51 protein-coding genes and 7 pseudogenes are annotated in these 57,671 nt (G+C 32.1%); 56 read left to right on the forward strand and 2 right to left on the reverse strand.

Features of this window, described 5'->3' with window-relative positions:
• From AC6FXG_RS04855 to AC6FXG_RS05125, 55 genes and pseudogenes are all read left to right on the forward strand, one after another.
• A partial coding sequence (locus AC6FXG_RS04855) for a VirD4-like conjugal transfer protein, CD1115 family (RefSeq protein ID WP_500571806.1) occupies nucleotides 1-1,477 on the forward strand: 1,477 nt, incomplete at its 5' end.
• Nucleotides 1,478-1,538: 61 nt separating this feature from the next.
• Nucleotides 1,539-2,075: a ClbS/DfsB family four-helix bundle protein gene (locus AC6FXG_RS04860; protein ID WP_001258251.1), complete on the forward strand. Its 537-nt coding sequence runs from the start codon at nucleotides 1,539-1,541 to the stop codon at nucleotides 2,073-2,075.
• Between the two features lie 17 nt (nucleotides 2,076-2,092).
• On the forward strand, nucleotides 2,093-3,562 hold the full coding sequence (locus AC6FXG_RS04865; RefSeq protein ID WP_001105422.1) for a PIN-like domain-containing protein: 1,470 nt from the start codon (nucleotides 2,093-2,095) through the stop codon (nucleotides 3,560-3,562).
• A 190-nt stretch (nucleotides 3,563-3,752) separates the two neighbouring features.
• Nucleotides 3,753-4,064 (forward strand): single-stranded DNA-binding protein, encoded by a 312-nt coding sequence (locus AC6FXG_RS04870; protein ID WP_013669752.1) that lies wholly within the window; start codon nucleotides 3,753-3,755, stop codon nucleotides 4,062-4,064.
• A 1-nt stretch (nucleotide 4,065) separates the two neighbouring features.
• Nucleotides 4,066-4,194 (forward strand): annotated as a pseudogene (locus AC6FXG_RS04875) (Maff2 family mobile element protein); the annotation flags it as partial.
• 724 nt (nucleotides 4,195-4,918) lie between these two features.
• Nucleotides 4,919-6,778: a group II intron reverse transcriptase/maturase gene (ltrA, locus tag AC6FXG_RS04880; RefSeq protein ID WP_500571807.1), complete on the forward strand. Its 1,860-nt coding sequence runs from the start codon at nucleotides 4,919-4,921 to the stop codon at nucleotides 6,776-6,778.
• Nucleotides 6,779-7,090: 312 nt separating this feature from the next.
• Entirely contained in the window at nucleotides 7,091-7,309 is a 219-nt protein-coding gene (locus AC6FXG_RS04885) for a helix-turn-helix domain-containing protein (RefSeq protein ID WP_001207345.1), read from the forward strand.
• 3 nt (nucleotides 7,310-7,312) lie between these two features.
• Complete coding sequence (locus AC6FXG_RS04890) at nucleotides 7,313-7,483, forward strand: hypothetical protein (RefSeq protein ID WP_186821655.1); 171 nt, start codon at nucleotides 7,313-7,315, stop codon at nucleotides 7,481-7,483.
• 2 nt (nucleotides 7,484-7,485) lie between these two features.
• A pseudogene (gene metG / locus AC6FXG_RS04895) lies at nucleotides 7,486-7,972 on the forward strand (methionine--tRNA ligase subunit beta); the annotation flags it as partial.
• Nucleotides 7,973-8,198: 226 nt separating this feature from the next.
• Nucleotides 8,199-8,849, forward strand: coding sequence for a response regulator transcription factor (locus AC6FXG_RS04900; protein WP_500571808.1), 651 nt, complete (start codon nucleotides 8,199-8,201; stop codon nucleotides 8,847-8,849).
• Nucleotides 8,850-9,710 carry a sensor histidine kinase gene (locus AC6FXG_RS04905; RefSeq protein ID WP_500571809.1) on the forward strand — a complete coding sequence of 287 codons (861 nt, stop codon included), beginning with the start codon at nucleotides 8,850-8,852 and terminating at the stop codon, nucleotides 9,708-9,710. It abuts the gene before it with no gap.
• A gap of 46 nt (nucleotides 9,711-9,756) precedes the next feature.
• The gene (locus AC6FXG_RS04910; protein WP_500571810.1) at nucleotides 9,757-10,437 is read left to right on the forward strand and encodes an ABC transporter ATP-binding protein; all 681 of its coding nucleotides are present in this window, start codon (nucleotides 9,757-9,759) and stop codon (nucleotides 10,435-10,437) included.
• The gene (locus tag AC6FXG_RS04915) at nucleotides 10,430-12,865 is read left to right on the forward strand and encodes an ABC transporter permease (RefSeq protein WP_500571811.1); all 2,436 of its coding nucleotides are present in this window, start codon (nucleotides 10,430-10,432) and stop codon (nucleotides 12,863-12,865) included. Before AC6FXG_RS04910 ends, AC6FXG_RS04915 begins: the two co-directional genes overlap by 8 nt.
• Before the next feature lie 180 nt (nucleotides 12,866-13,045).
• Nucleotides 13,046-13,336, forward strand: coding sequence for a DUF3847 domain-containing protein (locus tag AC6FXG_RS04920; RefSeq protein ID WP_019035171.1), 291 nt, complete (start codon nucleotides 13,046-13,048; stop codon nucleotides 13,334-13,336).
• 33 nt (nucleotides 13,337-13,369) lie between these two features.
• A pseudogene (locus AC6FXG_RS04925) lies at nucleotides 13,370-13,615 on the forward strand (hypothetical protein); the annotation flags it as partial.
• A gap of 61 nt (nucleotides 13,616-13,676) precedes the next feature.
• The gene (locus tag AC6FXG_RS04930; protein ID WP_500571812.1) at nucleotides 13,677-14,096 is read left to right on the forward strand and encodes a nuclear transport factor 2-like protein; all 420 of its coding nucleotides are present in this window, start codon (nucleotides 13,677-13,679) and stop codon (nucleotides 14,094-14,096) included.
• A 10-nt stretch (nucleotides 14,097-14,106) separates the two neighbouring features.
• A complete protein-coding gene (locus tag AC6FXG_RS04935; protein WP_500571813.1) occupies nucleotides 14,107-14,475 on the forward strand; it encodes a nuclear transport factor 2-like protein in 369 nt (122 codons plus the stop codon).
• 22 nt (nucleotides 14,476-14,497) lie between these two features.
• The gene (locus AC6FXG_RS04940; RefSeq protein WP_500571814.1) at nucleotides 14,498-15,115 is read left to right on the forward strand and encodes an SAP domain-containing protein; all 618 of its coding nucleotides are present in this window, start codon (nucleotides 14,498-14,500) and stop codon (nucleotides 15,113-15,115) included.
• 495 nt (nucleotides 15,116-15,610) lie between these two features.
• Nucleotides 15,611-17,245, forward strand: coding sequence for a MobQ family relaxase (mobQ, locus tag AC6FXG_RS04945; RefSeq protein ID WP_500571815.1), 1,635 nt, complete (start codon nucleotides 15,611-15,613; stop codon nucleotides 17,243-17,245).
• Nucleotides 17,246-17,318: 73 nt separating this feature from the next.
• The gene (locus AC6FXG_RS04950; RefSeq protein WP_500571816.1) at nucleotides 17,319-17,492 is read left to right on the forward strand and encodes a hypothetical protein; all 174 of its coding nucleotides are present in this window, start codon (nucleotides 17,319-17,321) and stop codon (nucleotides 17,490-17,492) included.
• A 183-nt stretch (nucleotides 17,493-17,675) separates the two neighbouring features.
• Nucleotides 17,676-18,203, forward strand: a complete 528-nt coding sequence (locus AC6FXG_RS04955) for a PcfB family protein (RefSeq protein ID WP_500571817.1) — start codon at nucleotides 17,676-17,678, stop codon at nucleotides 18,201-18,203.
• Between the two features lie 153 nt (nucleotides 18,204-18,356).
• A pseudogene (locus AC6FXG_RS04960) lies at nucleotides 18,357-18,479 on the forward strand (phage replisome organizer N-terminal domain-containing protein); the annotation flags it as partial.
• A gap of 149 nt (nucleotides 18,480-18,628) precedes the next feature.
• Entirely contained in the window at nucleotides 18,629-19,699 is a 1,071-nt protein-coding gene (locus AC6FXG_RS04965) for a PDDEXK nuclease domain-containing protein (protein WP_072536768.1), read from the forward strand.
• A gap of 82 nt (nucleotides 19,700-19,781) precedes the next feature.
• Nucleotides 19,782-20,483, forward strand: coding sequence for a replisome organizer (locus AC6FXG_RS04970; protein WP_500571818.1), 702 nt, complete (start codon nucleotides 19,782-19,784; stop codon nucleotides 20,481-20,483).
• A gap of 153 nt (nucleotides 20,484-20,636) precedes the next feature.
• The gene (locus AC6FXG_RS04975; protein WP_500571819.1) at nucleotides 20,637-20,861 is read left to right on the forward strand and encodes a hypothetical protein; all 225 of its coding nucleotides are present in this window, start codon (nucleotides 20,637-20,639) and stop codon (nucleotides 20,859-20,861) included.
• 3 nt (nucleotides 20,862-20,864) lie between these two features.
• Nucleotides 20,865-22,511: a recombinase family protein gene (locus AC6FXG_RS04980; RefSeq protein ID WP_500571820.1), complete on the forward strand. Its 1,647-nt coding sequence runs from the start codon at nucleotides 20,865-20,867 to the stop codon at nucleotides 22,509-22,511.
• Nucleotides 22,512-22,514: 3 nt separating this feature from the next.
• Nucleotides 22,515-22,598 (forward strand): annotated as a pseudogene (locus AC6FXG_RS04985) (Maff2 family mobile element protein); the annotation flags it as partial.
• Nucleotides 22,599-22,608: 10 nt separating this feature from the next.
• On the forward strand, nucleotides 22,609-23,472 hold the full coding sequence (locus AC6FXG_RS04990; RefSeq protein WP_039121395.1) for a VirB6/TrbL-like conjugal transfer protein, CD1112 family: 864 nt from the start codon (nucleotides 22,609-22,611) through the stop codon (nucleotides 23,470-23,472).
• Between the two features lie 9 nt (nucleotides 23,473-23,481).
• Entirely contained in the window at nucleotides 23,482-23,772 is a 291-nt protein-coding gene (locus AC6FXG_RS04995; protein WP_148472976.1) for a hypothetical protein, read from the forward strand.
• 1 nt (nucleotide 23,773) lies between these two features.
• Nucleotides 23,774-24,184, forward strand: coding sequence for a PrgI family protein (locus tag AC6FXG_RS05000; protein WP_500571821.1), 411 nt, complete (start codon nucleotides 23,774-23,776; stop codon nucleotides 24,182-24,184).
• Nucleotides 24,075-26,498: a VirB4-like conjugal transfer ATPase, CD1110 family gene (locus AC6FXG_RS05005; RefSeq protein WP_500571822.1), complete on the forward strand. Its 2,424-nt coding sequence runs from the start codon at nucleotides 24,075-24,077 to the stop codon at nucleotides 26,496-26,498. The genes AC6FXG_RS05000 and AC6FXG_RS05005 overlap by 110 nt, the downstream gene beginning before the upstream one ends.
• A gap of 7 nt (nucleotides 26,499-26,505) precedes the next feature.
• Entirely contained in the window at nucleotides 26,506-29,085 is a 2,580-nt protein-coding gene (locus AC6FXG_RS05010) for a C40 family peptidase (RefSeq protein ID WP_500571823.1), read from the forward strand.
• 14 nt (nucleotides 29,086-29,099) lie between these two features.
• Nucleotides 29,100-29,339 (forward strand): hypothetical protein, encoded by a 240-nt coding sequence (locus tag AC6FXG_RS05015; protein ID WP_001080402.1) that lies wholly within the window; start codon nucleotides 29,100-29,102, stop codon nucleotides 29,337-29,339.
• Nucleotides 29,326-31,749: a leucine-rich repeat protein gene (locus AC6FXG_RS05020; RefSeq protein WP_500571824.1), complete on the forward strand. Its 2,424-nt coding sequence runs from the start codon at nucleotides 29,326-29,328 to the stop codon at nucleotides 31,747-31,749. The genes AC6FXG_RS05015 and AC6FXG_RS05020 overlap by 14 nt, the downstream gene beginning before the upstream one ends.
• Nucleotides 31,750-31,763: 14 nt before the next feature.
• Nucleotides 31,764-32,630 (forward strand): CD1107 family mobile element protein, encoded by an 867-nt coding sequence (locus tag AC6FXG_RS05025; protein ID WP_500571825.1) that lies wholly within the window; start codon nucleotides 31,764-31,766, stop codon nucleotides 32,628-32,630.
• Nucleotides 32,631-32,694: 64 nt separating this feature from the next.
• A complete protein-coding gene (locus tag AC6FXG_RS05030; RefSeq protein ID WP_500571826.1) occupies nucleotides 32,695-34,416 on the forward strand; it encodes a DNA topoisomerase 3 in 1,722 nt (573 codons plus the stop codon).
• Nucleotides 34,409-35,374 (forward strand): DNA cytosine methyltransferase, encoded by a 966-nt coding sequence (locus AC6FXG_RS05035; RefSeq protein WP_500571827.1) that lies wholly within the window; start codon nucleotides 34,409-34,411, stop codon nucleotides 35,372-35,374. The genes AC6FXG_RS05030 and AC6FXG_RS05035 overlap by 8 nt, the downstream gene beginning before the upstream one ends.
• Nucleotides 35,361-43,004, forward strand: a complete 7,644-nt coding sequence (locus tag AC6FXG_RS05040) for a helicase-like domain-containing protein (protein ID WP_500571828.1) — start codon at nucleotides 35,361-35,363, stop codon at nucleotides 43,002-43,004. Before AC6FXG_RS05035 ends, AC6FXG_RS05040 begins: the two co-directional genes overlap by 14 nt.
• A gap of 43 nt (nucleotides 43,005-43,047) precedes the next feature.
• Complete coding sequence (locus tag AC6FXG_RS05045) at nucleotides 43,048-43,704, forward strand: DNA-binding protein (protein WP_374151041.1); 657 nt, start codon at nucleotides 43,048-43,050, stop codon at nucleotides 43,702-43,704.
• Nucleotides 43,705-43,881: 177 nt separating this feature from the next.
• Nucleotides 43,882-44,088, forward strand: coding sequence for a helix-turn-helix domain-containing protein (locus AC6FXG_RS05050; protein WP_012290740.1), 207 nt, complete (start codon nucleotides 43,882-43,884; stop codon nucleotides 44,086-44,088).
• A gap of 22 nt (nucleotides 44,089-44,110) precedes the next feature.
• Complete coding sequence (locus AC6FXG_RS05055; protein ID WP_023078867.1) at nucleotides 44,111-45,739, forward strand: ATP-dependent nuclease; 1,629 nt, start codon at nucleotides 44,111-44,113, stop codon at nucleotides 45,737-45,739.
• Nucleotides 45,729-46,073, forward strand: coding sequence for a UvrD-helicase domain-containing protein (locus AC6FXG_RS05060; protein WP_233436569.1), 345 nt, complete (start codon nucleotides 45,729-45,731; stop codon nucleotides 46,071-46,073). Before AC6FXG_RS05055 ends, AC6FXG_RS05060 begins: the two co-directional genes overlap by 11 nt.
• A 302-nt stretch (nucleotides 46,074-46,375) precedes the next feature.
• The gene (locus AC6FXG_RS05065; RefSeq protein ID WP_002327635.1) at nucleotides 46,376-46,873 is read left to right on the forward strand and encodes a DNA recombinase; all 498 of its coding nucleotides are present in this window, start codon (nucleotides 46,376-46,378) and stop codon (nucleotides 46,871-46,873) included.
• A complete protein-coding gene (locus tag AC6FXG_RS05070; RefSeq protein WP_000323438.1) occupies nucleotides 46,874-47,290 on the forward strand; it encodes a recombinase in 417 nt (138 codons plus the stop codon). It begins immediately after the preceding gene.
• 1 nt (nucleotide 47,291) lies between these two features.
• Nucleotides 47,292-48,854, forward strand: coding sequence for a recombinase family protein (locus tag AC6FXG_RS05075; RefSeq protein ID WP_420822427.1), 1,563 nt, complete (start codon nucleotides 47,292-47,294; stop codon nucleotides 48,852-48,854).
• A 142-nt stretch (nucleotides 48,855-48,996) separates the two neighbouring features.
• On the forward strand, nucleotides 48,997-49,221 hold the full coding sequence (locus AC6FXG_RS05080) for a helix-turn-helix domain-containing protein (protein ID WP_000205227.1): 225 nt from the start codon (nucleotides 48,997-48,999) through the stop codon (nucleotides 49,219-49,221).
• 14 nt (nucleotides 49,222-49,235) lie between these two features.
• Entirely contained in the window at nucleotides 49,236-50,105 is an 870-nt protein-coding gene (locus AC6FXG_RS05085) for a nucleotidyltransferase domain-containing protein (protein ID WP_000233000.1), read from the forward strand.
• Entirely contained in the window at nucleotides 50,086-50,820 is a 735-nt protein-coding gene (locus AC6FXG_RS05090; protein WP_000662263.1) for a class I SAM-dependent methyltransferase, read from the forward strand. Before AC6FXG_RS05085 ends, AC6FXG_RS05090 begins: the two co-directional genes overlap by 20 nt.
• A gap of 32 nt (nucleotides 50,821-50,852) precedes the next feature.
• Nucleotides 50,853-51,761 (forward strand): aminoglycoside nucleotidyltransferase ANT(6)-Ia, encoded by a 909-nt coding sequence (locus AC6FXG_RS05095; RefSeq protein ID WP_001255866.1) that lies wholly within the window; start codon nucleotides 50,853-50,855, stop codon nucleotides 51,759-51,761.
• Complete coding sequence (gene sat4, locus AC6FXG_RS05100) at nucleotides 51,758-52,300, forward strand: streptothricin N-acetyltransferase Sat4 (RefSeq protein ID WP_000627290.1); 543 nt, start codon at nucleotides 51,758-51,760, stop codon at nucleotides 52,298-52,300. Before AC6FXG_RS05095 ends, sat4 begins: the two co-directional genes overlap by 4 nt.
• Nucleotides 52,301-52,392: 92 nt before the next feature.
• Nucleotides 52,393-53,187, forward strand: coding sequence for an aminoglycoside O-phosphotransferase APH(3')-IIIa (gene aph(3')-IIIa, locus AC6FXG_RS05105; protein WP_001096887.1), 795 nt, complete (start codon nucleotides 52,393-52,395; stop codon nucleotides 53,185-53,187).
• 275 nt (nucleotides 53,188-53,462) lie between these two features.
• Nucleotides 53,463-54,035, forward strand: coding sequence for a helix-turn-helix transcriptional regulator (locus AC6FXG_RS05110; RefSeq protein WP_001079938.1), 573 nt, complete (start codon nucleotides 53,463-53,465; stop codon nucleotides 54,033-54,035).
• A 23-nt stretch (nucleotides 54,036-54,058) separates the two neighbouring features.
• Complete coding sequence (locus AC6FXG_RS05115; RefSeq protein WP_000374054.1) at nucleotides 54,059-54,415, forward strand: WYL domain-containing protein; 357 nt, start codon at nucleotides 54,059-54,061, stop codon at nucleotides 54,413-54,415.
• 110 nt (nucleotides 54,416-54,525) lie between these two features.
• Nucleotides 54,526-54,888: pseudogene (locus tag AC6FXG_RS05120) on the forward strand (dihydrofolate reductase family protein); the annotation flags it as partial.
• Nucleotides 54,881-55,552: pseudogene (locus AC6FXG_RS05125) on the forward strand (IS1380-like element ISSsu5 family transposase); the annotation flags it as partial. The pseudogenes AC6FXG_RS05120 and AC6FXG_RS05125, both read left to right, overlap by 8 nt.
• Nucleotides 55,553-55,926: 374 nt before the next feature.
• Here the strand turns inward: AC6FXG_RS05125 and AC6FXG_RS05130 are convergent.
• Complete coding sequence (locus AC6FXG_RS05130; RefSeq protein WP_001291561.1) at nucleotides 55,927-57,144, reverse strand: tyrosine-type recombinase/integrase; 1,218 nt, start codon at nucleotides 57,142-57,144, stop codon at nucleotides 55,927-55,929.
• Between the two features lie 81 nt (nucleotides 57,145-57,225).
• Nucleotides 57,226-57,429, reverse strand: coding sequence for an excisionase (locus tag AC6FXG_RS05135; RefSeq protein ID WP_129321837.1), 204 nt, complete (start codon nucleotides 57,427-57,429; stop codon nucleotides 57,226-57,228).
• On the opposite strand from AC6FXG_RS05135, the gene AC6FXG_RS05140 reads away from it, so the two are divergent.
• Nucleotides 57,413-57,664, forward strand: coding sequence for a hypothetical protein (locus AC6FXG_RS05140; protein ID WP_001845478.1), 252 nt, complete (start codon nucleotides 57,413-57,415; stop codon nucleotides 57,662-57,664). The genes AC6FXG_RS05135 and AC6FXG_RS05140 overlap by 17 nt on opposite strands.
• Nucleotides 57,665-57,671: the final 7 nt, after the last annotated feature.

Below are 57,671 nucleotides of genomic sequence, written 5' to 3' on the forward strand. Positions count from 1 at the left end.
TAAGGAATATGGATCTGCAAGATGGGGAGAAAGCAAGGATATTGCTCCATACATTGACCCTAAGTTTGAAAACAATGTTCTTATAACTAATACCGAAAGACTAACAATGAACTCAAGACCTAAAAATCCTAAATACGCTAGAAATAAAAATGTATTAGTAATAGGTGGTTCTGGATCAGGTAAAACGAGATTTTATGTAAAGCCAAATCTAATGCAAATGCACTCTTCCTATGTAGTAACAGACCCTAAAGGCACACTTGTGTTAGAGTGTGGAAAAATGCTATATGAAAATGGATATGACATAAAGATTTTAAACACAATAAACTTTAAAAAATCCATGAAATACAATCCCTTTGCTTATTTGAGAAGTGAAAAAGATATTTTAAAGCTTGTTCAAACCATAATTGCTAACACCAAGGGAGATGGAGAAAAGGCAGGAGAAGATTTCTGGGTAAAAGCTGAAAAGTTATATTACACTGCCCTTATCGGTTATATATATTATGAAGCACCAGAAGAAGAAAAGAACTTTAAGACACTTTTAGATATGATTGACGCAAGTGAAGTTAGAGAAGATGATGAAACCTATATGAACCCAATTGATAGGCTATTTGAAGCTCTTGAAAAGAAAGATTCAAGTCATTTTGCAGTTAAGCAATATAAGAAATACAAGTTGGCAGCAGGAAAAACTGCCAAGTCAATTCTAATATCTTGTGGAGCGAGACTTGCACCTTTTGATATAAGAGAGCTTAGAGAACTAATGAGCGAAGATGAATTAGAACTCGATAAAATTGGAGATAGAAAAACTGCTTTATTCGTAATAATATCAGATACAGATGATACCTTTAACTTTGTAGTTTCAATAATGTATTCTCAATTATTTAATCTACTATGTGATAAGGCAGATGATGTATATGGTGGAAGACTTCCAGTTCATGTAAGATGTCTACTTGATGAGTTTGCAAATATTGGCTTAATTCCTAAATTTGAAAAATTAATTGCAACAATTCGTTCAAGAGAAATATCAGCAAGTATAATACTACAAGCACAATCTCAATTAAAAGCAATCTATAAAGACCATGCAGATACAATAGTTGGTAACTGCGACTCTACACTCTTTTTAGGAGGGAAAGAAAAAACAACAGTAAAAGAATTATCAGAAACCTTAGGAAAAGAAACCATAGACTTATATAACACATCAGAAACAAGATCCAACCAAAAATCTTTTGGTCTAAATTATCAAAAAACTGGTAAGGAACTTATGAGCCAAGATGAAATAACTGTAATGGATGGTGGTAAGTGTATATACCAGCTAAGAGGAGTAAGACCTTTCTTATCTGATAAATTTGATATTACAAAGCATAAGAATTACAAGTTGTTGGAAGATTATGATAAGAAGAACTTGTTTGATGTGGAAGAGTATTTAACAAATAGAGATAAAATAAAAATAAACAGGAACAGTTTGATTACAAGACTATGAATTAAGCCTAGGATAAAAATATTTTTGGTATAATATCTATATAAACCATGGAGGTAGGCATATGAGGTCTTATGAAAGTAAGGAAGAATTAAAAAATGAGATAAAGAAAACTTTTGGAAAATATATTTCAGAGTTTGATAATATCCCAGAAGAATTAAAAGATAAAAGAGTAGATCAAGTTGATAGGACACCAGCTGAAAATCTTGCCTATCAAGTAGGTTGGACAACTTTAGTTTTGAAATGGGAAGAAGATGAAAAAAAGGGAATTGAGGTTAAAACGCCATCTGACAAATTTAAGTGGAATCAACTTGGAGAATTGTATCAATGGTTTACAGATACCTATGCTCATAAATCGTTAAAGGAATTAAAAGAACAACTATCACAGAATATAGAAGATATTTACTCTTTGATAGATAATCTTACAGAGGAAGAATTATTTAAACCACATATGAGAAAATGGGCAGATGAAGCAACAAAAACTGCAACTTGGGAAGTATATAAATTTATCCATGTAAATACAGTAGCACCATTTGGAACATTTAGGACTAAGATTAGAAAATGGAAAAAACTTAATAATTTTGTGAATGTAATTAAATAATAAGGTTGGTGCTTTAATTGAATTATGAAAAATTTAAAAAAATAATAAATAGAAAAACCTCTATAATAGTATTAGATACAAATGTAATACTTGACTTAGCTCGATATTCATTATACAGTAGCAAAAACATATTAGAAATTTTCAAGGAGTGTAAGGATTTAATATGGATTCCGAATCAAGTGTATAAAGAATTTAATAAAAATAAATATAGCGTATTCGGACAATTGAAAAAAAAGTATCAAAATTTTGAAAAAGATTTACTAAGAGTAATTGAAAGGAGTCAAAAAAATTTAGAGAGTGTCTTGATTAAATCATCTAAATATAATTATTTTGGAAGAAAAAATTTGGAGAATGATTTAAATAACAAGTTAGTTGAATTAAAACAAATAATCAAATCTTATAAAAATAGTGTTGGTATTGAATATGATGAAATAACAACAGATTCTCCTGAAATAATTAAAGATATAGATAATCTTATTTCATATTTAGAAAAAAATAATAGGATAGGTAATAGGATAAGGTTTAGTGAACAATTAAAAATTATTAGAGAGGGTGAACTTAGGTATAAATATAAAATTCCGCCTGGATATGAGGACATTAATAAAGATGGAGTTGAAAAATTTGGAGATTTATTTGTTTGGAAAGAGATATTAGATTTACCAGTTGAAAAATCAGTAAAAGATATTATTTTTATTACGAATGATATAAAAGAAGACTGGTGGAGTAAGGATAGTCAAGATAATTTAGTAGTTCACGATAAATTATTAAGTGAATTTAAAGAAAAAAATCCAAATGTAAATATTGAATTTTTAACAACAGGAATGTTTCAGAATTTCGCTTCAAAAGTATATGATAGATATGATTTTAATGTTTATGTAGATTTAAATAGAAAAGATGTGTCATATGTAGAAAGAGTAAAACAAGATATTTCTAATGATATAGTTGACAGTATTTATAATAACAACTATTATTATCTAGAATCGTATGTTATTGGAAGTGAGGGTATTGAAGAATTAGATATAAATAATTGTGAATTCAATGAGATATTAGATACTTATGAAGAGTTTACAGACGAGATTGTTAGTATAACTTATGAGCTAGAATATTTAATAAATTTAAGTTGTGTATCCTTTGATTATTGGGGACGTGATGATGATACAAAAGAAGTCATACAATCACCACCAATAGAACAAGAATTTAGTGGAAGTGTCATAGTTAATGTCACAAGATTAATTAATAAAGATGATATCGAAGAAGATTCTTTTTATATTAATAATGATAAAGAATATACAGATATTGAAATAATTGAAATTCAGATAGATCAAGATTCTATAAACAAAAATGAAGAAGACTACGATGACTCTTATTTAGAAGAGGAGAATTACAATAATGATTATGCATTTATTTGCTCTAAATGTGGAAAGGGATTTAAGGATAGGCGAGAAGATGTAGGTGGTATTTGTCGAGATTGTTCATTTAATGATTAATAATATAGGATATTTTATTAAAGCAGTAATTATAAAGTTTACTGCTTTTTTTATACTCAAAATTAGGAGGTAAAAATGGTAAGGATAAGAAGCCCCACTTAAATAATTTAATATATTAGACATTTAGCGATTGAAATATAAATTCAGTCGCTTTTTTAATTGGAATTTATAGATTAAGGAGAAGAAATTAATGGATAGAGAAATGATAAATATAAATGCAAATTTAGTTAAGGAAGCTGAATTTTCAGAATTTGAAAAAGATGGAGAAAGTGTTCAAGTAGCAAATTTTGCTCTTGTTAAAAATTATGGAAAGGGCAAAGAATATACAAATTGCTCAGTATATGGAGAAAAGGTAGAAATTGTAAAAGAATTTGAAAAAGGGGATCTAATCCATGTCTTTGGATATTTCAAAGAAAACAAAAAAGGAGATAAGATCTACAAGAACTTTATAGTTAAATCACTAAACAAAATAGAAAAAAGACAAGAAAACGAGGAGGAATAATATGGAATTTTTTACAGCTGGAGTTGGAGTTTTAAAGACACTTGTAACTGCAATTGGTGCAGGTTTAGGAGCATGGGGAGTTATTAACTTAATGGAAGGTTATGGTAATGATAACCGTGCGACACGTTCATAAGTGAAAAGCTTATGCACTAAGTCGAAGGACCGAAAGTTCAAAACTTAGGAGAACTGGCAATCTGATAGGTAGAATGACGGGGTAACGCCCTGAAATGCCTACACTGATACTCCGATTGGCAATGAATATTAGACTATTTCATTGTCAAAAGCTCGGTGAAGTCGGCAGAGAGTAGCCGTAAGACTGATATTAACATCAGACACGAAAGCTGTTCAGAGGTGGACGGTGCTACCTATATGTCGGGTGTCGAATACGCATGGTGAGAATGTGTATACCAAAGCACTGACGTACTTCCGAATGTACAAGTCTAAACGTTTGAATTTGCCTAACGGCAATTCCCATCAAAGATGGGGTGTTTGTGGATGAGTAAGAATGGTTGTTATAAAAATCCATATATCGTTACAGGCGATATGGTGAAAACTAAACACAGGCTTAGAGGAAGAACCTAAACGTATTCAATGATAAGATTGTCGGAACGTGGTAAGCCAAGAACACGGAAGCAGTCTAATGCTAAAGAAGTGTTGAATGGGAAAATGACTGTAAAAACAGCATATAACCGTTCTTTATCTTGGTGAAAGCGGTGGCACAGTACCTATGAAGCGGAAATAATAAGTTCGTGGAGGGATAGCCACCAGTCACAGGAAAGTACAAGAACTGAAATTAAGACAAACACAGCTTCGAGTATGACAAAGAAAATCAAATCCGAAAGGAGATGGTGACTGTGTCCACTTCGAAACAAACACTGAAACAAAGCAAAATCCGTTATACGGAATACTATGACTTGCAAAAAGTCCTTGATGATTTATATGAAGATAGCAGTAAGAATAAAGTATTTTCAAATTTAATGGAGTTGATAACTTCAAGAGAAAATATAAAACTTGCCTATCGCAGTATCAAAGGGAACAAAGGAAGTCATACAGCCGGAGTAGATGGTAGAACAATAAAACATCTATCAAGGCTAAATGAAGAAGAATACATTTCTCTCATACAAAAACAGTTTCATTGGTATAAACCACGCCCTGTAAAGAGAGTGGAGATACTAAAGCCTAATGGGAAAATAAGACCTTTAGGAATACCGACTATTGTAGACAGAATTGTACAACAATGTATCTTGCAAATATTAGAGCCGATATGTGAAGCCAAGTTTCATGACAGCTCCTATGGGTTTCGACCTAACAGGAGTACGGAACACGCTATTGCAGAATGTGCGAGACTAATGCAGATACAGCACTTACACTATGTAGTCGATATTGATATACAAGGATTTTTCGATAACGTATATCATGCAAAGCTCATAAGGCAGATTTGGAATTTAGGAATCCAAGACAAAAAGTTACTTTGTATCATTAAGGAAATGCTTAAAGCAGACATAGTTATGCCCGATAAAAAGGTAATTACACCAACAAAGGGAACACCACAAGGCGGAATATTATCACCGCTACTATCTAATGTAGTCTTGAACGAATTAGATTGGTGGGTTTCATCTCAATGGCTGACAATGCCTACGCATTATCCATATAAACAGAGAACGAACAGTCAAGGAACAGAGATAAAAAGCCATACTTACAGAGCTTTAAGAACAAGCAACCTAAAAGAAATATACATTGTAAGGTATGCTGATGATTTTAAGATATTTTGCCGTAATTACTACGATGCAAAAAGAACCTATCAGGCAGTTACAAAATGGTTGCAAGACAGATTAAAACTAAATGTAAGTGAAGAAAAATCTAAAATAACAAATCTAAAACAAAAGTATTCGGAGTTCTTAGGTTTCAAGCTGAAGGTTAAACCAAAAGGCAAAAAGTTTGTTGTACAGTCGCATATAAGTGATAAGGCACTGAAAAATGCAAAAGAAGATATTTCTAAATGTGTTGCGGATATAAAAAGACCTGCAAACAAAAAGGAACAGTACAAAGCAATAGCCAAGTATAATGCCACTGTTTCAGGCTTGCATAATTACTACCAAATAGCAACAAATGTAAGTTTGGACTTTGCTAAAATAGCCTTTCACATTAAAAAGCAGATGAACAACAGACTTGATATTAAAACCAGTGGAACGCTAAACAAAGGATTTATCAAAGAAAAATATGGAAAAAGTAAACAGCTTCGCTTCCTTAATGGACATCCGCTAATTCCAGTTGGATATATTAGGACAAAGGACGCAAAACACAAGAAAAAGGTTGTAAATAAATACACTGTAAAGGGCAGAGCTTTTATTCATAAAAATCTGCAAATTGATGTAGATACACTTGTTTGGTTGATGAGACATCCTGTACTTGATAAGAGTATAGAGTTTGCAGACAACAGAATTTCGCTCTTTGCAGCTCAATATGGCAGATGTGGGGTAACAGGTGTAAAACTTACACCAAACGATATACATTGCCATCACAAGATACCGCTTGAACAAGGCGGTACAGACAGTTATAGCAACTTAATTCTTGTTACAGAAGCAGTTCATATACTCATCCATGCAACAAAAGTAGATACGATCCAAAAATATATAAAAGAGCTTGGGTTAACAGTCAAGCAGATTGAGAAATGTAATAAGCTTAGAAAAATGGCAGAACTGCCACTAATTTAGAGAAAAAAATAATTTGTTACGAAGTGTGTAAGTCTTAGTTAAAACGTGAAAATCTTTCTTGTGATGGAACGCCGTGTGCGGTGAAAGTCGCATGCACGGTGTGAAGTGGGGGAAAATCCGGAGATAACATCAAAGGATTACCTATCACTATCTGGTGCTAAATCTCAAGGTATTAAGCAATTTATGGCAAAATAAGGACGGAATAACACAACAAATTCTCTAAAACAAAACACTAAATCAATGTAAGCTTGAATGAAATCAATATTTATGCTATAATTAAATAAATCTAATGAAGAGAAAAAGAGGAATATTATGGCATTAAACTATAAACCATTATGGATACAGTTAGCAAAAAAAGGATTAAAGAAAACAGATGTAATAGCTATGGCAGGACTAACAACAAATGTTATGGCACAAATGGGCAAGGATAAACCAATTACATTTAAAAATTTAGAAAGAATATGTAAGGCTCTATCTTGCACTCCTAATGATATTATTAGTTTTGAAGATAATTTTAGTGACGAGGAATAGAAAATGACTTTAAGGACAGAAGATCAAGTTAGGGATTATGCAAAAGAAATATTAGGCTTTGATGAAATTGAAGAAAACATCAATCAAGGTACTGGACAAATAACCACTTTTAATCAATTAGGCTTTAAGGGATATTCAGATAAGCCAGATGTTGGTATTTGCCTAAAAATATGAATGATGTAGCAATAATCCCAACAAATGAAGCCAATAGGCTTAGAAAAGGCAGAAAATAGGGATTTATCAAAAGAAACTTACGAAACTTACGACAAACTTACGACAGAAGAAATTGACTTTTCAAAAGTTAAAGTAGAGCCATTATTTGAACATATGGTTGATTTTGATACATTCTTAAAATCTGATTTTAGAGTTGTAAAAGTTAAAAACTGCGAAGAAGTTCCAAAGTCAAAAAAACTATTGAAATTTACATTAGATGATGGTTCTGAAAAAGAAAGAGTTATTTTATCTGGTATTAAGGAATATTACAGTGCAGAGAGCTTAATTGGAAAGACACTACTTGCAATTTGTAATCTTCCTCCTCGTAAGATGATGGGAATCGACTCAGAAGGAATGATTATATCTGCAATTTGTGAGTACGATGGAGAGGAAAAACTTAACTTAATAATGTTAGATGATAATATTCCAGCAGGATCAAAATTATATTAAAGAACACGCTAATATAAAACTGGGGTTTGTTATGAATCCCAGTTTAATTTTTATAATGAAGATTGAAAATTGATAAAAAACGTTAATGACTCTACATTGAAATAAATTAGCTGATCTAAGCAGGGCAGGTTTTATGTTGCGGTCATAAGTGCTGCCATAGTATAGCTATTGTGTATGAAAAAAATTTTTTAATAGATTTCAAAGGTTAATGTATGAGAGGGTTAAAATGAAGAGTGTTTTGATTATAGAGGATAATAAAGAAATTGCTTTACAAATGGGAAAGTATTTAGTTAATAATGGTTATGAAGTAGAGCTTGCATCATCTTTTTACGAAGCGACCTATATGATGAATGTAGACACTGATGTGGCACTACTTGATATAAATCTACCAGATAAAGACGGTCAACATTTGATTAAAAAGTTAAAAGATAAGGACATAAGGGTTATAGTTACTACTGTTAAAAATGATGAAGATTTTATAATTGCCGCCCTAGATCAAGGAGCAGACGACTATTTAATAAAGCCATTTTCCCTTGCCATATTAAGGGCAAGAATTGATGCGGTTTTAAGGACAATACCTATATCACAAGATAAAAATATATCTTATAAGGATATAAAAATAGATTTAAATCAGTCAAAAGTTTATTTTAAGGGAAACCTAGTAGATTTAACTTCGCTAGAATATGAAATTTTGCTCTTATTTATTAGAAATCCCCACAGGGTTTATACCAGAAGTCAACTTCTTGAATTGTTTTGGGAAGATAGGGATAAGTTTGTAAACGACAATACTCTCACATCAACTATTAAAAGAATTAGAGAAAAACTTGATAAAAAAGTCATTTCAACCGTCAGGGGAATAGGCTATAGGATGGATTAAATGATGTATATATTTTGGATAATAAGTTTAGGATTACTTTATTCTTTCTTAGAAAAAAGAAAGAAAGACAGGATAAATGAGCTTATAGATCTGATAGAAAATATGAAAAATCAGGACTACAAAATTCCTATGAAGCAAGATGATTTTTCAATTTTGGAAGATAAAATTTATAAGCTTTTTATAGAAATAGTAGAAGCCAAGGAGACAAGTAGAAAAAATAGCGAAAAGCAAATCGAATACCTAGAAGACATCGCCCATCAAATCAAAACTCCTATTACATCTATGCTTTTTTCCATAGAAAATTTGGAGATGAACTTTCCAAATAATGATGAGATAGAGATTTTAAAAAGACAAACTATCAGATTAAATTCTCTATCAGATATTTTACTTAAACTATCAAGCCTTGATGCTAACAAAAATCTTATGAAAAAAGAACAAGTTAATTTAGGTGAGTTAGTAGATTATTCTTTGGATAGTTTGAATTTTAAAAAATTTACCAATGTAGAAATAGAAGAGACTTTAAGGGAAAATAGTATTTGTGGAGATTTTTATTGGCTAGCAGAAGCTTTTATCAATATTATCAAGAATGCTGATAATAGACCGATTTGTGATAAAATCGTGGTTTCATCATACAAAAATCCTCTCTATACAAGCTTAATCATTGAAGACAATGGCGGAGGAATAGAAAAAGAGAATATGAAAAAAATCTTTAAACGCTTTTATAAAACCCCCGACTCAAATGGTTTTGGAATTGGACTTGCCATGGCAAAGACAATTGTAGAAAAAAACAATGGGGACATATACGTTTCAAATACAGATGATGGAGCAAGATTTGAAATAAAATTTTATAATGTCACCTAAAAATCACTTTACTTTTATATACTTACCTTAAATTAAGGAGGAAAGTATGGAAATATTAAAAGTAGAAAATTTAAGAAAAGAATACGGCGAGGGTAATTCTAAGGTCATTGCCTTAGACGGTGTCAACCTTGAAATTGAAAGAGGAGAATTTGTCGCCATTGTTGGACCAAGTGGGTCTGGTAAATCAACCCTCCTACATATCATAGGAGGAGTGGATAGTCCAGATGATGGTAAGGTTTATATAGATGGTAACGACATCTCAAAGTATTCCTCAAAAGAATTAGCCTACTTTAGAAGAAGAAAAGTCGGACTAATTTATCAATTTTATAATTTGATTCCCAACTTAACAGTTCGTCATAACATAGAACTTCCATTAAAACTTGATAAAAGGAAAATCAATCAAGATGAATTCTCAGATATAGTAAAAAAACTTGGTATAGAAAGTAAACTTGACTCTTTTCCAAGTGAGCTTTCAGGAGGTCAGCAGCAGAGAGTTGCCATAGCGAGAAGTCTTATCTATAATCCATCTATCATATTGGCGGATGAACCAACAGGTAATTTGGACAGAAAAAATTCTAAGGAAATTATAGAAATCTTTAAATACTTCAATAGAACAATGAAACAGACGATTATCTTAATCACCCATGACGAAGAAATAGCCTTACAAGCTAATCGTATCATTACAATAGTAGATGGAAAAATTGTAGGAGCTGAAAGAAATGAATAAGAAGAATTTTCCTATTTTTATTTCCTTATTTATTGTAAGTTTGTTTTTTACTGTGGTTTTTTATTATAGTTATACAATTGTTAAATATAATAATGAAAGTTTCATGACCGTAAATTTTTATGATGCAGAACTTGAAGGGAACTTAACAAGTAATGATATTGAAAAAATAAAAGATATTAATAATATAGAATTTGTAGGTGAAATGTCCATAAATCCTGAATCGGCAAAGTACAAGAATGATTTGATTGCCGTAAATTATCAAGATAATGATATAAATAAAATGAGAGAGCATTCAGATTTACTTGAAGGACACTTTGCTAAAAGTGATGGAGAAATAGTATTATCGAAAAGTCTAGTCGAAAAAAATAAGCTAAAATTAGGAGATAAAATACAGCTTGATTTTGGGCATAGACTAATAGAGGGTAAAGAGATAGATGCCATAAGTACTTTTACTGATAAGGAGTCTTACAATCTTAGTTTTAGCAAAGACTTTGAGCTGGTTGGAATTTATGGAGATGTCTATAATAAATATAGTAGAGTTAATTATGCTTTAGCACTGAAAAATGAAGAGGATCCAGGCAAAGTAGTTTTAAAGTTTAATTCTTTTGAAAAGGCTTATGATAACAAAGTAAATCTACAAAATGAAATCAATAAAAAATTAGGTAGAGATGTTCCCTTAACTTTCAATTCTAATTTAATAGATTATTACGGTGTTGAGTATGACTTTCCCCATAATATTTTAACTGAATTAGGAACCATTCTTTCTGTAATAGGGGCTATATTACTATTTGTATTTTTTGTAAAAAATATATTCAAGGTGTGGGCTTTTAGGAAAATCAAGGAACTTTCTGTATATAAGTCTATAGGCACTACGGACTTTCAGATATACTTGTTACTATTAAAAGAAGGTATTTTCCTATCTGTTCTACCTATATTAATTGGACATATCCTTGGATACTGTCTTATCTTAAAATTGTTTAGGCATCTTGAGATTGATCAAGGGGTAGGAAAACTAGTATCTAGTTATTTCAGTCCTTTACTTAGCCTAGCGATTGTTACAGTAGCTCTTTTAGTAGTAGTATTTTCTATTATTCAACCAGCAAAGAAAGTTTCAAAAATACCTATTATTGAAGGTATAAAGGGAAATTTAAACTTTGATAGCTTTAAGAAAAAAAGATCTAGGAATTTATGGAAAGAATTAAAATTAAACAACCTTGATAGTATTAAATCACAGCGTTATATTTCTGCTATTGGTGTCATTATAATTTCTGTTTTAGTCATTATTATTACAGTGACTAAATATAACAGAGATTTTTCTTACTATGATTCAGGCTACAATGTAATAGCTAGTTACTATAGTGAAAATAGGAGCGTTCCTAAAGTTTTTAAAGAAATTGAAAAAGAAATTCCAAATGATAAGTCCTATATTTCAAAAGAAAGTTATATTCAGGTAGATAATGATTTAGAATTGTCCAAAGAAGCTATTAACATGTCTCTAGATCAAAAGTTAGAGTATTATTTGAAAAAGAGTCATTCAAGCCAGTTGAATGGGATGCTTATAGCTTTAGAAGATGAAGACTTTAGTAAATTGGGGGCAAGTAAGGGAGAATTTATTCTTTATAATATGGTACAAGAAAACCCAAACACTCCAGTAGCTAAAGCAAATAAAATACCATATTTTAATAATCCGAAAGATATAAACTTACAGATAGGGGAGAATTTTCAAAAAAGTATAAAAATTTCTAAAACTATAGATGATTTGGGAAACTATGATTCAATAACTTTACCATTTTATGTAAAAATCTACACAGATTTCGATACCTTCTTCCAACTTATGGATGAGTCAAAAGATGCAGAATTTATTAATGCTCCGTATGTATTAAATATGAATGTAAAAGACACAGAGATGAGAAATGTAAAGGATTATTTGGATAATAAGATAAGAGAATCGATAATGCCAAATGAAAAGTACGATATTAACACAAAAGCAGATATTGAAATGAATCGAAAAAGTGATCTAGAATCTTTAAAGAAAGTCGCATTTGCGATGGCTTTCATTATTTTTATTCTTAATGTAACAAATGGTTATTCATCCATTAATTTAAGTCTTATGAGTAGAAAGAAAGAAATTGGCAGCCTTTATTCATGCGGTATGGACGTGGATGAGTTAAAGAATATTTATCGAAAAGAGTTTATAGAAGAGCAAATAAAATCATTTATTGTTGCGGGAATAACCACATTAGGGGTCATGCTTGTAATATCTCGTATAGCACCTAATTTAAGTCTTAATATATTAATAAGATATTATGACTATAAATTGTTTCTTGGATTTTCTATTGTAGTATACGCAATCAACTTACTAATCTATAATTTTTCTTTAAAAAGAATTCTAGACAGACCGACTATAGATTTAATAAGAACAATATAATTTCAAAAAAAGTGGAGTATATGAATAAAAAGATTGAGTCAAATTTCTTAAAGTGCCTATAATTTTAGGCACTTTTTTCATATCTGACTTTAGAGATGATAATATAATATTTTTAATAGTTAAACTTTGAAAGGGATAGCAGAAATGTTATCTCTTTTTATTTTAAGAAAGGAGTTTTATGTGAAAAAATTAGAACAAATAAGACAAGAGTCAAAAGAAATAAAAGATAAAATTTATGATACAGAAGAAAGATTAAGGCAACTAAAAAATCAAGAAAAGAAGATATTAAAACAAGACATAATAAAAAGAAGAAAAGAAAGAACGCATAGGCTAATAACAAGAGGAGCAATCTTAGAAAGCCTTATAGAAAATGCAAAAGAACTAACAGATGAAGAAATAAAAATTCTACTAGAAGAAGCAACAAAGACAAAAGAATTTAAAGAAACACTAAAAATAATGAGAGAAAATTAAAATAATAAATAGGAAGATTAGTATATTGCATAACTTATTTTATTTGAAAGTTTCAAGAAATATCTGAAAGAATACTTAAGAGAAACCACGATCTTAAATATATTCAAACGGAAATCAAAAGTTGCCAATATGAGGAAAGATAAAAATAACCTTTACAATCAAATATTAGAAATACGAAAATAAGTAGAGCAAGCAGATAAAGTTAAGACTTGCATAGAGCATTTACTAGAACAAGCAAAACGACTATCACAGGTAAAGAGGAATGAGTTAGATTTATAAAACTAAGTGAAAAAATGGTATAATTGTATATAATTATTTGATTTTGGAGGTTTTTAAATTTATGAATGAAAGAGAAAAAATCATTCGTTTATGGTTTGATATGTGGCTCACACAACAAGACTTAGGTATAGATGATATTTTTTTAGATAATGTAATTTATATTGAGTGCTGGAGTCCTAAGTATGAAAATTGTCAAACAGTAAAGCACTGGTTTAATGAATGGAATACAAGAGGAAAAGTGCTTACTTGGGATATAAAGCAATTTTTTCATAAGGATAATCAAACTATTGTAGAATGGCACTTCAAAAATAAAATGAATGAGGGGAAAGTTGAAGAATTTGACGGTATTTCTTTGATTGTTTGGACAGCCGATAATAAGATAAAAGCATTGAAAGAGTTTGGCTGTAATTGTAATAACTACAATCCTTACAAAGAGAGTGAAACACCATTGTTTAGAGATGAAAAAGTGAATTGGTTTTAAGGTGATTACTATGGATATAGATAGATTTTTCAAAACAGTTTTATCACAAGATGCAGAAGAACTTAGGAAACTTTTTCAAAAAAATGCCGTTATAAAATGGCATTGCACAAATGAGGTATTTACCTTAGATGAGTATATAAAAGCAAATTGTGAATATCCAGGAAACTGGAATGGAGAAATAGAACGAATCGAAGAAAATGCAAATACCATTATTCTGGCTTGCCGAGTCTTTCCAAGAGATAATAGTGAGTCTTTTCATGTAGTAAGCTTTATCCATCTTAAGGATGATTTGATTATAGAAATGGATGAATATTGGTCTGATGATGGAATAGCACCAGAATGGCGTAAGAAAATGAAAATTGGGAAACGCATTAGGTAAATTGGTTTAAGGAGATAAAATATTGATAGAAAGTAGACCTGAGTTTGATAAAATCACATCGTTTTATGAGTTTAATAAATACTATTGGTATCATGAAGAACTTTCACAGATATGCAAGTCATTAGGATTAGAATACAGAGGTACAAAACAGGAACTCAATTATATTATTGAACAGTACTTTAAGGGTGATTTGATTAAAAAGTCATCAATAAAAAATGAAAAGAAACAAGTAGAAACTATTACCTTAGATACTCCATTACTTGAATGCGGGTTCTCCTTTAACACACATTTCAGAGAGTATTTCTCAATTTTAACAGATGTTTCGCCATTTAAATTTACTGCTGATATGGCTACTGCTTGGAGAAAAGTAAAAAGAGAAAATGATTTGAGTTTTACAATTCAAGATATGCTAAAAGTTTATTATGGGAAATCAAATTATGCTAAGTATGATAATTCGGTTTGTCAATGGAATAAATTTTTAAAGGATTTCTGTGCAGACGAAAATAGTTACAACTACTCTAATAAATTAAAAGTAGCCTCCATTCTTTGGAAAGAAGTTAGAGATTCAAAAAACAAAAAAGTTTATTCACGAGAACTTATAAAAAAATATGAGGATAAAATAAAAGAGTATTGCAAGTAGGATATTCTTATCTTACTAAACTAACAATTCAATAAAAGCTAACACGAAAGCAGTAAATCAAAAAAGGTTTACTGTTTTTTCTTTGTCTAAAAGCGGAAAGGAGGACTTATGGAAGAAAAAAGAGATATAAAAGAAACACTAAAAATAATAAGAGAAAATTAGAAAAATAAAATAACCAAATCTCCCTTAGATTTTCTAAGGGCGCAATTATACACCCTAAAGGGTGCTTGCGTCCTGCGGAGCTAAACCCTTGCAGGGAGCAAACAACCATTCGCTTTTTAAAAGTCAAGGGTAAATAAACTCGCTAACGCTCGCCCTTGACTTTTAAAATTTGAAATGAACAAAACAATTAAGCCGACATACTGAAACAACAAAAATTAATTCAGTAGTCGGCTTTTTCTATCTTATCATTTCAAAACGCTCATTCACAAAGTGGATATAAAAATCTATTAAGCCTCCACCTAAAACAACCAAAAAAGAAAGGAAGTGATAAAAATGGCAGACAGTTTTCATTTTTCAGTAAACATAATATCAAGAGGAAAAGGCAAAAGTGCAGTAGCAAGTGCAGCATATATAAGTGGAGAAAAAATAAAAAATGAATGGGACGGTGTAACCCATGATTATACAAAAAAACAAGGAGTAATTAGCAAAGAAATATTTTTACCAGATCACGCACCAAAAGAATATAAAGACCGAAAAACCTTGTGGAACTCGGTAGAACTATTTGAGAAAAACTCTAATGCCCAACTTGCAAGAAACTTTATCATATCCTTACCAAAAGAATTAAGCATAGAAGAAAATAAAAAGATGCTAGAAGAATATATACAAACCAACTTTGTAAAAGAGGGAATGATAGTAGACCTAGCAATCCATGATGAAAGTAGAGAGGGAAATCAAAACATTCATGCTCATATAATGACCATAGTAAGACCAATAAATGAAGATGGAACATGGGGGCAGAAAAGCAAAAAAGAATATATCCTAGATGAAAAAGGGAAAAAGATTTTAAACAAAAATGGAAAACCAAAGACAAGAAAAATAGAACTAACAACCTGGAATGATAAAGGTAATGTAGAAAAATGGAGAGAAAATTTTTCAGACCTTTGCAACGAATACCTAGCAAAAAATAATATAGAAAAAAGAGTAGACCATAGGAGTTTTAAAAGACAAGGCATAAAACAAATACCAACAATACATCTAGGAGCAAGTGCTAGTGCAATGGAAAGAAAAGGAATAAGCACGGAAAAAGGAGATATAAATCGTGAAATAAAAAAACAGAATGAACTATTAAAAAACATAGGCAATGAAATAAAGAAAATAACATCTTGGTTAGCAGACTTCAAAGATAAGCTAAAAGAATCATATAGAGAATACAAATACCAAAGTAAAAAGCAAATCGAAAATGAATCAGGACTCTTTAACCTCTATGAATATTTAAGCTTTTATCAAGAAATGCAAGAAAATAATAGAGCTGAATTATCATTTTATGGTAAAAGAAACAAAGCAATCTATGATCTAAAAAGATATGCAAGTGGAATAAATTATCTAAGAGAAAACAAAATAAAAACCATATCAGACCTACAAGGGCATATAAACACCCTAAGAAGTAAAAACTCTGAAATATATAAGACTATAAAAGAAAACAGTAAAAAGATAGAAGACCTTAACAAATGTTTAGCCTATGCAAAGACTGTAAGAAAAACAAAAGCAACCTACCAAGAATATGAAAGCAAGAAAATATTCAAAGAAAGCTTCTACAAGAATAATCAAAAGGAAATAGACCAACATATAAGGGCAAGAACCTTAATTGAAAAAATCAGCGGAAAGAAAAATTTAAGAGAAAAAGAATGGTTAGGAGAAATCAAAAACTTAGAAGATGAAATCAGTAAATTAAATACAGAGTCAGAAAAGATAAGGGAAAGATACAAGGAAATAAATCATATCAAATATGCAGTAGAGGTAGTTAATAGAGAATATGATATTGACCTATCAATAGAAATTGACAAGGCAATTAAGAGAGGAGAAAAAGAAAGTATCATAGAAAAGATTAAAGAATATAAGCAAGACAGTGATAAGTTTAATAAAAAAAGACAAATGACTAAAGACTATTACAAAAATCAAGAAAGATAAGACCTGGTAAAAATATCTTATCCAAGCTATAATATGACCAAGAAAATAAAGACAGGTCTAGGAGGTAATAGAGATGAATAAAAGGCAAGAGCTAATAGATGAACTCATAAATGCAGATCAAGATGGAATATACAAAACATATAAAAGCACAGAAGAAATAAAAGCAATGAACAACGAAGAAATACAAATTATATATTCCAACATGAAAAACTATCTATCAGACAAAAGAACACACATAAACTACTAAAGGTGGAAAGGTATTGTAAGCTATTTAAAAGTATAAAAGGTACAAATACCTAAGAAAGATATAAAAACATCAAAATAAAGCATTCCACCACCAAGAATAACCAAATAAAAACAAACAAAGGGAAGTATAGAAAAATTAAAGCCTATACTTCCCTTTTTTTAATTTAAACAAAGGAGATAAAGCATGATAAACGAAGAAATAAGCAAAGAAGCAGGTCAAGCAGCACAAACCATAATAACATACACAATAAAGGCAGCAAAAGAATCAATCAACTTAGACAAAGAAATAAGAAAAAAGATGAATGATACTTTAGAAAAAGCAAATGAAAACCTAAAAAGCCTTATGGGCGATGAAATGAAACTAAAAGACCTCTACAAGAAAGGACAACTAGAAAATATAAGCGTAGATCAAAGCGATCTCAAAGACTTAAAAAAAGAACTAAACAAACTTGGAGTAAGTTTCTCAGTAATGAAAAACAAAGAAACCCAAAACTATGAAGTATTTTTCCAAGCCAAAGACATAAAAGTAATGGAATATGCCTTTAAGCAAGTCATAGTCAAAGAAAATAAAAAAGAAAAAGAAAGTATCCTAAAGCAAATAAAGAAATACAAAGACCTATCCAAGAACAAGGATAAGACAAAAGAGAAAGTCAAAAGGAAAGTAAAAGAAAAAGTAAAACCAAACAAAAAAGATATGACCAGAGAAATCTAAAGGGAGTAACGAAAAGTTACACCCTTAAATAACTATAATAACAAGACTTCCGAAAATCGGAAATCAAGAATTTCGATTATCGAAAATCAAGAAAGGAGCAGATATGGCAACAAACAAAAGATATTATTGGATAAAATTAAAAGAGGAATTTTTCACAGACAAAATAAACAGAGGACATTGTCCTTAATTAGTCCAACCCATGTCCGACAAGAGATAGAGATAGAGAAAGATATAGAGATAGATAAAGAGAGAGAGGGAGAGATAGAAAAGATTTAACATTTTTGGTATAATCACATTAATTAAACTAAATGTGTAATGATAAAATGAGCTTGTTTACTGTAAGCTGATTGTGATAAAAAGATTAAAACTCCCACCATTGGTGCAAGAAATAGAATAAAATAAAGAATTAGATTGGAGTGATTAGAATGGATAAAAAAGATTTAGCTATTATAGGAGATAGTGAATATATAAAAATGCTTGAGAAAATAAAAAAATCATATACAAGCAGACAACTTAAAGCAGCAGTTTCGGTTAATTCTGAAATGCTAAAGTTTTATTATAGTTTAGGAGAAGAAATTATTAGCTTAAAGGCAGAAAGCAGATGGGGTAGCGGATTCTATAAAAAATTAAGTTCGGATTTAAAAAATGAAATTCCCAATGTCAAAGGATTTTCTGTTACTAATTTAAAATATATGAAAAAATTTTATGAAATGTATTCGCCATTAAATCGTCCACAGCTTGTGGACGATTTACAAATATCTAAAGTCGGTGGAGATTTTAATATGATTTTTAGTATCCCATGGGGACATCAAAGATATATTATGGATAGATGTGAGGGAAATTTGAATAAAGCATTTTTCTTTATATCTAAAACATTAGAAAATAGCTGGAGTAGAGCTGTGCTTTTAAATTTCTTGGATACAGATCTATTTGAGAGACAAGGAAAAGCAATAACAAATTTCACAAATAATTTGCCTGCTACACAAAGTGATTTAGCCAATGAAATGACAAGAGATCCGTATAATTTTGACTTTATATCTATAAGGCAAAATTATGATGAAAAAGAATTGAAAGACGCTTTGATGGATAATATTCAAAAATTCTTATTGGAGCTAGGGACAGGTTTTTCGTTCGTGGGCAGAGAATATAGACTTGTAGTTGGAAATTCAGAAGAATTTATTGATATGTTATTCTACAACATTAAGCTACATTGCTATGTAGTTGTGGAGGTTAAAATTTCCGCATTTAAACCTGCGGATATAGGACAACTTGGAACCTATGTAACATCTGTAAATCATATATTAAAGGGAGATGGGGATAATCAAACAATAGGTCTTTTAATCTGTAAGACAAAGGATAATGTATTGGCAAAATATGCTTCTGAAAGCTCAAGAGAGCCTATTGGAATTTCAGAATATCATCTACAAAACTTAATTCCTGAAAGTTTAAAGGGAGCATTACCAACCATAGAAGAAATTGAAAACGAACTAAAATAAATTTTAAAAACATAATAAATGTACGCAAGGCGGTAGAAGTAAAAACTATCGTCTTTTTTTATTTGAAGAAAGGTAGGAGAGCATGGCAGATAAAAGAATGTTTTCACTAAAGATAGTGGATAGCGACTTATTTTTGGATATGCCACTAAGTAGTCAATGCCTATATTTTCATTTATCAATGAGGGCAGATGATGACGGTTTTGTAAATAATCCTAAGAAAATCATCAAAATTATCGGAGCTAATGAAGATGACTTGAAAATACTTATAGCGAAAGGCTTTGTGATAGTCTTTGATCAGGGAATTATCGTCATTACTCATTGGAAGATAAATAACTTTATTAGAAAAGACAGATATAAGCCAACAATGTATATAGAGCAGAAACAACAGCTTTATCAGACGGAAAATGGAGCATATATTTCAGAAGAAAAAGTTGGTTGTCATCTGGTTAACCAAAGGTTGTCAAGTGGTCAACCCAGTATAGATAAGGGTAGATTAGATAAGGTTAGTATAGATAAGGGGAGAGGAGAACAGTCCACCCCCATCTTTTATGGAGAATTCAAAAATGTAAGGTTAAGCAAAGAAGAATATAAAAATCTAAAAGAAAAACTAAACTCACACACAGAAATAATGATAAATAAACTATCCAGATACATGGAAAGCAGTGGTAAGACCTATCAAAACCACTATGCGACAATCTTAAAATGGTATGAAGAAGACAAAGAAAAACTAAGACATCAAGGAGGGAATAAAAAAATGAACTATGAAGTAGGCGAATCTTTATAAGTAAAAAGAGGTGGAAAGCCACTATTAAAGACTTTAAGTCTAAAAAGGTATAAAAGTATGCCAGAGATAATAAAAATATAAATATGACACTTAAAAGGCGATTAGAAAATTAAAAATCTAATCGCCTTTTTTTATTGCATGAAAGGATAAGCTATGACAAAAAGACAAACAAAATACATTGTAAAAAGAAATTATGATAATATAAGAACAGACACAGACGCTTTTCTAAGATTAATAAAAAAATCAAGCAAATTAAATAAGATCAATGAAATTGAGTATAACAAATATAATATTGATAGTAATAAAAAAGAGTGCTATAATAAAAATAGTTTTAGAGAAAGTTGTGTTATTTCTGAAAACTCAAACAAGGAGGAATAGGAAATGATACAAACAAATTCAAATCACTTTTCATTCAAAGCTGCAATTTATTGCAGACTATCTAAAGATGATGAGCAGAAAGGAGAGAGTGCCAGCATACAAAACCAAAAGGAACTTTTAGAAAACTATGTAAAATCAAGAGGTTGGAGTATTTACGATGTATATATAGATGATGGATATACTGGATTAAATACAAATAGACCATCATTTCAAAGACTAATTAGAGATATTGAAAATAAAAAAGTGGATATAGTCATCACTAAGGACTTATCAAGGCTTGGAAGAAACTATTTGCAGACTGGATACTATACAGAAAATTTCTTCCCAAAGAACAATGTCAGATATATAGCTTTAAATGATGGAGTAGATACCTTTCAAGAAAACAACGAAATAGTTCCTTTTAAAAATGTTTTAAACGAGTTTTATTCAAGAGATGTTTCCAAAAAGATGAAATCTGCTTATATGACAAGGGCAAGGCAAGGAAAATTTATTGGTTGTCTTGCTCCAATAGGATATAGGAAAGACAATGAAGATCCACATAAATTAGTAATCGATGATGAAACTTCATGGATTGTTGAAAAAATTTTTGATCTTGCTTTTAGTGGTTATGGAGTACAAGCAATTAGAAGAAGACTTTTTGAAGAAAAAATACCTACACCTACCTGGTGGAATAGAAAAAAAGGACTTAGAAATAAAAAAACTAAGTTAGAAATGACCGTAGATAGTGGAGAGTATTGGTGGGACTGCACAACCCTAAAAGAAATTATTGAAAACCCAGTTTATATTGGTCATATTGCTAGTCAAAAAGTTAATTATAAATTCAAAGTAGGTTGGTTATCCGATAAACCTAAAGAGGAATGGATAATAGTAGAAAATACACACGAACCAATTATTTCTGAAGATATTTATAATATAGCAAATGAAAAATTAAAGAGCAGGAGAAGACCATTTAAAAATGGAGAAGAAAGTATATTTGCAGGCATTGTGAAATGTCCCGATTGTGGAAAATCTTTAAATCTTGGAAGAAACAAATCGAAAAAAAGAGAAAAGTTACTCACTTGTAACACTTATAGAAGATACGGAAAGTCATTATGTAGTCAACATAGAATTTATTACGATACTCTTTATGAGATAGTGCTTAAAGATATTAGAAAAAATGCAGAAATAGCATTAAAAGATGAAAAAGAAATCATAAAAGCACTTGAAAAATCACGAGAAATTGATAATGAAGAAGAACAAAAATTTATTATGGATAAGATTTATGAAGATCAGATAAGAGTGGAAGACTTAACTAAAAAGATTGAAAGACTATATGATGACTGGCTAGAGAACAAGATAAGTGAAAGTAACTTCCAAAAAATTCTTGAAAAATCACAAAAAGAACAAGATTATCTAAACCAAAGAATAGAAGATAATCAAAAATTGATTGTTAAAGAGGATCTTGAAGATATTAATGTCAAAAAATGGATTGAACTCATAAAAAAACATAAGGATATAAAGAAGCTGGACAAAGAAACCTTAAATGAACTCATATCAAAAATCTATGTTCACGAAAAAGAAGTAGTGAATGGAGAAATCACCCAAACAATTGATATTTACTACAATTTCATAGGAAATACAGACACACTACAAGTATTTTACAATCTCTAATTAGGCATAAAGCAGCTTATGGCTGGTGGGGGAATTGTACTAATCGGTATTAAATTAATTCCACTACTTGCAAATGCTTTAAATTAGGAGAAAATCTATGTTTGGTATCTTTGACAAGCTAACTGAATTTTTTAAGGATATGCTACTCGGAGGTATCAAAGCAAATCTTGAGTCCATGTTCTTAGATATAAACGACAAGGTAGGAGTTATTGCAACAGATGTTGGGAAGACACCAATGGGTTGGAATGGAGAAGTATATAACTTCATTAAAAACATTAATGATAATGTGATTGTTCCAATAGCTGGTCTTATCATAACAGCAGTTTTATGTATTGAACTCATAAATATGGTTATGCAAAAGAATAATATGCACGATACAGATACTTTTGAGTTTTTCAAATACATTATAAAGATGTTTATAGCAGTCTACCTTGCAAGCCATGCCTTTGAATTTTCAATGGCAGTCTTTGATGTGGCACAAAATCTTGTAAACAAAGCGGCAGGGGTAATCACTACTTCTGCCACTGTTTCAGGAGATCAGATAGTTGCAATGGTTGATACATTAAAAGAAAAAGAAATAGGTGAGCTTTTAATGATACTAGTTGAAACGAGCCTTGTAAGGATTGCAATTCAAGGAATATCACTAGTTATAACATTAATAGTATATGGGCGTATGTTTGAAATATATGTCTACTCATCAGTATCATCCATTCCATTTGCGACTATGGGAAATAAAGAATGGGGTCAGATTGGAACAAATTATATCAAGGGACTTTTTGCCTTGGGACTACAAGGTTTGTTTTTGATGGTATGTTTAGGTATCTACACTGTTTTAATAAGGACGGTGCAGGTTACAGATATTCACGCAAGCTTGTTTAGTATATTAGGATATGCTCTACTTCTTGGACTTATGATGTTTAAGAGTGGAACAGTTGCAAAAAGTATTATGAATACGCACTAGGAGGAATAAATGTTAAAAAAGAAAAATTGTGCTTTATTGGGACTTGGAATTTTATTAGGAGGAACTTATGAAATTGTAAAAGAGAAGAAAAGAAATGAAGAGATTAGAAACTTAAAGAGGAGAATAAATAGGCTCGGAAGATGTCACAATGAATTTGTTATGTATCAAGGAGAATACAATGACAGAAATGAAGAAAAACAAGAAGAATTAGAAGAAAGAATTAGCTACCTAGAAGAGGAAACAACATCTAATTATGACCATATACTTGAACTTTCCAAAGAAGAAGTAGAGGGAGATTAAAATGGCGTATGTACCAATACCAAAAGATTTGGACAAGATTAAAACAAAGGTTGCTTTTAACTTAACTAAAAGACAACTTATAGGTTTTTCTGTGGCAGGAGTAATTGGCATACCAACTTATTTATTTATGAAGAAATATCTACCTAATGATGTTTCAATTATTGTAATGCTAATAGTAACCCTGCCAATCTTTTTTATAACCTTATATGAAAAAGACACCTTAACTTTTGAAAAGTATTTTAAATTTTTCTATCTTCATAAGTTTTATCAACCAACTAAGAGAATAAGAAAGGAGGCATACCTTGAAGCAAAGAAAAAAGCAAATCAGCGACTTAAATCTAAGGGAAAAACAATTAAAAAAAGACCGCAAGGAAGTAAGAAGGCTAAAAGCAAAGAAAGATCCAACAAATAGTCTTCTAAGTGTACTTTTAAAGAAAGAGAAAAAGAGATTTACAGTTGAGGATACTATTCCCTATATAAGAATGTTACCAGAGGGCATTTGCCAGTTAGATGAAAAAAATTATTCAAAGACAATTTCATTTCAAGATATAAATTACCAGTTGGCATTGGAAGAAGATAGAGATTTAATCTTTAACCAATTTGCCAACTTTTTAAATTCTTTTGATCCAAGTGTCCACATTGAACTTTCATATGTAAATCAATTAGGAAGAAATAAAGACCTACAAGATGCAATTAAAATTGCTGATAAGGGAGACTTCTATGACGATGTAAGAAAAGAGTTTAGGGAGATGTTAAAGCTTCAACTTGCAAAGGGGAATAACGGACTTAAAAAGATGAAGTATATAACCTTTACCACAGAAGCCGATAACCTAGAGCAAGCAAGAGCAAAGTTAAATAGACTTGAAGTAGATATTTTATCTAACTTTAAATCTATGGGAGTAAGAGCAGAGAGTCTTGATGGCGAAGAAAGACTAAGACTTGTTCATGATATGTTAAATCCAGACAAAAACTTTGATTTTTCATATAAAGATTTGAAGAAGAAAGAGTCTACAAAATCACATATAACTCCCAATATCTTTAACTTTGCACCAGCAAATAATTTTAAATTTGGTAAATATATTGGAGCTGTAAGCCATTTTCAAATACTAGCAAGCGAGTTATCAGACAGAATGTTATCTGAGTTTTTAGATATTGATGATAATATTTATGTAGCTTTTCATATAGATGTAGTTGAACAAGCAGAAGCCATTAAACTCATTAAGAGAAAAAACACAGACCTGGATAGAATGAAAATTGAAGAACAAAAGAAAGCAGTTCGTGCTGGATATGATATGGATATTATTCCTTCAGATATAAATACCTTTGGGGCTGATGTTAAGTCCATGCTATCTGATTTACAAAATAGAGATGAAAGGCTCTTTGTAGTTAGCATAGTAATGATGAATTTTGCTAGGACTAATCAAAAATTAGAAAATACCATTGCTCAAATATCATCAATTGCTAACAGACATAATTGTCAGGTAAAAAGATTATCTCATCAGCAAGAGCAAGGACTTGTTTCTGTCTTACCTTTAGGAGTTAATCAAGTCGAGATAAAAAGATTTTTAACTTCATCATCAACGGCAGTATTTATGCCTTTTACAACAGAAGAGCTATTTATTGATTCGGCAAATTCTTTGTACTATGGCTTAAATGCCCTTAGCCAAAACTTGATTATGGCAGATAGGAAGAAACTAAAGAACCCTAACGGATTAATATTAGGAACACCAGGTTCTGGTAAATCTTTCTCAGCAAAGAGAGAGATGGCAAATGCAATTCTTGTCACAGACGATGATGTAATTATTTGTGATCCTGAAGGCGAGTATTCAAACCTTGTAAAACAATTTAATGGAGAAGTTATTAAAGTTTCGGCAAAATCAAAGGACTATCTAAATCCATTAGATATTAATATGAACTATGGAGATGGGGACGCACCTTTAAAGGATAAGGCGAACTTCATAATGTCTATGCTTGAACTTGTAGTAGGAGGATCTGGTCTTACTGCTGCAGAAAAATCTGTTATAGATAGGTGCTTGCCAAAGATATACCAAAAGTATTTTGAAGACCCTAAACCAGAAAATATGCCTATATTAGGAGATTTATACGATATGCTCCTATCTCAAGAAGAGGGAGTTGGTAGAAAACTAGCAACAGAAATGGAAATTTATGTTAAGGGAAGTCTTAATGTCTTTAATAATAGGTCAAATGTTGATCTAAATAGGCAATTGCTTTGCTTTGATATAAAAGAGCTAGGAACACAACTTAAAAAAATAGGTATGCTTGTAATTCAAGACCAGGTTTGGAACAAGGTTTCCCTAAATAGAGGAAGCAAGTCCACAAGATACTATATAGATGAGTTCCACCTTTTATTAAAAGATCCACAAACTGCTTCATATTCAGTAGAAATCTGGAAAAGATTTAGAAAATGGGGCGGTATTCCAACAGGTATAACTCAAAACGTAAAAGACCTTTTAACAAGTCAGGAAATTGAAAATATCTTTGATAATACAGACTTTGTTCTAATGTTAAATCAAGCATCTGGAGATAGGGATATTCTTGCTAAGAAATTAAAAATATCGCCTTATCAGTTAAACTATATTACTAATTCAAATGCAGGTGAGGGACTATTATTCTTTGGAAATACTATTGTTCCATTTATAGATAAATTCCCTAAAGACACCATGTTATATAAGCTGATGACAACAAAACCAGAAGAAGCTAAGTAGGTGTGATATGGATAAAAAGCTAAAAAAAGATTTTCAAAAGAAAATTATACGAAATAGGGACGCTCCTGAAAAGAATATGGATAGTAAACTTGTTCATTCAGATGATTATACCAATAAGATAATTAAAACTAAGGATAGGTTCGGGGATAAAATTTCAGAAAAAGAATCTAAACTTATCCATGAGAATGTAGTATCTAAGGATCAAAAACAAGATAAACTAAAAGATTTTCAGAAGGCTAAAAACAAGGAAAGAATTAGAAAAGAAGTTTTAGATAATAAGTATGAGGCTAACGAAGTTAAACAGACTAATCTTGAAATAAGGACAGATGAAAGCTTTAAACTTGATGCAGAGTTAGACGTAGACTTCAAAAAGGTGAATTTTGATAGTGAAAATAGTAGAAATATTAATTCTAATAAATTAACAACAGATGATATTTCAGCTAAGGCTCAACTAATAAGTAATAAAAAGGTATCAAGTAAAAGACAAGTTCTTAAAAATTATGAGGATAAACTTATCCATAGTAAGGATAAATTCCAAGACAAAATCAACGAGAGAGAGTCTAAGCGAATCCAGACAAGTGAAGATAAACCTATCGAAGCAAAGAAAAGTAAGAGAGTATATAGAAAAGATAAGCTTGTTAAAGATGAAGTAAGTAAGAACGAGAGTGATGCTAATTTTGATAAAAAGCAAAAGCAGAAACTTTATCAAGAAAAGAAGTTTAGAGATAAGGAAAAAATTTCTAAAGAGATAGATAAAGAAAATAAGCTAAACGAAGTTGATACAGATAAAACTTTTGATAATTCGAAGGTTAAAGACAATAATCAAGAATTTATAAAAGATGAAAAGGAAACAAGCCTTAAACCTTCAGAACAAAAGAAAGTTAATAAAAAGAAGACTTACTACAAGAGAAAAAATTATGAAAGTGATAAATTCACTCGCAAGAAAATCGATGACTTAAAAAATGAATCTAAGAAAGTTACAACGAAAGATTCTAAGAAAGCACAAGATGTTAAAGATTTTATCTCAGATAAAAAGATTGGAGAACTTGAAAAGTCTAAAAGTAAGCTAAAGGATAATATTTTAAAGAATAAAACTAAAGGAAGTCTATCTTCTGGGGTTTTATTATCTGGAGCTAAGTCTTCAGAGTTAGTGAGAGATTATTTAAGTTCAGGATCTGACAATACTGGTGTAGAATCTGGAGAAAAAGTCGCTAATGTAAGCTCTAAACTCCAGCATGGAATAAGGAAGTATAAGTTAGACAAAAAGAAAAAGTCCTTAAAAAAATTATCTAAACTTGATAAGAAAATAAGAAAGAGAAAAAGCAAGTTGGAGTTTAAAAGTGGATTGGAAGATTTAAAAAAGTCAGATGCCTATATAAAGAAAAATAGATTTAAAAAGTTTTACCAAAGAAAGCAAATGAAGAGCATGATAGCTAAAAAACACGAAACAAGATTTGTCGATAGAGTTAAAAAAGCTATTTTAAGTTTAGGTAAGGCTTCTAAAGAGCTAATCGTAAGAAAAAGTAAGATGGTTTTATTTCTAGTAATAGGACTAGGTCTTATGTTATCAATGATGATTGGTGGTGGAAGTGTTGGTATGAGTGGACTAAGTAACTCAGTAAACTCAGTAATGACAACAACATACCTATCACAAGATACAGTTCTAAGTGAAGTTAATCAAGAATTTTCATCAATGGAATATGACCTACAATCACAAATAGAAAGTGTAAAAACAAGTCATCCTGGATATGACGAATATATTATAAATAAAGAAGGAGAAATTGGTCATAATACCCATGAACTTTTATCCTATATAACTTCAAGATGTGGAGAAGTAAAATCAGCATCTAAAGTAAAAGGAATTTTAAAAGAACTTTTCGATAAGATGTATAAGCTTGATTTTAAGGAAGAAATTGAAATTAGAACAAGAACAGTAGCAAGAACAAGATATGATAGTCGTGGAAATCCTTATACTAGCTATGAAAAAGAAGAGTACGAATATAAAAAGTTAATTGTAACTTTAAAGAAAAAAGAAATGGATGAAGTTGTCAGGGAAATATTTAAAGATTATCCAGATAATGTAGTTCATTATGAAGCTCTTCTTGAAGCTAAGGGGAATATGGGAGATGTTTTTGGATCAGGTAATGGGGACTTAGGAGAAATAGTAGATAATCCAAACTTTGGAAATCCTGGTCTTGCTTTTGATTCAGCTACTGCAAAGGCTCTTTTTAATGAAGCAGAAAAACATATAGGCAAAAGATATGTGTTTGGAGCGAGTGGTCCATCTAACTTTGACTGCTCAGGTTTTGTATGTTGGTCATTTACAAAGTCAGGAGTAAAGAGAATGCCAAGAACAACTGCATGGAGAATATACAAAGACTATTGTAATCCAGTAAGTCCAAGTGAAGCTCAACCTGGAGATATTATATTTTTCCATTCAACATATAACAGTGGAACACCAATATCTCACGTAGGAATATACGCAGGTAATGGAATGATGATTCACGCAGGAGATCCAATTCAATACACATCAATAAATTCAAAATATTGGAAATCACACTTTTATGGTTTTGGAAGACCTAGATAGAAGGGAGATATTATGTGAACAGGAAGCTTATAAGTATTAGGAACAAAAAGAAAAAAATAGAAGAGAAATTGAAAGATTTAAATGCAAAATACAAGGAAATTTGCGATGAAGAAATACAGGTTGAAAATGAAGAAATAATTGTAACTCTTAGGAGGAACAATATTAGCTTGGAAGAATTAATGGAGAAAATCAATGATAGAAAAAGAGAAGAGAAATTAAAAGAAAAGGAGAACATTCATAATGAAGAAATTTAATACGAACAGACTAAGAGCCTTTTTTATGGCTCTTTTATTAGTTTTAACATCAACTGTGCATACAAGTGCATTTGCAAAGTCTGATGTTACTTGGACGGAAGATGATTTTATTTACCATCAAGGAGATAAGACTCATGTAGCAGGACTAAGTAAAACAGGATGGGAAAAAGCAGAGAAAACTCAAGAAATTAAGTTTTTAGAAGGTACTAAAACTATTGGATATATAAATAGTTCTGGCTACTCACAAAATATGTTTGATATTCAAAGAATCTCAAAGTTAAAAGATTTGAAGATTACTTTACCAGAATCCTTAGAAACAATTAAGAGCCATTCTTTTGTACATTGCCCAATAAGAGAAATTAAATTGCCAAGTAATTTAAAAACAATTGAAAGTTGGGCATTTAACAATACAAATTTAGAAGAAATCTATATTCCTGATTCAGTAACAAACCTTGGTGGTGCTGCTTTTAGAGAAAATAAGATAAAAAGAGCTAGACTTCCAAAAGGTTTAAAGGTTATAAAAGATGGATTGTTTTTTGAAAACGAACTAGAAGAAATTGAAATACCAGATAGTGTTGAAGTTATTGAAGGTGGAGCTTTTTATGAGAACGCATTAAGGAGAATTAATGCACCAAGCAATCCTAAACTTAATAATACTGGAGCTAAATTAATAGGTAATCAAGTTGTAGAATATAGACCAAAACAAAATCCTTTCTATCTCAATAATCTAGGATATAATGGAGAACTCGGAATTTCTAATTACAAAAATCTAATCAAAGATGAAGATGGAGGACTAACATTTCCAAAAGATGTAGACATGATAGAATTGGACTTTTCAGTTCCAAAATACTACTATTCAGGAACTATCAAGATTTATAATCCAAATAAATATTCCATTGATACTCAAACAGATTTAACAGGACAAGATATTGATGAAAAGGACAATAAGATTGATGATTTAACTAAAAACATTAAGGACTTAGAAAATCAGATCAAAGACTTAAATGATAAGAAAAAAGAAGACCAATCAAAGATAGAGGAATTAAAGAAAAAGCTAGAATCTTGCAAAGATAATGGAGAAAAACTAAAACAAGAAAAAGCTAAGATAGAAGAAGAGATTAGAGATAAAGATAATAAGATTGCTCAATTGAATAAAGAAATTGAGGATCTTAAAAACTCTAATAATGATGAACTAATAGCAGAAATTACTCAACTTAAAGATGAATTAAAAAGATTGCAAGATGAAAATGCAAAACTAAAAGAAGATTATTCATCTACAAAATGGGAGTTAGAAGCTGAGAAAGAAAAGACCGATAAAAACGAAAATAAAATTAAAGAAATGCAAGAAAAGCTCGAGTCTTTAGAAGGAGAACTTGCAAAGAAGACTAAAGAAATTGAGGATAAAGACAATAAAATTAAGGGTTTGGAAAAAGCTCTTGATGAAAAAGATACTAAGATAAAAAACTTAGAGTCTAAAAGGAAAGAGACAGAAAATTCTAAGTCAGAATGCTGTAAGAAAATTGAACAGCTTCAAAAGTCTATTGATAGTTTAAAAGAAACTTCTGAAAATACAAAAAAAGAATTAGAAGAGAAGATTAAAGAACTAGAAGAAAAACAAAAAGCTTCTGAAGAAGAAATTAAAAAGCTAAAAGAAGATTTAGATAAGAAAATTGAAGAAGCAAAGAAGTTAATCGAGGAAGCAAATAAAAAATCGAAAGAAGAACTTGAAAAACAAGCTAAAGATGAAAAGGATAAAAATCTAAACCAAGACTTATCTAAAAAATTAGATGAACTTCTAAAACTTCAAAAAGAAAACAAAGAGAAAAATGAAGATAAGAAATCTCAAGATAAGAAGTGGGACGAAATTTTGAAAGCTGATGACAAGAATATCCTAAATCAATTTGATCTTAACAAGATGAAAAAACAAGAGGAACAACAATCCAAAAAACAAGTTAAAGATGAAAAAGAATTTGCAGTTTTCCAAGTAGACAAAAACTTTTATAACATTATCAATAAAGATGGTAAGACAACAGTCTACATGGATGTAAAAACTTATGTAGACCAAGGAAGAACTATGATTCCAGTAAGATATATTGCTTATACTCTAGGTTTTAATGTTGAGTATGACAACTCTACTCGTGAAGCTATTTTCTCAAATAAAGAGAATAATATCTTAGCTAAAAAGACATTAAGACTAAATATTGATACTGGTGTTATGAAAGATTCAGATGGGAAAGTCTACAATTCAGATGTTAAGCCAGTGATTATAAATGGAAGAATTCATGCTTCAATTTCAAATATTGCCAAAGCTTTTGGAGCAAGTCATGGAGATATCAAAGATGGTAAAAACCAAACAATAGAATGGGACAATACTAGAAAAGCAGTCTATGTATTTAAAAATGTAAAATAAGAAAGGATAGAAAAATGAATAAGAGCATTAAACGAGGAGTAGCCATAGCGTTACTCCTTTTTACATTTACAGTACCAGCAACTACATTTGCGATGACAAATGAAGGGCAAATAGAAAGTCAAAACGAATCAATCTATGAACCACAAAAAGAAGAATTTGAAAAAATGTTGAAAGATGATGTTTTTACACCATCAAAAGAAGAGATTCCTTATCAAGATGTTCCAAGAATACCAGGAAATACAAGTGAAGCAAACAAGCCTTCAAATAATCCTCCTAAGAAAACACCACTTGTAAAAGGTGGTAATACTAAGGCAGTAAATAGTCTAGCAACACAAGAAAATAAGGCAAGAGGTTCAGTAATTGAAAATGTAGATAGGAATGGAAAAGATATTACACCAAGTGGAGATACAGAAAAAGATAAAGAAAATCCAGTAGATGTAAGACAATTTTTAACATTTCAAACTAAAAGTGGAAAAACTATGCACCTAATAGTGGATCACTCATCAAATCAAGATAATGTAAGGCTATTGACAGAAGTAGGAGAGCAAGACCTACTTAATATGATTGAATCAGAAGATAAAAATACTATAAAGGTTGAAGAACCTAAGAAAGAAGAAGTGAAAAAAGAAGAGCCTACGGTTGTTCCAGTAAAAGAAGAAAAGAAAAGTGGAATAGGTTCATTTTTAATTGTTGCACTTGTAATTGGAGGAGTAGTAGGAGCAGGATACTATTTTAAGGTAGTTAAAGCAAAAGAAGATAGAATGTTGGAAGACTTTGAAGAAGATGATGAGGATTATATTAGTGAGTCAGAAGATGAATCTGACGATGATGAAAGTCATGAAGAATCTTTAGATGAAGACGATGAAGATGAACTATTATAATAATTTTTAAAAGCTTGAGCGAGAGAGAAATCTTTCGCTCTTTTTTTTATTTATGGAGGTATGAATGAAGTTAGTAATAGCAGAAAAACCAAGTGTAGCAGTTACAATTGCAAAGGTAATTGGAGCAAGAACAAGAAAAAACGGATATTATGAGGGAGGTGGATACATTGTTTCTTGGTGTGTAGGTCATTTAATTCAAATGGCAAGTCCAGATAAGATAGATGAAAAATGGAAGAAATGGGCAATAGACACTCTTCCTATAATTCCAGAAGAATATATTTATGAAGTATCTAAAAGCACTAAAAAACAATATGGAATTTTAAAGAAACTTTTAAACGATAAGAACATCGACACAGTTATAAATGCTTGTGATGCTGGAAGAGAAGGAGAACTTATTTTTAGGCTTGTATATAATCAAGCTAATTGTAAGAAGAAGATTAAAAGACTTTGGATATCTTCAATGGAAAACAAAGCTATTGAAGATGGCTTCAGAAATCTTAAAGACGGAGAAAACTTTGAGGACTTATATAGATCGGCAAGTGCAAGAGCAATTGCGGATTGGCTAGTTGGAATGAATCTAAGTAGGCTTTATTCTTGCATCTATAAGGAAACATATTCTGTTGGTAGAGTACAAACACCAACTCTATATTTAATAGCTAAAAGGGATAGCGAAATAAACCTATTTAAGAAGCAAAAATATTATACAGTTGACCTATCTTATGAAGGATTGAAACTTGTATCAGATAGGATTGATAAAATCGAAGTTGCAGAGCAACTATTAAATCTACTAGAAGATGAAATAGTTATTACAGAGGTAGAAGATAAAGAAATAAGCACAAAACCAGATAAGCCTTATGATCTCACTACCTTACAAAGAGAAGCAAATAAATATTTTGGATATTCAGCAAATGACACTTTAAACCTGGCACAAGGCTTGTATGAAAAAAAGCTAATCACATATCCAAGAACAGATAGTAGGTATTTAACCGATGATATGGTTAATACTATGAAAGAATTATTAGAAGGACTTGAAGATGATTTTAAAATCAATGAATCAAATTATAAGTCTATTTTTAATTCATCTAAGGTTACAGACCACTATGCAATTATTCCTACTATATCAGGTATTGGAAAAGCTAAAGATATATCTGATAAAGAAAGCAAAATCTATAATCTAATTAAGAATAAATTACTTGCTTCATGTTCGGATAACTTAAAGGAATATAGTAGAAAAATCAAATATGAATATGACAAGTTTAACTTTAATGCAAGTGGCAAGACTATAATCGATGAAGGTTATACCAAGTATCTAAAGACTTATGGAAAAGAAAAACAAGAAAATGAATTACCAGATATAAAGACTGGAGATAATATTAAACTAACTTCTAAAAACATATCGGAGAAATTTACAAAAGCTCCAAGTCATTATAATGAAGATACGCTTTTAAAGGCTATAGAGAATGCAGGAGTAGAATCCTTGGATAAAGAAATAGAAGTAGAAAGAAAAGGCTTAGGAACACCAGCCACAAGAGCAGGAATTATAGAAAATCTTATCCATAAGGATCTTATAAGAAGAGATAAGAAAAATCTACTTGTAACAGAAAAAGGCAATAGGCTTGTATCAATTGTAGAGGATAAGTTTAAATCAGCAGAAACAACATCTGAATGGGAAATGAAACTTGCAAAGATTAGCTCTGGTGAAGTAGATAAAGAAGACTTTTTAAGAGAAATAGAAGATAGTATAAGGGAGCTTGTAGATAGGTACAAGAATAATCTAAATGAATAAGGTAAAAATATTAGAGCTTTTCGGTGGCATAGGTGCTATTAGAAAGGCTTTTATTAATTTAAAGATACCTTATGAAGTTGTTGATTATGTAGAAATAGATAAGGCTTGTGTTAAATCATACAATGCACTTTATGGAGAAGATTATAAGCCAAAATCAGTAGTAGGATATAAAGCACCTAATGAAAAGATAGACTTAGTTATGCATGGAAGTCCTTGCCAAGACTTTTCAAGAATAGGGAAAAAGCAAGGAGGAGTAAAGAATTCAGGAACTAGATCAAGCTTACTATTTGAAACAATTAGAATAATTAAAGAAATGAAAGATAAACCTAAATGGATAATTTGGGAAAATGTAAAGGGAGTCCTTGATAGAAATATGAGGGACTCCTTTTTTATTTATCTAAAAGAGTTAGAGAGCCTAGGATATGAAAGCAAGTATGAAATCTTAAATGCAATGGACTTTGGGATACCTCAAAGAAGAGAAAGGATATTTGTTGTTTCATGTCTTGGAGTAAATAACTTTTCTTTTGATAAATTGGAGATAAAAGAAACTAGACCACTGAGTGAATTTTTAGAAAAGGATGTAAGTGAACTTTACACGATGACTCAACCCTATATGCTGAAATTTTTAAATAAAGGTATAGATAATAGTTTTAGAGGGCGACTAAAAGTGATTAAAGATTTTTCTTATACTATTTCCACAAAACAGATGAGAGTACCTAATTCTGGAATAATAGATATTGGAAATGGTAAATATAGGTATTTAACAGAAAGAGAATGTTTAAGACTCATGGGTTTTGATGATAGTGATATAGATAAATTAGAGGAAGTACATCCAAGAAGAAAAAATTGCACTTCAAGCAAACTATATAAGCAGGCCGGCAATTCTATTGTGGTTGATGTTTTAATGGCTATTATAAAAGAAATTCATAGAATGGAGGTAGAGAATGCAAGTAAATGATTTTAAGAATATACAAGAAGCAATAAAGTATGAGGTGTTACAAGATGAAAAAGAATATTTAAAGCTCTTAAAAGTTATAGGCAATAACCAGAAATATGATTTTTCTAGCCAACTAAGTATATACAACAAAGAACCTGAAGCTAGAGCTTGTGCGACCTTTGATATGTGGAAGAAATATTTTGGCAGAGTTGTTATGAGAGGTCAAAAGGGTATTCCAATTTTAGTTGGAAGTGATGTAAATCAAAGAATTTCATACATTTTTGATATTAGCCAGACCACATCAATGGATAGGAATATTAATGAGGTTAGCTTATGGCAGTTTGATCATGAAAACCATAACGAGGCTTTAAAAGAAATAATAAGAGATTCTTCATTTGAAGCTAGTGATTCACTCAATGAAAATATATTTTCTTTAAGTCGAATTTATGGAGATGAATATATTAACTTGGCTCTTGCTGATTTGAGAATAGATATAGAGGATAGACTTAGTTTTGAAAAGTTTATGAGAGACTCAATATCCTATGCGGTAGCTAATAGGTTTAATACAGTCTACCCGATGGATATGGAAAATTTAAAAAATAATTTTTCGAGGATTAATGCAATTTCTTTAGAGCAGATAGGTCTTGTAATATCAAGGGTTAGTGAAGATATTATAGATAGAACAATAGAAAAATCTAAGGAAATGGATCGTGCTAGGCTGCTGACAGAAAGGGCCGCTGCCGACTATAATAGAGATATAGAAAATATAAATGAAGATAGAGGAGGTAAAAATGATTTATATAGACGAGATGATAGGTCAAGAAGTAGAGATGGACGAGTTTTCACAGATGGAAGCTACAGAAGAAATAGCAATGAAGATCGAAGAGAAAACCTTGGACATGATGGAGAAAGATCTGGAATTTATGGAGAGATTTCCGAATCCGACATACGCAGTTCTAAGACTGTCTTACCTGGTAGGGAGCGAGGACATGGAGAACTGGAAGAAGCTTCAGGAGATGTACGAGGAGAAAACGCTTTTGAACCATCTGAAGGAAATCCAGAATCAGGCAGTGGACTTTATCAAGAGAGAGAAAGTCAAAATGATGAAAGCCCAAGGATTGACAGAGAAGATGAGGAGAGAGAATCCAGAGGAATACCAAGGACAGATGAACAACTTGATGGCAACAGTGAAGAAAATGGCAATCAAGGAATACGTGGAAGCTTAGAAAATGAAATAAGCCAAGAAGAGGAAGCTGATGAAGCTTCTTTTTTTGATGGCAAAAACATTGAAAATAGAAAAGATTATTGGATTGTAGAATTTAATGAAAACCACGAATTAGTTCCTGATTATAGTGGGCAGATAGTAACTAAAGATTTAATTAATATCCTAAGACAAAAGGATATTGATGTTAAAGACCATAATCAAACTCATGGAGAAAATGAATTTGGAGAAATGACAGATGATTATATCGGATATTTCAAATTCTATTTTGACCACTATGTAGACGGAGAAGTTGTCGAGCATTATAGGGTTGACCTTGGTGATGGTGAAGAAGTAAATGAGCGTGAATTTTCATATTTAGAAGAACAAGTTGCAATAAGCGAGGAAAAATCTTTACAAGAAGAAGTAAAGGAAAAGATAGAACCTAAATTTAAGATAGGCGATCAGGTTAGATATAAAGATAAGGACTTTACCATTACAGATTTTGATGAACTAAGTGGAAGGCTTAAAACTGTCACTATCAGAGATAATACGGAATATATGGGAGGCATGATTAGAGGTTCGGAAGTAATTCCATATAGAAATGATTCATACCTTGAAGAAATCTTTGAAAATCTAAGTCAAACATCAGAAAAACTAGCAGTAAAGGTTGGTAAGGAATTTATTTTAGAAGATGAGGATATCTTTGATGGAATTAACTTAATTGAAACAGGAACTAAAGTAGAAGTTAATGGAGAAGAAATTCCCTTATATAAGGGTGAAACATTTGAAGAAAGTAGAAAGATTGATGAGCTTTTAGATAGTGGAAATTATGAGATACACAAATTATCTGAATATGAAAAACAAATTGAAAGACAAGTAGAGCAAGAAAGCTTTATAGATAACCACAATCTTGAAATTGACCAAATGATGGATAGGTATAATGTCCCAAGACAAGCAGCCGAAAACTTATTGAGGGGTAAAGAAGATTTAAAAAATCTAGGCTATGAACCTAATAAGGAAAGACTAAGTTTTGCTAGAAATTATGACTTGAAAAATCATATCTACTCAGAATACCTAACACCATCAGAAAGACTAGATAAAAATATAAAAGCTATTAAAATGCTAAAAAGACTTGAAAATGAAAATAGGAGTCCGAGAGAGTATGAACAAGCATATCTTGCTGATTATCTGGGTTGGGGTGGTCTTGCCGATGTTTTCGATGAAGAAAAAGGAGGTCAATGGCTTGAAGCAAGAAATATTTTAAAAGAAAATTTAACAAATGAAGAGTATTTGAATGCTAAAGAGTCTACTCTAACATCGTTTTATACACCTAGAGAGGTAATGGATGGAATATATAATACCCTAACAGATATGGGATTTAAGACTGGAAATATCCTTGAACCATCTGCAGGAGTTGGTAACTTCATTGGTAATATGCCAAGTGAAATAAGAGGATCTAATGTCTATGGAGTAGAAAAAGATAGCCTTAGTGGAAGAATAGCAAGAGAACTCTATCCTGAAGCAAATATTCAAATTAAAGGCTTTGAAGAAACAAACTTCTCAAATAACTTTTTCGATTTGGTAATAGGGAATGTTCCCTTTGGAGATTTTAAAGTTAATGATCGTGAATATAACAGAAATAATTTTCTAATTCACGATTATTTTTTTGCAAGGTCAATAGATAAGGTAAGAAATGGAGGAATTATTGCCTTCATAACTTCATCTGGAACTATGGATAAAAAAGATGAATCTGTTAGAAAATATATTAATGCAAGATGTGAGTTTTTAGGAGCTATGAGGCTTCCTAATACAACATTTAAAGGACTTGCTGGTACAGAAGTTACTTCGGATATTATTTTCTTAAAAAAGAGAGATTCAGTTATAGAAAGAGATGACGATTGGATACACCTTTCAACTGATAAAAAGGGTTTGACTTATAATAAATACTTTGTAGATAATCCTCAGATGGTATTAGGGGATATGAAAGAAGTATCTGGAAGATTTGGTAATACTATTACTTGTGATGAAAAAGAAGATGAAAAGTTAAAAGATTTAATGGATCTTGCAAGTAAGGAAATATCTTCAAATTCAAAATATGAAGAGGTCGAACTATTGGAAGATGAAGAATTAAGTCTTCCAGCAACAGACGATGTTAAGAATTTTTCTTACACTATCATTGATGAAGAGGTCTACCTAAGAGAAAACTCAGTCTTAATTAAGCAGAATATATCAGATAAAAACAAAGAAAAGATAAAAGATTATCTTGATGTAATGAATGCTTTGAAAGATGTAATAGAAAAACAAAAGGACGATTATTCAGACGCGGAAATAAAAGAGTCACAAGCAAAGTTAAATGAAGTTTATGATAACTTTTCAAAGAAACATGGCTTTATTAACTCCTTATCAAACACTAGAGCCTTAAAGGAAGACTCAAACTTTCCTTTGGTATCATCAATAGAAATACTTGATGATGAGGATAATTTCAAAGCTAAGAGTGATATATTTTCAAAAAGAACAATAACAAAGGCAAAAGTAGTAGACCATGTAGATACTTCCCTTGAAGCCTTAGTCTTATCAGTTTCACAAAAAGGATATGTAGATTTTGAATATATGGAATCTATTACAAGTAAAGATAGGAACACCTTAATTGGTGAGCTTGAGGGCGAGATATTTTTAGATATTAAGGATACAGACCTAATAAATAACAGAATGCCCTTTGAAAACTTTAACAATGACGATCCATTTCATTTTTCATATGTATCAGCTGATGAGTATTTAAGTGGCAATATTAGAGAAAAGATTGGCTATCTCAATTCATATATTGGAGAAATTGAAAATATAATAGATTTAGCACCTTCTGAAAAGAAAGACACATTATTAAACGAGTTAGGAAAACTCAAATATCAGAGAGAAAAATTACAGGAAGTTATGCCTGAAGAACTAACTGCTTCTGATATAAATGTAAGGTTAGGAGCAACCTGGATACCTCAAAAAGATATAGAAGACTTTACTTTTAATCTTTTAAAAACGCCAGGTTATGATAGGTGGAATATAAATGTTAGGTTCTCACCACATACAAGTGAATGGAACATTGAAGGTAAAAGTGTTGACTCAACTAATGACCTTGCTAACATGACTTATGGTACAAGTAGGGTAAATGCCTATAAGCTAATTGAAAATGCCCTTAACCTAAAAGATACAAAGGTATTTGATCAAGTAATAAATGATGATGGGTCTAAGACTTCTGTATTGAATAAAAAAGAAACTATGCTTGCAAGTCAAAAGCAGGAATTGATTAAAGAGGAATTTAAGAATTGGATATTTGAAGATCCTGATAGAAGATATAGGCTAGAAAAGATTTATAATGAAAAATTCAATTCAATTAGAAATAGAGAATTTGATGGTTCTAACTTAACTTTTGATGGAATGAATACTGAAATCAGACTACGAGAACATCAAAAAAATGCCATAGCAAGGACTCTTTATGGTGGAAATACACTACTTGCTCATGTAGTAGGAGCAGGAAAAACTTTTGAAATGGTAGCTTCTGCTATGGAATCTAAAAAGTTAGGACTTGCAAGTAAGTCATTATTTGTAGTTCCTAACCATCTAACCACTCAAATTGGGAGAGAGTTTATGCAGTTATATCCGTCAGCAAATATTATGGTGGCCGATAAAAAAGACTTCCAACCAAAAAATAGGAAAAGATTTATTGGTAGGATTGCAACAGGAGAATATGATGCGGTCATCATAGGACACTCTCAATTTGAAAAAATACCTATGTCTAAGGAATACCAAGTAAGGCATATACAAGACCAAATAGATGATATAGTTTCCTTTATTGATGAGAACAAAAGAAATAGAGGAGAAAATTTCACTGTAAAACAACTGGAAAAGACAAAGAAGAAACTCTTGGTAAGACTGGAAAAACTAAATGATGACTTTAAAAAAGATGATGTAATAACCTTTGAAGAACTAGGAGTAGATAAATTATTTATAGACGAAGCTCATAATTACAAAAACTTATTCTTGCATACAAAAATGAGAAATGTAGCTGGTATCGGTCAGAGTGAAGCCTTTAAGTCTTCGGATATGTATATGAAATGTAGGTATATGGATGAAATGACAGATGGAAAGGGAGTTGTATTTGCTACTGGTACACCAATATCAAATTCAATGACAGAGCTTTATACAATGCAAAGATACCTTCAATATGACGATTTAAAGGCAAGAGGATTAGAACATTTTGACGCTTGGGCTTCTACTTTTGGAGAAACAGAAAACACCTTTGAATTATCACCAGAAGGAACTGGATATAGGCAAAAGACAAGATTTTCAAAGTTTTATAACTTGCCAGAGTTGATGAGCATGTTTAAAGAAGTAGCAGATATAAAGACTTCAGATATGTTAAATTTGCCAGTACCAGAAGCAAATTTTGAAGTTATTAAAACAAAACCTACTGAGGAACAAAAAGAAATATTAGAAGCCATTTCAGAAAGAGCTGATGCGGTTAGAAATAACCAAGTAGAACCAACAGAAGATAATATGCTAAAGATTACAAATGATGGTAAAAAACTTGCCCTTGATCAAAGGTTAATAAATCCACTACTTCCCGATGATCCTAACTCAAAGGTAAATGTATGCGTTAAAAATATCTTTTCGATCTGGGATAAGACAAAAGAAAAATCATCGACCCAATTAGTGTTTTCAGATATGTCCACACCAAAAGGAGATGGAGAATTTAATATCTATGATGATATTAGAAATAAGCTAGTGAATATGGGAATACCTAAAGAAGAAATAGCCTTTATCCACGAAGCAGATACAGACAAACAAAAAGATGAATTGTTCTCTAAGGTAAGAAGGGGAGAAGTAAGAGTATTATTAGGCTCTACTCAAAAAATGGGTGCAGGTACTAATGTACAAAACAAACTAATAGCCTTACACGATTTAGACGTCCCTTGGAGACCGTCTGACCTAGAGCAAAGAAGTGGTAGAATTGTTCGTCAAGGCAATGAAAATGATAAAGTCAATATCTTTAGATATGTAACAGAAAATACCTTTGATTCTTATTTGTGGCAGACGATAGAGAATAAGCAAAAATTCATTTCTCAAATTATGACTTCAAAAACTCCAGTAAGAGTTGCAGAAGATGTTGATGAAGCAAGTCTATCTTATTCAGAAATTAAGGCTTTAGCCACTGGCAATCCTCTAATTAAAGAAAAAATGGATTTAGATAACGAAGTTACAAAGCTAAAAATGCTGGAAGCAAACTATAAATCTAATAAATATAAGCTTGAAGATAAGGTAAATAAATTTTATCCTCAAAGTATTTTAAAAACTGAAATGGAAATACAAGCAGTTAAAGAAGATATTGCAAGTGTTGAGAAATTAGGAGAAGGAGATAGTAAATTCACTTCAATCAGTCTTGGTGCAAATAAAATTTTAGATAAGAAAGAAGCTGGAGAGAAGCTATTAGAAGAAATAAAAAAGGTAAAGATAAATGATAGTAAGGTCATTGGTAAATATAGAAATTTAGACTTACAAGTTTCATATAACTTTATGACTAATACTCACACCTTTAAACTTCTAGGAAAAGCAGAATACTTTGGAGAGTTTTCAAACTCTACTGATGGTAATATAACAAGGCTTGATAATGCCATTGAAAAAATGCCTTCAAGACTAGAAAGGTTAAATCAAAACCTTGAAAACTATAAAGAATCTTTAGAAAATGCCAAAGTAGAATTGACCAAACCATTTGAAAAAGCAGATGAGTTAAGGGATAAGACTCTAAGACTAGCTGAGATTAATAAACTTTTAGATATGGGAGAAGTGGAAGAACTGGAAAACCAATCACCATTATTAGAAGATTTAAAGAGGGCGATAGTTGATTATTCTAATTACGAGTTTTCAGAATCTAATAGCTATGAAGACTTCGACAAATTATACCCTGATTTAAGTCATATAGGACTTGCCTATACAGAAACACCAGATGGTAAGCACTCGATTCAATATGAGGTAAATTTGGAAGAAAAAACATGGACTCAGTATGTAGATAATGTAGCTATTAGAACAGAATCTTTTGTAGAAGACGGTATATCTAACTCACAAGCAATTAAAGATATGACTGAAGCCATAAAGATGTCAAGTTTTGATGATCTGGTATCAGTAGATGAAGAAGATGTGAAACAAGCACTAGGACTAGAAATAGATGATGACGGAAACTTCTATGATCCACTAGCAAAAGATCTTGATAATGACGGAATACCAGATAGGTATGACAATGATTTTAAAGATAGTGATTACTTTGAATCAACTTATGATGTAGAGGATAATCTACACGCAAGGGAAGAGAAACCATCAATATTGGGACAAATATCAAAATTCAAATCAGAAGAAGAAAAAGATAAAAACCAAGAAAAAAGTGAAAAAGGACAAGAACGATAAAGGAGAGCGTAAGGCTCTCCTTATTTAGTACAAGGAGGAAATTATGGAATACAAAGATATTAGAGATAACTTAGAAGAAATGATGAATGATAATTACAAGGATTTTATAAAAGCACTTGTAAGCATAGAAAAAGGCGTTAATGATGAAAAGGCACTTGAAGATGTCTATGTTTTATATATGAACAATAACACAACAGGTTTACTAAGTGATGACTTTGACTATATGATTGATGATATGAAAGAACAAGGTAAGATTGTTGAAAATTCCAACGAACTTGAAGAAAAAGACGACCTCATAAATCTCGTGGGTAATATAGCTGGCAAAGTAGAAAATCTTGAAAGAGAAAATGCTAATGGAGAAAAGTTTAAAGTAAGTAATTTTTCAATTGTTTCAAAAGATGACGATGGAAATAAAATTTATACCAATTGTTCAGCCTATGGAGATAAGACAAAAGATTTAGAGAACCTTAAACAAGGAGATTTTGTTAAAATCTTCGGACAAGTAAAAACAAGTATTGACAACAACGGAAAGGAACATAAAAATGTCCGTATTTTGTCTTCTAAGCTTTTAAAAGCAAAAGAACAAGTAAAGAGTCAAGATAAAGATAAAAAGTCCATATTAGGGCAAATAAAAAGCTTTAAGACAGATGACAAAGCTAAGTCAAACAAGAAAGACCATAGCAAAGGAACAGAGAGATAAATATCGGCAGTCTTCGGACTGCCATTATTTTTTTGTTCATTTAAAGTGATATATCAAATGATTGAAAATAACCTATAGTTAATGTTATAATTAATTAGTATGCAATAACAAACATAAGTATATTTAAAATGTATATATGTACGAGATTAGCTATCAAAAAATAATCTTGGAGGTTATATGGAATTAAGTTATAAAAGGTTATTTAAAAAACTTATTGATTTAGATATGCAACACAATGAACTTATGGAAAAAGCAAATGTAAGTAGGAGTACATTTTATAAATTAAAGAATGGTGAGAATGTAACTACCGATGTTTTGCTCAGAATTTGTGACGCATTGGATTGCGACATATCAGAAATTGTGGAGTGTATTAAAAATGATTGAAATAATAAACGGAGATTGAAAATTGATAAAAAAAGTTAGGATTAAAAATTTTAAATGTTTTAAAGATTGGTTTGAATTAGATTTAAATGGTGGCATAAATATTTTGGTAGGAAATAATGAAGAGGGAAAATCAACAATACTTGAAGCTATACACTTAGCATTAACTGGTTTTTATAGAGGTAGTTATATCAATCGTGAATTATCTCAATATTTATTCAATAGAGAAGTTGTAGATGAATATTTAACCAATATAAATTCCAACAGTCCTTGTGCATTACCAGAAATTATAATAGAAATATACTTCTCTGAATTAGATGATGCAAATTTGGAGGGTAGTGGTAACGGCTTAGGATTAAAAGAAGAAATAGGATTTGCATTTAAAGTATTATTTGATAATTCGTATGAAGATGAATATAAACTATTTATGGAAAAAGGAGAATTAAGCAGTTTACCTATAGAATATTATAAAAGTGAATGGCTAGGCTTTAATAGAGAAAATATTACTACTAGAAGCATTCCTTCAAAATCATTTTTAATAGATAATTCATCTTATAAATATAAGGATGGTTCAGATCAATATATTTCTAATATGATAAGAGGGACATTAGATAACGAAGATTTAATTTCCATATCAAAAGCTTTTAGAGAAACTAAGGATGATTTTAGTAAGAATGAAAGTGTTAAGAATATTAACGAAAAATTAAGTGGATCCAAATCAAATTTGGGAAAAAAAGTTAGTTTAGGTGTTAATTTAGGGAGTAATTTCAACTGGGAATCAAGTATGATAACGGAATTTGATAGTATTCCATATTCCAATGCTGGTAGAGGACTACAATGCTTATTAAAAACTGAGCTTGCTTTAAATAATATTAATACAAATAAAGATAAAATAATTTTAATTGAAGAGCCAGAAAACCATTTGTCATATTCTAACATGAATAATTTAATTAATATTCTACAAGAAAATAGTAATAAGGAATCTAGTCAAATAATTATTTCAACTCATAGCAGTTTTGTTTTAAATAAATTAGGCTTAGAAAATTTAATACTTTTATCAAACAAGAAAAGCTCTAAAATTACAAATTTAAGTAGTGGTACAGAAAAATATTTTAAAGCTGTTTCTGGATATGACACATTACGAGTATTATTATGTGATAAAGCTATACTAGTTGAAGGTCCTTCAGACGAACTAATTATACAAAGAGCATATAAAGATAAATATGGCAAATTACCAATTTTTAATGGTATCGATATAATTTCTGTTGGAACATCTTTTTTAAGATTTTTGGAATTAGGAGATAAATTAGACTTAAATCTCTATGTAGTTACAGATAATGACGGAGATGTAGAAGCTTTAATGAGAAAATACAAAGATTATGAATATAATGAAAAGATTAAAATATATTATGACGAAAAGACTTATAGTGGAGATATGGATAAATTTAATTACAATACTTTAGAGCCCTGTATTTTAAGAGCAAATGACTTGAAAACTCTCAATAGTATATTTAATACTAATAAAACAGATAGTGACTCTATATTAAAATACATGGAGAAAAATAAAACAAATTGTGCCGTAAGTATATTCGAATCAGAATCAAAAATTCAATATCCAGAATATATAAACAGGGTAATAGAAGATGTTGAATAATAAATTATATATAGCTGCTGCTGGAGCAGGTAAGACAACATTAATTGTGAAGGATGCTTTAAAAAATAAAGATAAAAAGATTTTGATAACAACATATACAAATGCAAATTGTGATTCTATAAAAAAGAAAATAATTAAAATAAATGGAGCCATTCCTAAAAATATTGAAGTTTTAACATGGTTTTCATTTTTACTTAAACATGGATTAAGACCATATCAAGATATAATGTTTAGTCAGAGAATTAATGGAATAGTACCTGTCAACGGTAAGAGTGCTATATTTAAAAATAGAAATGATCCTAATTATTTTATTAATAAACAAAGTCCTGAATAATTCATAGTTTTACTAATAGTCTTTCCTAACATTGATTTAATAGTCTTTAAAGTATTCTGCTTCATCACCCATTAGGTGATGAAAAAAGAACCCCTTTCTGATTTAGCGGACAAATACTTTGACCTAATCTCAGAAGATATAAAAGAAAAAATAATAAAATATCCGATTTATACTTTGTATAAAGAACTAAAGTAGTTAGCAAATCATTTACAGCAAATCACTATGTTCCACATACCATTTTACATACTTACCTTATCCACGACACATGTTGAGATAGTATCGAAGATAAAGAAAGTTGCTCCATGTTGTTTTTGCGAGATGGGGAAATCAAAGCCACATTGACAACCATGATGAATAAGCTTGCTTTCAGTCATAAGCTAATCCTAGAACCACTTTTCAAGTCAGTTAGCCAAATCGATGAAGAAAGCGACCGTGAAAGAATGGACGCTATTGATAAGCTAATGGAGCAACTATTGGAAGAACGCAATACCCTTATTGCACTGATGTCCAAAGGTTTCCTAGAACCTGCTCTTTTTAATCAGGAACGAAATGTTTTAGATAGTGAGATTAAAAATCTTACTACCGAAAAAACAAACCTGGTAACGAACTCTGCGAGTGGGGTTTTGCGAGCAAACGAGATAAAGGACCTCATTAATTATGTGTCAGCAGATAATTTTAATGGTGACTACACGGAAGAACTATTTGAAGAATTTGTAGTGAACATCATTGTAAATTCCAGGGATGAGCTGACATTCAATTTGAAATGCGGTCTTTCCCTGAAAGAAAAGGTGGTGAGATAAATGGCATATATTCCATATGGATACAAAATTCAAGATGGAGTGGTTACTGTCGATGAAAAGGCAGCAGGTCAAGTAAAGGTATTCTTTGAGAAATACATATCAGGACTATCCCTTACAGTGGCTGGCGAACAGGCAGGTATTGAAAAGACACATTCTGTGATGGGGCGCATTTTGAAAAACGTCAACTACCTTGGAAATGATACGTATCCAGCAATTATTGATAAAGAGATATTTGATAAAGCTGAAGAAGTTAGAGATAAACGTGCAAAGGATTTAGGACGAGTGGTAGAGCTTGCCGCTTTCACCTCTCCCCCTCCCAAAGAACGATTCAAAATGAAAAAGGCAGATAATAAGATGCCAGTGGATCCTTTTGAACGAGCAGAATACTTATACAGTCTGATAGAAAGCGAGGAATAAAGTGACAGAGAAAAATATAATGGTTATTCCTGCTCGTAAAAGAGTAGGAAGTACAGCCGCAAAAGAAAAGATAAAGAAACTTCGTGTTGCTGCCTATTGCCGTGTTTCTACAGAAACAGAAGAACAAAATTCTAGCTATGAGGTTCAGGTCTCACACTATACAGAGTTTATAAAGAAAAATAATGAATGGGAGTTTGCTGGCATCTTTGCAGATGATGGTATCTCTGGTACGAACACTAAAAAGCGTGACGAATTTAATCGCATGATTGCAGAGTGTATGGACGGTAACATCGACATGGTTATTACAAAATCCATCAGCCGATTTGCGCGTAACACCCTAGACTGCCTTCAATACATTAGACAGCTCAAGGATAAGAACATATCAGTTTATTTTGAGAAAGAGAACATCAACACCACGGATGCCAAAGGTGAGGTTTTGCTGACTATTATGGCATCTTTGGCACAGCAGGAAAGCCAGAGCCTTTCACAAAACGTTAAGCTTGGGCTACAGTACCGATACCAACAAGGAAAGGTGCAGGTCAACCATAAGCGATTTATGGGCTACACGAAAGATGAAGATGGAAATTTAACTATTGTCCCCGAAGAAGCTGAGATTATCAAACTCATCTACCGGGAATACCTTGAGGGTCAGAGTCTAGTGGGCATTGGTCGAGCCCTTGAAAAGGATGGTATTTTAACAGCAGCGGGAAAAACAAGATGGCGACCGGAATCAGTTAAAAAAATCCTCCAAAACGAAAAATACATCGGAGATGCCCTCTTACAAAAGACTGTTACTGTAGATTTTCTAACCAAAAAACGAGTTAAGAATGAAGGCCATCTTCCCCAGTATTATGTTGAAAATAGCCATGAGGCGATTATTCCTAAAGAGTTATTTTTGCAGGTGCAGGAAGAGATTCATCGGAGAAGCAATATCTACACAGGAGAAGGCAAGAACAAAAGAATTTATAGTAGTAAATACGCTTTAAGTGCCATTACCTTCTGTGGAGATTGTGGCGATATTTATAGGAGAACCTATTGGAATATTCATGGCAGAAAAGAATTTGTCTGGCGATGTGTGACTAGAATCGAGCAGGGTCCTGGGGTCTGTAAGAACCGAACCGTAAAAGAAGATGAACTCTATGGTGCAGTAATGACTGCGATTAATAAGCTACTTGCAGGTGGCAATAACATGATAAAGACACTGGAAGAAAATATTCATGCGGTGATTGGCGAAACGACAGAGTACCAAATTTCAGAGATTAACAACTCACTAGAGGAAAAACAAAAAGAACTAATCAAGCTGGCGAACAAGGGTCAAGACTATGACCACTTAGCAGATGAGATTGATGAGCTGAGAGACAAGCGACAGATCCTTTTAGTAGAAGATGCCTCCCTCAGTGGCGAGAACGAGCGAATCAATGAGCTGATTGAATTTATCCGCAAGAACAAATTCCGCACCTTAGAATATGATGATAAGCTTGTAAGGAAGATAATCCAGAGCGTTACAGTCTATGAAGGCCACTTCGTCATAGCCTTCAAATCTGGCATCGAAATGGAAATATGAAAACCAGAAGTAAATAGCCCATGACTCTACAGTAGAGTTGTGGGTTTTCTTTTGCTTGCTGATTATAATAATATTTTAATAACTATTGTGTTTATTAACCAAATGGTTTATAATATTCTTAGCGTAAACTTGGAGGTGCTGTATGACTACGGCAGAAATGATTAAAGAACTGTGTGAGCAAATGAATATAAGTGTTTCCGAACTTGCTAGACGTATTGGCCAGACTCCACAGAATTTCAATAAAAAATTACAACGAGAAACAGTAACCTTGGATGAGTTGAAGGCCATTGCTGATGTGCTAGGTGTCAAGTTTGTGCAGGCATTTATTTTACCAGATGGAGAAGAAATAAAAATATCTAACGAATAAAGGAGGATGTTTATATGGTAGGTAATGTTATTCAAATAGTAACAGAGAAATTATCATCTTTGCCTTTTATAGAAGGCATCGTATTAGGGGGCTCACGTGCAAGAGGCACCCATACAGAAAATTCTGATATAGATATCGGAATCTATTACAATTCAGACTCATTTGACCTGACAGCGATTAATCAAATTGCTACAGAATTGGATGATAAAAATAGAAACAACCTTGTTGTGCCTCCCGGAGCGTGGGGTGATTGGATTAATGGCGGCGGATGGTTATTTATAAATGGGTATCATGTTGACTTGATTTTACGTGATATAAAACGGGTAGAACAAATAATCAAAGATACGGAGCAAGGAATTGTTACTGCCAATTATCAGACCGGGCATCCCCATGGTTATATAAGTGCAATGTATCGTGGAGAATTAGCGATTAGTAAAATACTATATGCTAAGAACGAAAGCTTATGCGAATTAAAAAAGCAGGCAGAAATTTACCCTACTGCTCTAAAGAAAAGCTTGATGAACTTTTTTATATTTGAAGCTGAATTCTCTTTAATGTTTGTAAAAGCAAATGCGGGGGTAGAGGATAAATATTATATTGCAGGCCATGTTTTTCGTATTATTTCATGCTTAAATCAAGTACTATTTGCATGTAATAATGCTTATTGCATTAACGAAAAGAAAGCTATAAAACTGCTTGAAACTTTTGAATATAAACCTGAAAAATATGCCGAAAGAGTTAATCATATTTTTGAAGTACTCGGTCTTTCTCTTTTTGAATGCTACGATATGACCGAGAAACTTTATAAAGAAGTGAATGAAATTGTATCGGAGATAAATAACTTTTTAAACGAGGAGAGTTCAGATGAAAGAAAACAAATATGATGATAATATATTTTTTCAAAAATACAGTCAAATGAGTCGCTCGCAGAAAGGACTGGCTGGTGCGGGAGAATGGGAGACTTTGAAAAAGATGCTACCTGATTTTAAGGGTAAGCGTGTGCTTGATTTAGGATGCGGCTATGGATGGCACTGTATATATGCGATGGAAAACGGTGCTTCCTCTGTAGTAGGTGTTGATATTTCTCATAAAATGCTCGAAGTAGCAAAAGGAAAAACCCATTTTCCACAGATTGAATATGAATGCTGTGCCATAGAAGATGTGGATTTCCCAGAGGAGAGCTTTGATGTAATACTAAGTTCGCTTGCGTTTCATTATGTAGCAGACTATGAGAATTTAATAAAAAAGATATATAGGATGCTGAAGGCTGGTGGCAATTTAGTTTTTACAGTTGAACATCCTGTTTTTACTGCTCATGGAACACAAGACTGGTATTATAACGAAAAAGGAGAAATACTGCATTTCCCGGTGGACAATTATTATTATGAGGGCAAACGGACAGCTATGTTTTTGGAAGAAAAGGTTACAAAATATCATAGAACACTGACCACATATCTAAATACACTGCTTTCAAATAGTTTTATAATAAATCAGATTGTGGAGCCACAGCCGCCAGAGAACATGATGGATATTCCGGGGATGGCGGATGAAATGCGACGCCCAATGATGCTGATTGTATCGGCAAAAAAGAAGATGTAATAATATAGAAAAAATAAACGAGGAGTATGTAAATGAGATCAGAAAAAGAAATGATGGATTTAGTACTTTCTTTAGCAGAACAGGATGAACGTATTCGAATTGTGACCCTTGAGGGGTCACGCGCAAATATTAATATACCTAAAGATGAATTTCAGGATTATGATATTACATATTTTGTAAGTGATATAGAACCGTTTATATCTAATGATGACTGGCTTAATCAATTTGGGAATATAATAATGATGCAAAAGCCGGAGGATATGGAATTATTCCCACCTGAAGAAAAGGGATTTTCCTATCTTATGCTATTTGATGATTACAATAAAATTGATCTTACCTTATTGCCCTTGGAAGAGTTAGATAATTACCTAAAGGGCGATAAATTAATAAAGGTTCTAATTGATAAAGATTGTAGAATTAAAAGGGACATAGTTCCGACTGATATAGATTATCATGTAAGAAAGCCAAGCGCAAGGGAGTATGATGATTGCTGCAATGAATTTTGGAATGTAACACCTTATGTTATTAAAGGATTGTGCCGTAAGGAAATTTTATTTGCTATTGATCATTTTAATCAGATTGTTCGCCATGAGCTGCTGAGAATGATATCATGGAAGGTCGGCATCGAAACAGGCTTTAAATTAAGTGTAGGCAAGAACTATAAGTTTATTGAAAGGTATATATCCGAGGATTTGTGGGAGAAACTTTTGTCCACCTACCGGATGGATTCCTATGAAAACATATGGGAAGCATTATTTCTATGCCATCAATTGTTCAGGGCGGTATCCGGTGAGGTGGCGGAAAGGCTTCATTATGCCTATCCGGAGTATGATAGGAATATAACAAAATATACCAGGGACATGTATAAAAAATACACTGGTAAAACCGGCTGCCTGGATAGCACATATGCCGCTGATATAGAAGAGAGGCGGGAACAGTGATTACAGAAATGAAAGCAGGGCACCTGAAAGATATCGATAAACCCAGCGAACCATTTGAGGTGATAGGTAAGATTATACCGAGGTATGAAAACGAGAATTGGACCTTTACAGAATTACTCTATGAAGCGCCATATTTAAAAAGCTACCAAGACGAAGAGGATGAAGAGGATGAGGAGGCAGATTGCCTTGAATATATTGACAATACTGATAAGATAATATATCTTTACTACCAAGACGATAAATGCGTCGGAAAAGTTAAACTGCGAAAAAATTGGAACCGGTACGCTTATATAGAAGATATCGCCGTATGTAAGGATTTCAGGGGGCAAGGCATAGGCAGCGCGCTTATCAATATATCTATAGAATGGGCAAAGCATAAAAACTTGCATGGACTAATGCTTGAAACCCAGGACAATAACCTTATAGCTTGTAAATTCTATCATAATTGTGGTTTCAAAATCGGCTCCGTCGATACTATGTTATACGCCAACTTTGAAAACAACTTTGAAAAAGCTGTTTTCTGGTATTTAAGGTTTTAGAATGCAAGGAACAGTGAATTGGAGTTCGTCTTGTTATAATTAGCTTCTTGGGGTATCTTTAAATACTGTAGAAAAGAGGAAGGAAATAATAAATGGCTAAAATGAGAATATCACCGGAATTGAAAAAACTGATCGAAAAATACCGCTGCGTAAAAGATACGGAAGGAATGTCTCCTGCTAAGGTATATAAGCTGGTGGGAGAAAATGAAAACCTATATTTAAAAATGACGGACAGCCGGTATAAAGGGACCACCTATGATGTGGAACGAGAAAAGGACATGATGCTATGGCTGGAAGGAAAGCTGCCTGTTCCAAAGGTCCTGCACTTTGAACGGCATGATGGCTGGAGCAATCTGCTCATGAGTGAGGCCGATGGCGTCCTTTGCTCGGAAGAGTATGAAGATGAACAAAGCCCTGAAAAGATTATCGAGCTGTATGCGGAGTGCATCAGGCTCTTTCACTCCATCGACATATCGGATTGTCCCTATACGAATAGCTTAGACAGCCGCTTAGCCGAATTGGATTACTTACTGAATAACGATCTGGCCGATGTGGATTGCGAAAACTGGGAAGAAGACACTCCATTTAAAGATCCGCGCGAGCTGTATGATTTTTTAAAGACGGAAAAGCCCGAAGAGGAACTTGTCTTTTCCCACGGCGACCTGGGAGACAGCAACATCTTTGTGAAAGATGGCAAAGTAAGTGGCTTTATTGATCTTGGGAGAAGCGGCAGGGCGGACAAGTGGTATGACATTGCCTTCTGCGTCCGATCGATCAGGGAGGATATCGGGGAAGAACAGTATGTCGAGCTATTTTTTGACTTACTGGGGATCAAGCCTGATTGGGAGAAAATAAAATATTATATTTTACTGGATGAATTGTTTTAGTACCTAGATTTAGATGTCTAAAAAGCTTTAACTACAAGCTTTTTAGACATCTAATCTTTTCTGAAGTACATCCGCAACTGTCCATACTCTGATGTTTTATATCTTTTCTAAAAGTTCGCTAGATAGAGTTCTATATTAGAGATGTAAAGAGTTTTGGTGAAGAGGTTTGTGAGTATGGCTTTTATAACCAGGGTGCAATGAGAAGCACTAACAGCAGCTAGCTTAAGAACGCATAGGATATACTTTTTATGGAAGTCACAGAGGAGGAATAAAATTTGAACAGGATTAACAGAGTAACCTCTATTCTTATTCAGCTGCAATCAAAAAAAATAATTCCTGCCAAAGAAATTGCACAGCGATTTAATATAAGCTTAAGGACAGTTTACAGAGATATCCGGACACTTGAAGAAGCCGGAATACCAATTGGATCTGAGGCCGGAAAAGGATATTTTCTTGTAGAGGGCTTCCTACTTCCGCCGGTAATGTTTACAGCGGCGGAAGTGGGTGCATTGATTACAGCAGGGAAATTTTTAAATTGCCATGGAGATGAATCATTTATAAAGGATTTTGATTCAGCTATGTATAAAATCAAATCTATTTTGAAGCATGGTGAAAAAAACTATGCACAGGAGTTGGAGAACAGTATTAACGTGTACAGCACATCTGGACAGAAAAATACATTGGCGGATAACGTTATTGCAGCAATTCAGACTGCAATCTGCAATAAAAGGGTAATATCAATTCAATATCCTGCATCAGGAGGGCAAGAACCGGAAAGCAGAATGATAGAGCCTATATCACTGGGGTTTTATGAACAGAACTGGTACTTAATCGGTTTTGCAGGCTAAGAAATGAATATAGGAATTTTCGTGTGGATCGGATTAAAAGCATTTGCATAGAAGAAGAGCTCTGTCAAAGCCATGATGGCTCTTTGGAACAAATATTAAAACAAATGCTTTCATATAAAAAACTATATAATGTAATTCTTAGAGCTGAAAAAGGGGAGACATACAATTCTATCAAGAACAGGTATTCTCTCGGCTTCCTTGAAGAAACCGATTTGGGAAGTAAAATGGAAATCGAATTCCAGACAGATTCCTTTGAGATATTGAGCAAGCAGCTGATTGAATATGGATCAGGCATTGAAATAGTCCAACCTGATGAATTAAAATGCATAACCCGTAAACACCTGGCACAAATTACGAATCACTGCCTAAACTTGATTTAGAGAAAGCGATTGGTCTGTTATGTATTTTTTGTAAGGTTTCATATCCCCTGCTGACATACAGCTGTCAGTGTATTATGATATTCTACTATCAAAAAGGAGGATTGAAAAATATGAAACCAAAGATAATTATGCACACACAAATTAGCCTTGATGGCCGCATTAAAGGCTTTGATAATCCGGAAGTTTACTACCAGGTTGCCGGGGGAATTCATTCGGATGCGGTGCTGTTTGGGTCCAATACTGTTTTTACTGCATTTGAAAAATATCCTGCTGAAACAGAGGCTGATTTTGAGAAAATCATAACAAGCCCGGAGGACCCCAGACCAATAGGAGTCATACCTGACAGCAGAGGTATCTTGAGAAGTCTTCATTGCTTAAGAAATCTTGGATATCTGAAGGAAATTGTCATTCTGGTATCAACTGCCACTCCGAAGGAATATTTGAATTATTTGGAGGAAAGGCATTACCCATACCGAGATATTGGTTCGGGGTGACAGCGGCTTCGCCACACCAGAGGTGTATGAGTCTTGTGAAGCAACTGAAAGCCAGTACGTTATCCGATTAAAGAGCAATCGGAGGTTAAGTCAGTTAGCTGAACATTCTGTTCTTTACGGGGACAATCAAGAATGGGAAGAGCGAGAAGTGCAGTATTTTTCACTACCTTATCAAGCACAATCCTGGTCGAAACCTCGTCGTGTCTGTATACGCTCCGTCCGTGAAGGAGGAGAATTGCTATTTCATCATGCGTTTATTGTGACTAATCTATCCGACAATGTCTCGCCTGAAGTCATATTTTCTCTTTACGGCAAGCGAGGAACAATGGAAAATTTCATCAAAGAAGCGAAAGGTGGCTTTTACTTCGATAAAACAGATAGCCCGCGTTTCTTAGAAAATCATGTCAGAATGATGATCAGTGTCCTTGCATACAACCTCGTTAATTTTTTAAAAAGCATTGGTTTTGATAAAGTGAACCAGGGCATGACGATTCATTCCATCCGGCTGATATTGCTTAAAGTAGCCGGTAAACTTGTTCAGACTGGGAGACAGGTCTATCTCAAACTGTCAAGTTATCATGTGTATCAAACTGAATTTTATAAGGTTTTTGAACGCCTGCGGCGATCCAAACAATGGATTTAGACTAGTTATCACACAAATTTTTTAACCGATTCTTTTTCAAGGGATTCGTCTGCCCTTAAATAGACAAATAATTTTTATTATGATCTTCTTCCGTAGGCATCCTGTTCGAAAACACATTATTTTGGAAGAAAGTATCTGCCTAATTTAAAAATTGGCAATTTGTTCAAAAAAACAGGTTAAATTTAGAGCTATGAATTATTCAGGAAAGTATAAATTTCTAATTATCTTTTTATATTTTCTTAAATGCTCGTAAAGCCTTATTCTATGTGCTTTCGAGTATTTTTACTGTAGGAAGATACTTCACGTTTCTTTGCATATTTCCTCATGTCTTAGCTGTCAGAAGTGGTAAATAAGTAGTAAATTCATTTGTACTACTAAGCAACAAGACGCTCCTGTTGCTTCTCTTTATTCAAGCGTTTCATTTCTGCCATTGCAGAATCGAATGTTGCATGTGCGTAATAGTTCAGCGTCATGGCTATATTAGCATGTCCCATAATGTACTGTAATGCCTTTGGATTCATTCCTGCATTTGCATAGTTGGTACAGAATGTATGTCGCAAACTATGTGGAGTGATGTGTGGCAATTTATCCTCGTTATACTTATTGTATTTCTTAACAAGACCTTTCATCATGCCGTTGTAATCACTTGCCACTTTTGGATAGTTCTTTCTATTAAGAAAGAGGAAATCACTATATCCATCAATCTCAACACGCTTATCATTCTTTCGATTCGCTAACACTCGCTTAAATGCTTGATAGGCTTCTTCAACCATAGGAACTTGACGTTCGCCACTTTTGGTCTTTGGTGTTTCAATGTAGTACCCAATTTCAGTATCTCTCAATAGCTGATGGTCTATATTGACAAGACGATTCTCAAAATCTAAATCTGGAAGTGTCAAACCACCAAACTCTGAAATACGAAGACCTGTTTTTAAGAGTATCAGAATTTCATCATAATTTTTGCTGTAGGTTTTATCAGCTTTTGCAAAGGCTAACAGTTTTTCTTCCTGTTCTTCTGTTAGTACGGTCTTAGGGACAGTATCATCATCAAGAACTGCTTTCAGTTGAAAGTCAAATGGATTCTTCCGAACACAATCATCTTGTATAGCAATATAGAATGAAGCCTTTAAAGAACGTTTGTAGTTATTGATGGTTTGATAAGCATAACCATTTTCACTCATTCTAATAGCCCATTCTTTAGCGTCTGATGGCTTAATACTGTCAATACTTCTTACACCTAACTTGTCTTTCTTCAAAATATCCATAAGATATTTGCGTCCAGTTTCAGTGTTTTTTCTAACCTTTGGTCTTTGAGCGTTCTGTTTTGCGTAAAGCTGGCAGAGTGTCATTTTCTTTCCTACAACATCAATACCATCATGAATGTCTTTCTGTAACTCTGCGATTTTCTCTCTAAGTGAGATACAATCACGCTTTCCTGCTGGTACTCGGTCTGTAGCCACAAGTTTCCACGAGTAAACAAATTGCGGTTCTCCAAATGAATCTATATATTTGTATAAGTATCTTCCGTCTTTTCGTTGGCTCTCTCCAGTCTTTAAGATTCGACCTTTATTGTCACGTCTTTTTTCTGACATGGCATTTGCTCCTTTCCTTTATGGAAAGAGCCTTGATACGACTTAATACTATTTTATCATATACAAGACCCTTTGGCGACGCTAGATTGCGTCCAATGTATCTATAATTTTTTCAAATTGTTTTCGTTTAATCTGAATACGATTGCCATTCATAATCAGCCAATTTGCATTTTTATTTTCCTCTGCCAAGCGTCGTAGCTTGTTTTCGCCAATACGAAAATATTTTGACGCTTCTTCAATGGTTAGGGTATAACGTTCCCAAATAGAAATGTCAGTCTGCTTCATAAAATCCTCCTTTCCAAATCACTTATTTGGATTTCATAAAAGTTGTTTTACCAGCAATCGAACAGCTTTAGCAAAGCTCACGGGAGTTCCACCCCTGCATGGTTCTCATGTAGCCATACTCATTGCCTGCGACGGTTTTATCACGCTCGGACTATTGACTGTATGGGAGTATCATTATCACGATAAGAATGTCGTTGCAGGCAATCCTGCTAAAGATTGCTTCTCGGATCACTAACATGAAT

The sequence above is a fragment of the Ezakiella massiliensis genome (genome assembly GCF_059862345.1).

Bases quoted from the DNA above. Each gene is read 5' to 3' on its own strand.
- AC6FXG_RS04860 (WP_001258251.1), top strand. From the start codon at position 1,539: ATGAGGTCTTATGAAAGTAAGGAAGAATTAAAAAATGAGATAAAGAAA.
- AC6FXG_RS04870 (WP_013669752.1), top strand. From the start codon at position 3,753: ATGGATAGAGAAATGATAAATATAAATGCAAATTTAGTTAAGGAAGCT.
- AC6FXG_RS04885 (WP_001207345.1), top strand. From the start codon at position 7,091: ATGGCATTAAACTATAAACCATTATGGATACAGTTAGCAAAAAAAGGA.
- AC6FXG_RS04890 (WP_186821655.1), top strand. From the start codon at position 7,313: ATGACTTTAAGGACAGAAGATCAAGTTAGGGATTATGCAAAAGAAATA.
- AC6FXG_RS04900 (WP_500571808.1), top strand. From the start codon at position 8,199: ATGAAGAGTGTTTTGATTATAGAGGATAATAAAGAAATTGCTTTACAA.
- AC6FXG_RS04905 (WP_500571809.1), top strand. From the start codon at position 8,850: ATGATGTATATATTTTGGATAATAAGTTTAGGATTACTTTATTCTTTC.
- AC6FXG_RS04910 (WP_500571810.1), top strand. From the start codon at position 9,757: ATGGAAATATTAAAAGTAGAAAATTTAAGAAAAGAATACGGCGAGGGT.
- AC6FXG_RS04915 (WP_500571811.1), top strand. From the start codon at position 10,430: ATGAATAAGAAGAATTTTCCTATTTTTATTTCCTTATTTATTGTAAGT.
- AC6FXG_RS04930 (WP_500571812.1), top strand. From the start codon at position 13,677: ATGAATGAAAGAGAAAAAATCATTCGTTTATGGTTTGATATGTGGCTC.
- AC6FXG_RS04935 (WP_500571813.1), top strand. From the start codon at position 14,107: ATGGATATAGATAGATTTTTCAAAACAGTTTTATCACAAGATGCAGAA.
- mobQ (WP_500571815.1), top strand. From the start codon at position 15,611: ATGGCAGACAGTTTTCATTTTTCAGTAAACATAATATCAAGAGGAAAA.
- AC6FXG_RS04950 (WP_500571816.1), top strand. From the start codon at position 17,319: ATGAATAAAAGGCAAGAGCTAATAGATGAACTCATAAATGCAGATCAA.
- AC6FXG_RS04955 (WP_500571817.1), top strand. From the start codon at position 17,676: ATGATAAACGAAGAAATAAGCAAAGAAGCAGGTCAAGCAGCACAAACC.
- AC6FXG_RS04965 (WP_072536768.1), top strand. From the start codon at position 18,629: ATGGATAAAAAAGATTTAGCTATTATAGGAGATAGTGAATATATAAAA.
- AC6FXG_RS04970 (WP_500571818.1), top strand. From the start codon at position 19,782: ATGGCAGATAAAAGAATGTTTTCACTAAAGATAGTGGATAGCGACTTA.
- AC6FXG_RS04975 (WP_500571819.1), top strand. From the start codon at position 20,637: ATGACAAAAAGACAAACAAAATACATTGTAAAAAGAAATTATGATAAT.
- AC6FXG_RS04980 (WP_500571820.1), top strand. From the start codon at position 20,865: ATGATACAAACAAATTCAAATCACTTTTCATTCAAAGCTGCAATTTAT.
- AC6FXG_RS04990 (WP_039121395.1), top strand. From the start codon at position 22,609: ATGTTTGGTATCTTTGACAAGCTAACTGAATTTTTTAAGGATATGCTA.
- AC6FXG_RS04995 (WP_148472976.1), top strand. From the start codon at position 23,482: ATGTTAAAAAAGAAAAATTGTGCTTTATTGGGACTTGGAATTTTATTA.
- AC6FXG_RS05000 (WP_500571821.1), top strand. From the start codon at position 23,774: ATGGCGTATGTACCAATACCAAAAGATTTGGACAAGATTAAAACAAAG.
- AC6FXG_RS05010 (WP_500571823.1), top strand. From the start codon at position 26,506: ATGGATAAAAAGCTAAAAAAAGATTTTCAAAAGAAAATTATACGAAAT.
- AC6FXG_RS05020 (WP_500571824.1), top strand. From the start codon at position 29,326: ATGAAGAAATTTAATACGAACAGACTAAGAGCCTTTTTTATGGCTCTT.
- AC6FXG_RS05025 (WP_500571825.1), top strand. From the start codon at position 31,764: ATGAATAAGAGCATTAAACGAGGAGTAGCCATAGCGTTACTCCTTTTT.
- AC6FXG_RS05030 (WP_500571826.1), top strand. From the start codon at position 32,695: ATGAAGTTAGTAATAGCAGAAAAACCAAGTGTAGCAGTTACAATTGCA.
- AC6FXG_RS05035 (WP_500571827.1), top strand. From the start codon at position 34,409: ATGAATAAGGTAAAAATATTAGAGCTTTTCGGTGGCATAGGTGCTATT.
- AC6FXG_RS05040 (WP_500571828.1), top strand. From the start codon at position 35,361: ATGCAAGTAAATGATTTTAAGAATATACAAGAAGCAATAAAGTATGAG.
- AC6FXG_RS05045 (WP_374151041.1), top strand. From the start codon at position 43,048: ATGGAATACAAAGATATTAGAGATAACTTAGAAGAAATGATGAATGAT.
- AC6FXG_RS05050 (WP_012290740.1), top strand. From the start codon at position 43,882: ATGGAATTAAGTTATAAAAGGTTATTTAAAAAACTTATTGATTTAGAT.
- AC6FXG_RS05060 (WP_233436569.1), top strand. From the start codon at position 45,729: ATGTTGAATAATAAATTATATATAGCTGCTGCTGGAGCAGGTAAGACA.
- AC6FXG_RS05065 (WP_002327635.1), top strand. From the start codon at position 46,376: ATGTTGTTTTTGCGAGATGGGGAAATCAAAGCCACATTGACAACCATG.
- AC6FXG_RS05070 (WP_000323438.1), top strand. From the start codon at position 46,874: ATGGCATATATTCCATATGGATACAAAATTCAAGATGGAGTGGTTACT.
- AC6FXG_RS05080 (WP_000205227.1), top strand. From the start codon at position 48,997: ATGACTACGGCAGAAATGATTAAAGAACTGTGTGAGCAAATGAATATA.
- AC6FXG_RS05085 (WP_000233000.1), top strand. From the start codon at position 49,236: ATGGTAGGTAATGTTATTCAAATAGTAACAGAGAAATTATCATCTTTG.
- AC6FXG_RS05090 (WP_000662263.1), top strand. From the start codon at position 50,086: ATGAAAGAAAACAAATATGATGATAATATATTTTTTCAAAAATACAGT.
- AC6FXG_RS05095 (WP_001255866.1), top strand. From the start codon at position 50,853: ATGAGATCAGAAAAAGAAATGATGGATTTAGTACTTTCTTTAGCAGAA.
- AC6FXG_RS05130 (WP_001291561.1), bottom strand. From the start codon at position 57,144: ATGTCAGAAAAAAGACGTGACAATAAAGGTCGAATCTTAAAGACTGGA.
- AC6FXG_RS05140 (WP_001845478.1), top strand. From the start codon at position 57,413: ATGTCAGTCTGCTTCATAAAATCCTCCTTTCCAAATCACTTATTTGGA.
- AC6FXG_RS05135 (WP_129321837.1), bottom strand. From the start codon at position 57,429: ATGAAGCAGACTGACATTTCTATTTGGGAACGTTATACCCTAACCATT.